Annotated in this window: 54 protein-coding genes (2 of these 54 only partly in view); 32 read left to right on the top strand and 22 right to left on the bottom strand. The window is 64.6% G+C overall.

Annotation, left to right across the window (positions count from 1 at the left end; translation table 11 throughout):
- A protein-coding gene (locus tag XI02_RS22465; protein WP_172647967.1) for an alpha/beta fold hydrolase crosses the window boundary here: on the bottom strand, positions 1-65 show its start. 856 nt of this gene lie to the left of the window's left edge; only the first 65 of its 921 coding nucleotides appear in the window; it begins with the start codon at positions 63-65; its stop codon lies off the left edge, out of view.
- A gap of 143 nt (positions 66-208) precedes the next feature.
- On the opposite strand from XI02_RS22465, the gene XI02_RS22460 reads away from it, so the two are divergent.
- A complete protein-coding gene (locus tag XI02_RS22460) occupies positions 209-667 on the top strand; it encodes a helix-turn-helix domain-containing protein (RefSeq protein ID WP_172647968.1) in 459 nt (152 codons plus the stop codon).
- Positions 668-751: 84 nt separating this feature from the next.
- Positions 752-919, top strand: coding sequence for a hypothetical protein (locus tag XI02_RS22455; protein WP_016847764.1), 168 nt, complete (start codon positions 752-754; stop codon positions 917-919).
- 12 nt (positions 920-931) lie between these two features.
- Here the strand turns inward: XI02_RS22455 and XI02_RS22450 are convergent, their stop codons facing one another.
- Positions 932-1,750 (bottom strand): aminoglycoside phosphotransferase family protein, encoded by an 819-nt coding sequence (locus XI02_RS22450; protein WP_172647969.1) that lies wholly within the window; start codon positions 1,748-1,750, stop codon positions 932-934.
- A 203-nt stretch (positions 1,751-1,953) separates the two neighbouring features.
- On the opposite strand from XI02_RS22450, the gene XI02_RS22445 reads away from it, so the two are divergent.
- The gene (locus tag XI02_RS22445) at positions 1,954-2,211 is read left to right on the top strand and encodes a hypothetical protein (protein ID WP_026192768.1); all 258 of its coding nucleotides are present in this window, start codon (positions 1,954-1,956) and stop codon (positions 2,209-2,211) included.
- 15 nt (positions 2,212-2,226) lie between these two features.
- Here XI02_RS22445 and XI02_RS22440 read toward each other — a convergent pair whose 3' ends face one another.
- The 5 genes from XI02_RS22440 to XI02_RS22420 form a co-directional block, all read right to left on the bottom strand.
- Positions 2,227-3,570, bottom strand: a complete 1,344-nt coding sequence (locus XI02_RS22440; RefSeq protein WP_172647970.1) for a sorbosone dehydrogenase family protein — start codon at positions 3,568-3,570, stop codon at positions 2,227-2,229.
- A gap of 79 nt (positions 3,571-3,649) precedes the next feature.
- Positions 3,650-5,263 carry a DHA2 family efflux MFS transporter permease subunit gene (locus XI02_RS22435; RefSeq protein ID WP_172647971.1) on the bottom strand — a complete coding sequence of 538 codons (1,614 nt, stop codon included), beginning with the start codon at positions 5,261-5,263 and terminating at the stop codon, positions 3,650-3,652.
- On the bottom strand, positions 5,260-6,288 hold the full coding sequence (locus XI02_RS22430) for an HlyD family secretion protein (protein ID WP_245164003.1): 1,029 nt from the start codon (positions 6,286-6,288) through the stop codon (positions 5,260-5,262). The genes XI02_RS22435 and XI02_RS22430 overlap by 4 nt, the downstream gene beginning before the upstream one ends.
- Before the next feature lie 212 nt (positions 6,289-6,500).
- Entirely contained in the window at positions 6,501-7,994 is a 1,494-nt protein-coding gene (locus tag XI02_RS22425) for a sensor histidine kinase (protein WP_035631585.1), read from the bottom strand.
- Positions 7,995-8,010: 16 nt separating this feature from the next.
- Positions 8,011-14,301 carry a HAMP domain-containing protein gene (locus tag XI02_RS22420; protein WP_069278347.1) on the bottom strand — a complete coding sequence of 2,097 codons (6,291 nt, stop codon included), beginning with the start codon at positions 14,299-14,301 and terminating at the stop codon, positions 8,011-8,013.
- Between the two features lie 275 nt (positions 14,302-14,576).
- Between XI02_RS22420 and XI02_RS22415 the strand changes: the two genes are divergently transcribed.
- The gene (locus tag XI02_RS22415; RefSeq protein ID WP_194483153.1) at positions 14,577-16,565 is read left to right on the top strand and encodes a PAS domain-containing sensor histidine kinase; all 1,989 of its coding nucleotides are present in this window, start codon (positions 14,577-14,579) and stop codon (positions 16,563-16,565) included.
- A gap of 272 nt (positions 16,566-16,837) precedes the next feature.
- Positions 16,838-17,008, top strand: coding sequence for a hypothetical protein (locus XI02_RS22410; protein ID WP_155262249.1), 171 nt, complete (start codon positions 16,838-16,840; stop codon positions 17,006-17,008).
- Positions 17,009-17,059: 51 nt separating this feature from the next.
- On the opposite strand, the gene XI02_RS22405 is transcribed toward XI02_RS22410, so the two are convergent.
- Positions 17,060-17,368, bottom strand: coding sequence for a hypothetical protein (locus XI02_RS22405; RefSeq protein WP_018271641.1), 309 nt, complete (start codon positions 17,366-17,368; stop codon positions 17,060-17,062).
- A 61-nt stretch (positions 17,369-17,429) separates the two neighbouring features.
- Here XI02_RS22405 and XI02_RS22400 point away from each other — a divergent pair, with 61 nt between their 5' ends.
- Positions 17,430-17,630, top strand: coding sequence for a DUF3072 domain-containing protein (locus tag XI02_RS22400; protein WP_026192767.1), 201 nt, complete (start codon positions 17,430-17,432; stop codon positions 17,628-17,630).
- 118 nt (positions 17,631-17,748) lie between these two features.
- Positions 17,749-18,003 (top strand): hypothetical protein, encoded by a 255-nt coding sequence (locus tag XI02_RS22395; protein ID WP_016845793.1) that lies wholly within the window; start codon positions 17,749-17,751, stop codon positions 18,001-18,003.
- Between the two features lie 172 nt (positions 18,004-18,175).
- On the opposite strand, the gene XI02_RS22390 is transcribed toward XI02_RS22395, so the two are convergent.
- Positions 18,176-18,433, bottom strand: a complete 258-nt coding sequence (locus XI02_RS22390; RefSeq protein ID WP_018271640.1) for a hypothetical protein — start codon at positions 18,431-18,433, stop codon at positions 18,176-18,178.
- A 112-nt stretch (positions 18,434-18,545) separates the two neighbouring features.
- Between XI02_RS22390 and XI02_RS22385 the strand changes: the two genes are divergently transcribed.
- The gene (locus XI02_RS22385; RefSeq protein WP_172647973.1) at positions 18,546-20,615 is read left to right on the top strand and encodes an ATP-dependent helicase; all 2,070 of its coding nucleotides are present in this window, start codon (positions 18,546-18,548) and stop codon (positions 20,613-20,615) included.
- 759 nt (positions 20,616-21,374) lie between these two features.
- Here XI02_RS22385 and XI02_RS22375 read toward each other — a convergent pair.
- Positions 21,375-21,671, bottom strand: coding sequence for a PilZ domain-containing protein (locus tag XI02_RS22375; protein ID WP_210291394.1), 297 nt, complete (start codon positions 21,669-21,671; stop codon positions 21,375-21,377).
- Between the two features lie 219 nt (positions 21,672-21,890).
- Between XI02_RS22375 and XI02_RS22370 the strand changes: the two genes are divergently transcribed.
- Genes XI02_RS22370 through XI02_RS22360 form a run of 3 tightly spaced genes read left to right on the top strand, consistent with a single transcriptional unit; the run spans position 21,891 to position 24,922 of the window.
- Complete coding sequence (locus XI02_RS22370) at positions 21,891-23,297, top strand: MFS transporter (RefSeq protein WP_038380898.1); 1,407 nt, start codon at positions 21,891-21,893, stop codon at positions 23,295-23,297.
- Between the two features lie 11 nt (positions 23,298-23,308).
- On the top strand, positions 23,309-24,496 hold the full coding sequence (locus tag XI02_RS22365) for an acyl-CoA dehydrogenase family protein (RefSeq protein ID WP_050999611.1): 1,188 nt from the start codon (positions 23,309-23,311) through the stop codon (positions 24,494-24,496).
- Between the two features lie 24 nt (positions 24,497-24,520).
- Positions 24,521-24,922 carry a VOC family protein gene (locus XI02_RS22360; RefSeq protein ID WP_172647974.1) on the top strand — a complete coding sequence of 134 codons (402 nt, stop codon included), beginning with the start codon at positions 24,521-24,523 and terminating at the stop codon, positions 24,920-24,922.
- A gap of 263 nt (positions 24,923-25,185) precedes the next feature.
- On the opposite strand, the gene XI02_RS22355 is transcribed toward XI02_RS22360, so the two are convergent.
- Complete coding sequence (locus tag XI02_RS22355; RefSeq protein ID WP_026192763.1) at positions 25,186-25,923, bottom strand: Spy/CpxP family protein refolding chaperone; 738 nt, start codon at positions 25,921-25,923, stop codon at positions 25,186-25,188.
- A gap of 453 nt (positions 25,924-26,376) precedes the next feature.
- On the opposite strand from XI02_RS22355, the gene XI02_RS22350 reads away from it, so the two are divergent.
- The 9 genes from XI02_RS22350 to XI02_RS22310 all read left to right on the top strand — a co-directional run bounded on the left by XI02_RS22350 (position 26,377) and on the right by XI02_RS22310 (position 35,916).
- Complete coding sequence (locus tag XI02_RS22350) at positions 26,377-27,717, top strand: ABC transporter substrate-binding protein (RefSeq protein WP_172647975.1); 1,341 nt, start codon at positions 26,377-26,379, stop codon at positions 27,715-27,717.
- A 116-nt stretch (positions 27,718-27,833) separates the two neighbouring features.
- A complete protein-coding gene (locus XI02_RS22345) occupies positions 27,834-28,772 on the top strand; it encodes a carbohydrate ABC transporter permease (protein WP_016847560.1) in 939 nt (312 codons plus the stop codon).
- Positions 28,772-29,683: a carbohydrate ABC transporter permease gene (locus XI02_RS22340; protein ID WP_016847559.1), complete on the top strand. Its 912-nt coding sequence runs from the start codon at positions 28,772-28,774 to the stop codon at positions 29,681-29,683. The genes XI02_RS22345 and XI02_RS22340 overlap by 1 nt, the downstream gene beginning before the upstream one ends.
- Before the next feature lie 4 nt (positions 29,684-29,687).
- On the top strand, positions 29,688-30,788 hold the full coding sequence (locus XI02_RS22335; protein WP_016847558.1) for an ABC transporter ATP-binding protein: 1,101 nt from the start codon (positions 29,688-29,690) through the stop codon (positions 30,786-30,788).
- A 29-nt stretch (positions 30,789-30,817) separates the two neighbouring features.
- Positions 30,818-31,807, top strand: coding sequence for a hydroxyacid dehydrogenase (locus tag XI02_RS22330; protein WP_016847557.1), 990 nt, complete (start codon positions 30,818-30,820; stop codon positions 31,805-31,807).
- Positions 31,808-31,876: 69 nt separating this feature from the next.
- Positions 31,877-33,301 carry an amidase gene (locus tag XI02_RS22325; RefSeq protein WP_018271630.1) on the top strand — a complete coding sequence of 475 codons (1,425 nt, stop codon included), beginning with the start codon at positions 31,877-31,879 and terminating at the stop codon, positions 33,299-33,301.
- A gap of 143 nt (positions 33,302-33,444) precedes the next feature.
- Positions 33,445-34,089: a hypothetical protein gene (locus XI02_RS45450; protein WP_244980677.1), complete on the top strand. Its 645-nt coding sequence runs from the start codon at positions 33,445-33,447 to the stop codon at positions 34,087-34,089.
- Positions 34,090-34,144: 55 nt separating this feature from the next.
- A complete protein-coding gene (locus tag XI02_RS22315; protein ID WP_370143907.1) occupies positions 34,145-34,918 on the top strand; it encodes a transporter substrate-binding domain-containing protein in 774 nt (257 codons plus the stop codon).
- Between the two features lie 173 nt (positions 34,919-35,091).
- Positions 35,092-35,916 carry a DUF2147 domain-containing protein gene (locus XI02_RS22310; RefSeq protein WP_172647976.1) on the top strand — a complete coding sequence of 275 codons (825 nt, stop codon included), beginning with the start codon at positions 35,092-35,094 and terminating at the stop codon, positions 35,914-35,916.
- 198 nt (positions 35,917-36,114) lie between these two features.
- On the opposite strand, the gene XI02_RS22305 is transcribed toward XI02_RS22310, so the two are convergent.
- Positions 36,115-36,519, bottom strand: a complete 405-nt coding sequence (locus XI02_RS22305) for a cupin domain-containing protein (RefSeq protein ID WP_016847553.1) — start codon at positions 36,517-36,519, stop codon at positions 36,115-36,117.
- A 22-nt stretch (positions 36,520-36,541) separates the two neighbouring features.
- On the bottom strand, positions 36,542-37,240 hold the full coding sequence (locus XI02_RS22300) for a ribonuclease activity regulator RraA (protein ID WP_018271626.1): 699 nt from the start codon (positions 37,238-37,240) through the stop codon (positions 36,542-36,544).
- Positions 37,241-37,451: 211 nt separating this feature from the next.
- Between XI02_RS22300 and pxpB the strand changes: the two genes are divergently transcribed.
- From pxpB to XI02_RS22280, 4 genes are all read left to right on the top strand, one after another.
- Positions 37,452-38,183, top strand: coding sequence for a 5-oxoprolinase subunit PxpB (pxpB, locus tag XI02_RS22295; RefSeq protein WP_172647977.1), 732 nt, complete (start codon positions 37,452-37,454; stop codon positions 38,181-38,183).
- The gene (locus XI02_RS22290) at positions 38,180-39,214 is read left to right on the top strand and encodes a biotin-dependent carboxyltransferase family protein (protein WP_018271624.1); all 1,035 of its coding nucleotides are present in this window, start codon (positions 38,180-38,182) and stop codon (positions 39,212-39,214) included. Before pxpB ends, XI02_RS22290 begins: the two co-directional genes overlap by 4 nt.
- A gap of 31 nt (positions 39,215-39,245) precedes the next feature.
- Complete coding sequence (locus XI02_RS22285) at positions 39,246-40,019, top strand: LamB/YcsF family protein (protein ID WP_018271623.1); 774 nt, start codon at positions 39,246-39,248, stop codon at positions 40,017-40,019.
- A gap of 152 nt (positions 40,020-40,171) precedes the next feature.
- On the top strand, positions 40,172-40,570 hold the full coding sequence (locus XI02_RS22280) for a hypothetical protein (protein WP_172647978.1): 399 nt from the start codon (positions 40,172-40,174) through the stop codon (positions 40,568-40,570).
- 74 nt (positions 40,571-40,644) lie between these two features.
- Here the strand turns inward: XI02_RS22280 and XI02_RS22275 are convergent, their stop codons facing one another.
- The 3 genes from XI02_RS22275 to XI02_RS22265 all read right to left on the bottom strand — a co-directional run bounded on the left by XI02_RS22275 (position 40,645) and on the right by XI02_RS22265 (position 42,793).
- Positions 40,645-40,797 (bottom strand): hypothetical protein, encoded by a 153-nt coding sequence (locus tag XI02_RS22275; RefSeq protein ID WP_016844408.1) that lies wholly within the window; start codon positions 40,795-40,797, stop codon positions 40,645-40,647.
- 251 nt (positions 40,798-41,048) lie between these two features.
- Positions 41,049-42,206, bottom strand: a complete 1,158-nt coding sequence (locus tag XI02_RS22270) for a CmpA/NrtA family ABC transporter substrate-binding protein (protein WP_172647979.1) — start codon at positions 42,204-42,206, stop codon at positions 41,049-41,051.
- The gene (locus XI02_RS22265) at positions 42,203-42,793 is read right to left on the bottom strand and encodes an ANTAR domain-containing response regulator (protein WP_018271619.1); all 591 of its coding nucleotides are present in this window, start codon (positions 42,791-42,793) and stop codon (positions 42,203-42,205) included. Before XI02_RS22265 ends, XI02_RS22270 begins: the two co-directional genes overlap by 4 nt.
- Positions 42,794-42,909: 116 nt before the next feature.
- On the opposite strand from XI02_RS22265, the gene rimO reads away from it, so the two are divergent.
- The 6 genes from rimO to XI02_RS22235 all read left to right on the top strand — a co-directional run bounded on the left by rimO (position 42,910) and on the right by XI02_RS22235 (position 49,263).
- Positions 42,910-44,235 (top strand): 30S ribosomal protein S12 methylthiotransferase RimO, encoded by a 1,326-nt coding sequence (gene rimO / locus XI02_RS22260; protein ID WP_069278360.1) that lies wholly within the window; start codon positions 42,910-42,912, stop codon positions 44,233-44,235.
- A 297-nt stretch (positions 44,236-44,532) separates the two neighbouring features.
- Positions 44,533-44,847: a hypothetical protein gene (locus XI02_RS22255; protein WP_244980678.1), complete on the top strand. Its 315-nt coding sequence runs from the start codon at positions 44,533-44,535 to the stop codon at positions 44,845-44,847.
- 807 nt (positions 44,848-45,654) lie between these two features.
- Positions 45,655-46,110, top strand: a complete 456-nt coding sequence (locus tag XI02_RS22250) for an Hsp20 family protein (RefSeq protein WP_018271616.1) — start codon at positions 45,655-45,657, stop codon at positions 46,108-46,110.
- A gap of 403 nt (positions 46,111-46,513) precedes the next feature.
- Positions 46,514-46,828 (top strand): hypothetical protein, encoded by a 315-nt coding sequence (locus XI02_RS22245; RefSeq protein ID WP_210290945.1) that lies wholly within the window; start codon positions 46,514-46,516, stop codon positions 46,826-46,828.
- A complete protein-coding gene (locus tag XI02_RS22240; protein ID WP_016845758.1) occupies positions 46,825-47,004 on the top strand; it encodes a hypothetical protein in 180 nt (59 codons plus the stop codon). Before XI02_RS22245 ends, XI02_RS22240 begins: the two co-directional genes overlap by 4 nt.
- Before the next feature lie 1,062 nt (positions 47,005-48,066).
- On the top strand, positions 48,067-49,263 hold the full coding sequence (locus XI02_RS22235; RefSeq protein ID WP_172647980.1) for an acetylornithine transaminase: 1,197 nt from the start codon (positions 48,067-48,069) through the stop codon (positions 49,261-49,263).
- Between the two features lie 134 nt (positions 49,264-49,397).
- Here XI02_RS22235 and XI02_RS22230 read toward each other — a convergent pair whose 3' ends face one another.
- The 3 genes from XI02_RS22230 to pcsA form a co-directional block, all read right to left on the bottom strand.
- Positions 49,398-50,372 (bottom strand): quinone oxidoreductase, encoded by a 975-nt coding sequence (locus XI02_RS22230; RefSeq protein WP_026192759.1) that lies wholly within the window; start codon positions 50,370-50,372, stop codon positions 49,398-49,400.
- 159 nt (positions 50,373-50,531) lie between these two features.
- On the bottom strand, positions 50,532-51,257 hold the full coding sequence (locus XI02_RS22225) for a TerC family protein (RefSeq protein WP_172647981.1): 726 nt from the start codon (positions 51,255-51,257) through the stop codon (positions 50,532-50,534).
- Positions 51,254-51,982, bottom strand: a complete 729-nt coding sequence (pcsA, locus tag XI02_RS22220; protein WP_172647982.1) for a phosphatidylcholine synthase — start codon at positions 51,980-51,982, stop codon at positions 51,254-51,256. Before pcsA ends, XI02_RS22225 begins: the two co-directional genes overlap by 4 nt.
- A 132-nt stretch (positions 51,983-52,114) precedes the next feature.
- On the opposite strand from pcsA, the gene XI02_RS22215 reads away from it, so the two are divergent.
- Positions 52,115-53,299, top strand: a complete 1,185-nt coding sequence (locus XI02_RS22215) for a UbiH/UbiF family hydroxylase (RefSeq protein WP_172647983.1) — start codon at positions 52,115-52,117, stop codon at positions 53,297-53,299.
- A 70-nt stretch (positions 53,300-53,369) separates the two neighbouring features.
- Here XI02_RS22215 and XI02_RS22210 read toward each other — a convergent pair whose 3' ends face one another.
- Entirely contained in the window at positions 53,370-54,323 is a 954-nt protein-coding gene (locus XI02_RS22210) for an AEC family transporter (RefSeq protein ID WP_016845765.1), read from the bottom strand.
- A 121-nt stretch (positions 54,324-54,444) separates the two neighbouring features.
- Here XI02_RS22210 and hspQ point away from each other — a divergent pair, with 121 nt between their 5' ends.
- Positions 54,445-54,777 (top strand): heat shock protein HspQ, encoded by a 333-nt coding sequence (hspQ, locus tag XI02_RS22205; RefSeq protein ID WP_016845766.1) that lies wholly within the window; start codon positions 54,445-54,447, stop codon positions 54,775-54,777.
- 47 nt (positions 54,778-54,824) lie between these two features.
- Here hspQ and XI02_RS22200 read toward each other — a convergent pair whose 3' ends face one another.
- Entirely contained in the window at positions 54,825-56,099 is a 1,275-nt protein-coding gene (locus XI02_RS22200; protein WP_197971311.1) for an MFS transporter, read from the bottom strand.
- Positions 56,100-56,460: 361 nt separating this feature from the next.
- Positions 56,461-56,467, bottom strand: the 3' end of a protein-coding gene (locus tag XI02_RS22195) for an invasion associated locus B family protein (RefSeq protein WP_026192757.1). Its footprint extends 833 nt past the window's final position; the window shows 7 of its 840 coding nt (coding positions 834-840); its start codon lies off the right edge, out of view — the gene reads right to left on this strand; the stop codon is at positions 56,461-56,463.

Here is a 56,467-nt window from a genome sequence, read left to right as displayed (position 1 = left end):
GGCGCCGCGCTGAAATGCGGCGAGAACGGAAAAGTGCCGGCGAACGTGGCATCAGCTTGGATCACGGCTTTGACCTCGCATGGTTTTAATTTGAAACCAACTTGTAACGCTTGAGGTTTTACTTTGCAACCAATATATCGAACGAACATCCGGGTGGTTTTCCGGCCGCGCCACTGAGCGCCGATCAGGGAATGTATTGAGGATCACGATGGCCAAGCGAGTGAGCCACAGGGACTCGATGTGCGGTGTCGCCCGGCCGCTGGATGCGATCGGCGACTGGTGGTCGCTGCTGATCGTCCGCGATGCGTTCGACGGGCTGCGCCGCTTCGGCGAGTTTCAGAAGAGCCTCGGGCTTGCCAAGAACATCCTCTCGGCCCGGCTCCGCAATCTTATGGCGCACGGCATCATGGAGACGGTGCCGGCAAGCGACGGCAGCCCCTACCAGGAATATGTGCTGACCGAAAAGGGACGCGGGCTCTTCCCGCTCCTCGTTGCGCTCCGGCAGTGGGGTGAGGATTTCTTCTTTGAACCCGACGAGGCGCATGTGCTGCTGGTCGACCGCAAGAACGGGCTGCCGGTGCGACGGCTCGAGCTGCGCGCGCAGGACGGACGCATCGTTGGCGCGGAAGACACGATGGTGCGGCTGCCGCCGGCTTCACCTGAGTGAAAAGCGCGCGTGTCACGCACGCCATCAACAGCAACCGGATGTTAACGCTCCGTGCCGCAGCATCCGCGCGTGGAGGTTCGACCAATGCAGACATTCCGGATTTCGCTGAGCGATGGGACGCGGCAATTCCACACGGCGATTCAGGCGCCGGACCCCGCTTCCGCGCGCATCAAGGCCGCCTACTTCTTCGATATCTCGAAGTGGCGGATTCTGAGCGTGTCGCTGAGTGGAGCCAGCGCCGCGGCAGCGTAATCGCTGCGCGCCCTACGCCATCCGATCGAGCTCGGCGGCCGCCAGTCGTGCGATCGTAAGGTCGATTTCGGCGAGTGGATCGCCGTCCCCCAGAAACCAGGCCGCCGACAAGCCGGTCCAGGCCACAATCCATGACAGCAGGCGCCGGCGATCCAGCCGCGCGGCTTCAATGACAATGTCGAGCCGCCGTGCAAAGCGTCCGGGCTCGGTCGCGACCGGCCGCGTTGGGTCGGCAAGATCCGGATTGGTAAAGATGTTGGCGAAGTCGAAGCCGCGCTCTCCGACGAGGTGCTTCGGATCGATCGCGAGCCAGCCGCGCGCGCCGAAGTCGAGCACGTTGTCATGGTGCAAGTCGCCATGCAGGACCACGATCTCACGCTGATTGCCCAGCAGAGCTTCGGCAACTTCCGCTGACCGGTTCAGGACGCCGCCATGTGCCCTCGCCGCGGGCCACAACTCACGAAACCAGTGTGCCAGCGGCGTCAGATCCGGCCGCGGCTTCGCTCTGTCGGCGTGAAGCCGATCGGCCGTTGCACACAGAATCCTGCAGGCCTCGTCGTCCCGGCCGGTTCGCGCCATCTCGCCGAGCGAAGCCGATCCCATCGCCCTTTCGAGCAAGAGGGCGTCGCCGTCACGGGCAAGAACGCGCGCCGCACCTTCGCCGTCCCACCACTCCATCACGACGGCACCGAGGCGTTCGTTCGGCTCGTGCGAGAGCTTGAGCATGGCCGGCTCCCCGTGCCGGCGCACCGGCAGCAACCGTGCGGCGTGCGTCACGATCGGGTCGCCGTCGGCGACAAGACTCCAGGCCGAGAGATAGGGAGCGAACATTTGGGTGTGGACTGACCGAGGACCAAGAAGCGAGCCTCGTGGTTCTAATCATTGCTTCCGCGCGCCGCCACGCCGGTTCCCTGCGGCGCATCGTGGCAGGGCCACGCGAACCGGTTCCCCGCTGCCCTGCCCATGTTGGCTGATGACATCCCCCACCCATCTCGCGCTACAATGTCGCAGCCGGTGCTACGGAGGGTGTGGCGATGCCGCGAAAGGGAATTACCGGACACGACGAATGGGTGGTCACGGAGGCCCTGGCCACAGCGCTGGTGGCGCTCGAACAGTTGCCTTCAAAGCATCAGCCGCGCGCGCATATGGAGGATGTCCGAAAGATCCTCACCGCCAGATGTGAGGCCGGCGCCGTCACGCTGCATCTTGCGCAGGCCAAGTGCCGGCTGTTTCCCGACACCGATCCCCTGACCATCTACGAGCAATATGGCCTCAAGGACGGGCTCGGCTAGCGGCCGCTTGCAGCGTTAGTCGCGGCTGACGCGCCAGATCGTGCCGTTGCCGTCTTCGGAGACCAGCAGCGCGCCGTCGCGCGCGACCGTCACACCGACCGGACGGCCCCAGACCTCATTGTCGCCGATGACGAAGCCGGTGACGAAATCCTCGTACTCGCCGGTCGGCACGCCGTCCTTCAGCCTGATGCGGATGACCTTGTAGCCGGTGCGCTTCGACCGATTCCACGAGCCGTGTTCGGCGGCAAACGCATCGCCGCGATATTCCGGCGGAAAGCTGCTGCCGGTGTAGAAGGTCAGGCCGAGCGACGCCGAGTGGGCCTGCAACAGCACGTCGGGGACCGTTACCTTGTCCTTCAGGTCGGGCCGCGCCCCGGCATGCGCGGGGTCTTCGTTGCTTCCGATGTAATACCAGGGCCAGCCATAGAACGCGCCTTCGCGGACCCGTGTCACATAGTCGGGCACAAGATTGTCGCCGCGGCCGTCGCGCTCGTTGGTCGAACACCACGGCGTGCCGCTTCTGGGCTGGATCGCAAGTCCGACGCAGTTGCGGATTCCGGTGGCAAACAGCTTCTGGTTCTTGCCATCAGGATCGAAGGCGAGCACGGCGGCGCGGTCGGTCTCGTCGCCCCAGGCAGCTCCGAGCGCGTGGTCGCGGCTCCAGGCCTCGATGCCTTTCGGCGGGCGGCCCAGCCCCTCGCCTGCGTTGCCGGCGGAGCCGACCGATACCAGCATCCGCTTGTCGTCCGGCGTGAACACGATATCACGCGTGGAATGGGCGTAGCCCGGCGGCAGCCGGGCGACGATCGTCTCGGGCTTTCCCGACGCCTTGAGATCGCCGTTACGATAGGCAAAGCGCACGACGCTGTCGGTGTTGGCGACATAGAGCCATTGCGGATTGTCACCGCTCGGGAAGAACGCGATGCCGAACGGCTGGTTCAATCCGGTTGCGTAGACTTCGTTGGTCGCAGGCCTGGCGGCACCATCGGGGCTGCGCAGGATACGAATGCGGCTAGAGCCGGTTTCCACCACGAAGATATCGCCATTGGGCGCGGTCCGGATGATCCGCGGGCCGCTGAGCCCGCTCGCAAACAGTTCGACCTTGAACCCTGCCGGCACCTGCGGCGTGGCCGATGCAGGTCTCGGCATGACGCGCGGAAACTTGCTGCTCGACGCCGTTGCCCCGGGCTTGGGTAAGTCCTGCGGCGTGATCAGGCGCACCGTGCCCGGCTTGTCGCGTTGCCAGTCGCCGAAGGCTTCCGTACCTTTCAGCACGGGCTCGGCGCCCGACCGCGCGATGCTGACCGCCGCGAGGAAGACGGCCGACAGACCCGCAGCGGCAAGACTCGTCCTGGGCATAAGCTCCTCGCGCGATTTCCTTCGGTCACGCAGTTCATAGCGCGGTTCGGCCGCTCCCGCGTTCACAATGTCGTCTGCTTTAATGTCCCTTGGGTGGCGCCGTCAGATCGACCGGTTTGATGATCAGCGCCAGCGGGATCATCACGAGCCCGATGATCGAGAGCATCCAGAACACGTCGATATAGGCGAGCAGGTCGACCTGCCGCTGCAGGGTCTGGCCGACCCAGGCGACCGCCTGGGACGCGGCGTCCGATGCGTTCGACCCCTGTGCCTGAAAGAATCGCGTCATCGTGTCGATGGTCTGCTGATACCCGAGATCCGACGGCGCGGCATGCTCGACCAGCCGGCTCTGGTGGAATTGCTGGCGTTGCGCCAGCGCGGTCTGGGCGAGTGCGACGCCCATCGACCCGCCGATATTGCGCGCGACGTTGATCAGCGCCGAGGCCTGGTTGGTCTTGTCCGGCGGCACGCCGTCATAGGACGCCGTCGTGACCGGCAGAAACAGGAACGGAAGCCCGGCGGAGAGGAAGATGCGTGCGAGCGCGGCGTAGCCGTAGGTGATGTCGCCGTTCAGTCCCGTCAGGTGCCACATCGAGAATGCGACGATGCAGCCGCCGATCGCGATCAGATATTTCGGCTGGACGCGGCTGACGAGATGGCCCACCACCGGCATCAAGATCAGCGTGACGATGCCGCCGGGCGACAGTGCGAGTCCTGCCAGCAGCGCAGTATAGTTCAACTCGGCCTGCAACAGCTGCGGCAGGAGCTGCGTCGACGAGATCAGCACCGCGCCGGTGCACAGCATCACCAGGAAGCACGATCCGAACTGGCGGCGTCCCAGCAGGCGGAGATCGACGATCGGCTCCTTGCGCGTCAGCTCCCAGGGGATCAGCGCGATCAGACAAAACGCCGAGGCCAGCGCGAAGCCGACGATCATATTGGACCCGAACCAGTCCTTGCGCTGGCCTTCGTCGAGCACGAATTCGAGCGAACCGAGCCCGATCGCGACCAGCACGAAGCCGATGTAGTCGACGCGCAGGCCGTCCTTGAGGAGCTGCTTGCGCTCCTGCTCGGCGCCGGACGGCTCCTTGACCAGCGTCCCGACCAGGAACAGCGAGAGCAAGCCCATCGGCACGTTGATCAGAAAGATCCAGTGCCAGCTATAGGTATCGGTGATCCAGCCACCGAGCGTCGGCCCGACCACGGGAGCGACCACCACCGCGACGCCGTAGATCGCGAACGCCTGGCCACGCTTGGCCGGCGGAAAGGAGTCGGCGAGGATCGCCTGCTCGCTCGTCGCCATCCCGCCGCCGCCAAGGCCCTGGATGATCCGGAACAGAACCAGCGCCTCCAGGCTCCAGGCAAGTCCGCACAGCAGGGACGCAAATGCGAAGGTGCCGACGCAGATCATGTAGAAGCGCTTGCGGCCGATCACGGTCGAGAGCCAGCCCGAGATCGACAGCACGATCGCGTTGGCGACCAGATAGCTGGTGATGACATAGGTGCTCTCGTCGATGCCGACCGCCAGGCCGCCCGCGATATGGCGCAAGGCCACATTGGCGATCGTGGTGTCCAGCACCTCCATGAACGTCGCGATCGAGACGACGAAGGCAATCAGATAGGGATTATGTCCGCCGGCAGCCGAACGCTCCGGCGACCAGGCCGCGCCGCCGCCTGCCGCAACGTCGCTCATCGCACCCTGGTCCAGGGCACGACCGACATGCCCGGCCCGATCGGAACGTCATTCGGCCAATCGTCGATCACGATCTTCACGGGAACGCGCTGCACGACCTTGACGAAATTGCCCGTCGCGTTCTCCGCCGGCAGCAGGCTGAACGCAGTGCCCGAGCCCGGCTGAACCGACGCCACGCGGCCGGTGAGCTTGCGCCCCGGATACGCATCGATCCTGATCTCGACCGGCTGGCCCGGGCGCATGTCCGTCAGCTGCGTTTCCTTGTAGTTGGCGGTGATCCAGACCTCGTCAGGAACGAACATCATGACGCTCTGGGCCGGCGCCACATAGGTGCCGACCGCGCCGCTCAGCTTGACGACGCGCCCGGACTGCGCCGCGACGATGCTTGTATATTGCAGGTTCAATTTGGCCTGATCGAGCTGTGCCTGCGCCTGCTCCAGCGATGCCTTGCTGCTCTTGAGTTGGGCCTCGAGCGTCTTGACGCCGAGCTCGGCCGCGGTCACCGCCGTCCTGGCGCGGCTGGCATTGGCCTGCTGGGCGTCGAGATCCGAGCGCGTCTGCTGCTGCCGCTGCACCGTGCCCGCGCCCTTCTCGACGAGGTTCTGGGCGCGCTCCGCCTCCTCCCGCGCGAACTTCAATTGCGCCTCGGCCTGCTGCTGCTGCGCCTTGGCTTCCTTGATCTGCTCGTGCTGGCTGTCGATCTGGGCCTCGACATTGGCGATGTTGGCCTCTGCGACCGCGACCTGAGCGCCGGCCTGATCGACGGCGATCTTGTAGTCGCGCTCGTCGATCCTCGCGAGGAGATCGCCGGCATTGACGTGCTGGTTGTCGGTGACGGGGACCTCGACGACGTAGCCGCCGACCTTTGCCGCCACCGCAAAGCTGCGCGCGGCCACGAACGCGTCATCGGTCGATTCATAGTGACGCACGTTGAGCCAATAGCTCACACCACCGACGATCGCGAGCAGGAGCAGACAGGCGCTGACTGTGGCAAGCAGCCAGTGCTCGCGCAGCCGGTCACGCATCGATGGCTTGCGCCCGGTCTCCTGCTGCGGAGAGGATTCGCGGTCGGGTCGCGTTTCTTGCTCGGGATTGTGCTCAGGCTGCCGCGGCCTCTCCGCGGACGGCCCGCGCTCACGGGTTTGGGCATCCACGGCAGCACCTCAAGCCACGAACGGAGCGGTCAAGCTTCGTTAACCGCAGCGTCCGGCGCTTGGTTCCTGTTCGGCCGGAGGCGCTACACGGCTCTGGAACTGACCAAGGGCTTGCGTTCGGCTGCCGACGGTTCGCGGAACGCCGGCGTCTCCCCGACAAGCGCCTTGAGCGGAACCGTGAGCCGGCACACCAGGCCCTCGGCGCGCCAATCGAAGTCGGCGCGCCCGCCGAGCTGGGTTTCGATGCTGGCGATGACGCTTCGGGTGCCGAAACCTTTCTGCTTCGGCTTGGTCACGGGAGGTCCGCCGGATTCCACCCAGGCCAGGATCAGCGTGTCGTCGTGCAATTCCCAGGTGATCGCGAGCCGGCCCGACAGCACCGACAGGCTGCCATATTTGGCGGAGTTGGTGACGAGCTCATGCAGCGCCAAGGCCAGGGTCTGCGCGGTCGCGGGCTGCAACTGCACCTCCGCGCCATCGATCTGGATCTGCCCGGCCTCCGAATACGGCGCGATCTCCTCGGCGACCAGCCGCCGGATTTCGGCGCCCTGCCAGCTCGACAGCGACAGCACGGTGTGAACGCGCGCCAGCGCCGTGATGCGGCCCTCGACCGCCCGCACATAGGCGGTCACGTTCTGGGCGCGCGTCAGCCGCACGATCGACTGCGCCAGCGCGAGCGCGTTCTTGGCGCGATGATCGACCTCGCGGGTCAACAGGCTCTGCCGCTCCTCGGCCTTCTTGCGATCGGTGATGTCGACGGTGACGCCGCTCACCCGGACCACCTTGCCGTTGCGGTCGCTGGTGGCCGCGGCTGTGCCGACGCACCAGCGCACCTCGCCGTCCGGCCGCATGACGCGGAATTCGGTTTCGTAGGACGTCTGGCCCTTGCCGAAGCCGGTCCAGGCTTGCCGGAGGTGTTCGACGTCGTCGGGATGAAACAGCGCCTGTATATTGTCGGAGGTGAGCTTGAAGGACTTCGGGTCGACGCCGAAGATCTTGTATTGCCCCTCGTCCCACATCCAGTCGCCGTTGACCCAATCCCAGTCCCACGAACCCATCTTGCCGGCGGCAATCGCCATGCTGCGGCGCGCCTCGCTCTCGACCAGCCGCGTGGTCGATTGCTCGAGCTCGGCGGTGCGCGCGCGCACGCGATCCTCGAGCTCTGCGTTGAGGCGTTCGAGCTGCCGTGTCTTGCGGTAGAGCTCGGCGAACACGCGGATCTTTGCCCGCAGCACCTCGGGCACGACAGGCACCGGCACGTAATCGACCGCGCCCATCTCGTAGCCGCGAAGCCGGTCGATATCGCTGACCTGGATTGCCGAGATGAAGATCATCGCGGTCTTCTGGAAGCGCGGATGTTCGCGGATCATCGCCGCGAGCTCGAAGCCGTCGAGCTCCGGCATGCAGACGTCGACCAGGATGACCGCGACTTCGTTCTTGAGCAGGAACTCCAGCGCCTCGCGGCCCGACGACGCGGCGACGAGCGTCTCGCCGAGCTCCTTCAGGATGACCTCATAGGCCAGCAGCTTCGCCGGCTGGTCATCGACCAGAAGGATGTTTACCTTTTCGTGGTCCATCATGTTCGATCGCCGATCAGCGGTGCAGCCACATGCGGATCGCCAGCAGCAGTTGCTCGGTGTTCACGGGTTTCGCCAGATAGTCGGACGCGCCTGCCTCCAGGCATTTCTCTCGATCGCCTTTCATCGCCTTCGCGGTCAGCGCGATGATCGGCAGCCGCGCGAAGGCGGAGTTTTGCCGGATGGCGCCGATGGTCTGGTAACCGTCCATCTGCGGCATCATGATGTCCATCAGCACGATGGCAATCTTGGGATTGGATTCGACCAGCGAGATGGCCTCGTGACCGGTTGTCGCAGTCAACACCTTCATACCTCGCCGCTCCAACACGCTCGATAGCGCGAAGATGTTGCGGGCATCGTCGTCGACCAGCAGTGCGGTCTTGCCAATAAGATCCTCGTCGGAACTATTGAGCTTCTCCAGCATCCTCTGTTTTTCGACCGGCAATTCCGTGATCACACGGTGCAGGAACAGTGACGTTTCGTCGAGCAGGCGCTCCGGCGATTCCACGCCCTTGACGACGATGCTGCGCGCCATCGTGTGCAGTTCCGCGTCTTCTTCGGCCGAAAGTTCCCGGCCCGTAAACACGACAACGGGAATATTGGAGAGCGCCTCGTCCTTGCGGATCTGATCCAGCACTTCGAAACCGCTCATGTCGGGCAGGCGCAGGTCGAGCACGACGCAGTCGCACGGATTTTCGCGCAATGTCGAGAGTGCCCCTGCCCCGGTGCCGGTGGTCACGATCTCGATATCCTCGTGCCCGAGCAGTTCGGTAATGCTGAGCTGCTCCGCCGCATTGTCCTCCACAATCAGCAGGCGCTTGCGGCGCGGTCTGGCGTATTCCTTGATCTGCGACAGCGCCGCGCTGACGCCTTCCGTCGTCGTCGGCTTGTTGACGAAGGAGAAGGCGCCGCGCGCCAGCGCGTGCTGTCGGTCCTCGTCGAGCGTGATGATCTGAACCGGAATGTGACGGGTCAGCGGATTGTGCTTGAGCTGGCTCAGCACCGTCCAACCCAGCATGTCGGGCAGGAAGACGTCGAGCGACACCGCGCTCGGCTGGAACTGCTTGGCGAGATCCAGCGCTTCGGCACCGCGGCTTGCGACCAGCACCTTGAAGCCCTTATCGCGCGCCAGATCGATCAGCACCCGCGCGTAATGCGGATCGTCCTCGACGATCAGCAGGATGGTGTCGCCGGGCTCGAGATCGAGCCGGTCGTCCGGAAGCTGCTCGATCACACGCTCTTGCGCGCCAGACGCCTGCAGCGCCGGTGCCGGCGTGTGCGGCATCGGGAGCGGCTGAGCCTGCTGACGCAGCGCCACCGACGGTCCGGCATATTTCAGCGGCAGATAGAGCGTGAAGGTCGAGCCCTTGCCCGGCGCGCTGCGCAGATGGATCTCGCCGCCGAGCAGACTCGCGAGCTCACGGCTGATCGCCAGTCCAAGACCGGTGCCGCCATATTTGCGGCTGGTGCCGGCGTCGGCTTGCTGGAACGCCTCGAAGATCAGCTTCTGCTTGTCCTGTGGAATGCCGATGCCGGTATCCGACACCTCGAACGCAACGACCGCAGGCGCCGCATTGAGGATCGGGTGCTCCACACTCCAGCCGCCGAGCGCGGCCGACACGGTCAGGCTGACGCCGCCTTCCGCGGTGAACTTGAACGCATTCGACAACAGGTTCTTGAGCACCTGCTGCAGCCGCTTGGAGTCGGTAACCATGCTGCGCGCAAGATTGGCGTCGACATCGATGCTGAACGACAGATGCCGGTTCTCCGCCTCGTGCCGGAACGGCCGTCCGACGGTCTCGAGCAGGCTCGATGTCAGAATTTCCTCGGCCTCGACCGTCACCGTGCCGGACTCGATCTTGGAGAGATCGAGGATGTCGCTGATCAGGTTCAGCAGGTCGGTGCCGGCGCCGTGAATGGTGCGGGCAAACTCGACCTGCTTGCCGGTCAGATTGCCGTCGGGATTTTCGGTGAGCTGCTGGCCCAGGATCAGGATCGAGTTCAGCGGCGTCCGCAACTCGTGCGACATGTTGGCGAGGAATTCGGATTTGTACTTCGAAGTCAGCGACAGCTCGGTCGCCTTCTCTTCCAGCGCGCGCCGCGCCTGCTCGATTTCCTGGTTCTTGCGCTCGACGTCGACATTGCGTTCGGCAAGCTGCTGGGCCTTCTGCTCCAGCTGATCGTTGGTCTGCTGCAGCTCCTTCTGCTGGGTCTGCAACTCGCCGGCGAGCTGTTGCGACTGCTTGAGCAGCGCCTCGGTCTGCATCGTCGCCTCGATGCTGTTGAGCACGATGCCGATGCTGTCGGTCAACTGTTCGAGGAAGGTGATCTGCGAGGTCGTGAACGAGGAGATCGAGGACAGCTCGATCACCGCTTTGACCTGGTTCTCGAACTGCACCGGAAACACGACGAGGTTCTTCGGCATGATCCGCATCAAGGCCGAATTGATCGGCACCGCATCGCCGGGAATCTCGGAGACGAGGCGCTGGCGCTTGTCGAGCGCGCATTGGCCGATCAATCCCTCGCCGAACTGGACGATCTGCGGATGCGGATTGCTGCTGTCGCTGGCATAGGCCGACAACAGGCGCAACTGCGCGGTCTCGGGATTGTCGACCTGGTAGATCACGCCCATATGCGCGTTGATCAGCGGCGCAAGCTCGGTCAGCAGCAGCCGGCCGACGGTCGCAAGATCGCGCTGGCCCTGCAGCATGTTGGTGAAGCGCGCCAGATTGGTCTTCAGCCAGTCCTGTTCGGTGTTGCGCTCCGTGGTGAGACGGAGGTTGCCGATCATCGTGTTGATGTTGTCCTTCAGCTCCGCGACTTCGCCGCGGACGTCGACCTGGATCGAGCGCGTCAGGTCGCCCTTGGTCACGGCGGTGGCCACTTCCGCGATCGCGCGCACCTGGGAAGTCAGGTTGGCCGCGAGCAGGTTGACGTTGCCGGTGAGATCCTTCCAGGTGCCGGCCGCGCCGGGCACGTTGGCCTGACCGCCGAGCCGTCCCTCGACGCCGACCTCGCGCGCCACGCTGGTGACCTGTTCGGCGAAGGTCGCAAGCGTCTCGGTCATGTTGTTGATGGTGTCGGCGAGCGCGGCCACCTCGCCCTTCGACTTCACCGTCAGGTTCTGCTTCAGATCGCCGTTGGCGACCGCGGTCACCACCTTGACGATGCCGCGCACCTGCTCGGTCAGGTTGACCGCCATGACGTTGACGGTGTCGGTGAGGTCCTTCCAGGTGCCGGCAACGCCGCGCACCTCGGCCTGGCCGCCGAGCTTGCCTTCGGTGCCGACCTCGCGTGCCACGCGCGTCACCTCGCCGGCGAAGGCGTTGAGCTGGTCGACCATGGTGTTGATGGTGTTCTTGAGCTCGAGGATTTCGCCCTTCACGTCGACCGTGATCTTGCGCGACAGGTCGCCGCGCGCCACCGCGGTGGTGACTTCGGCGATGTTGCGCACCTGGGTGGTCAGGTTCGCGGCCAGCAGGTTGACGTTGTCGGTGAGGTCCTTCCAGGTGCCGCCGACGCCGGGCACCACGGCCTGGCCGCCGAGCCGTCCCTCGGTGCCGACCTCGCGCGCCACGCGCGTCACTTCGGCGGCGAACGAGCGCAGCTGCTCGACCATCGTGTTCAGGGTGTCCTTGAGCAGCAGGATCTCGCCGCGCACGTCCACCGTGATTTTCTTGGAGAGGTCGCCGCCGGCGATCGCGCTCGCGACCTCGGCGATGTTGCGGACCTGCGCAGTCAGGTTCGACGCCATGAAGTTGACGTTGTCGGTCAAATCCTTCCAGGTGCCGGCGACGCCGGGCACTTCGGCCTGGCCGCCGAGCTTGCCCTCGGTACCGACCTCGCGCGCCACGCGCGTCACCTCGCCCGCAAACGCGTTGAGCTGGTCCACCATCGTGTTGATGGTGTTCTTGAGCTCGAGGATTTCGCCCTTCACGTCGACGGTGATCTTGCGCGACAGGTCGCCGCGGGCCACGGCGGTGGTCACCTCGGCGATGTTGCGGACCTGCGCGGTTAGGTTGCCGGCCATCGAGTTGACGTTGTCGGTCAAGTCTTTCCAGGTGCCGGCGACGCCGGGCACGTTGGCCTGGCCGCCGAGGCTGCCGTCGGTGCCGACCTCGCGCGCCACGCGCGTCACCTCGCCCGCGAAGCGGTTGAGCTGGTCGACCATCGTGTTCAGCGTTTGCTTCAGTTGAAGGATCTCGCCGCGCACGTCGACCGTGATCTTGCGCGACAGGTCGCCGCCGGCGATCGCGGTCGCGACTTCAGCGATGTTGCGGACCTGCGCCGTGAGATTGCCGGCCATCGAGTTGACGCTGTCCGTCAGGTCCTTCCAGGTGCCGGCGACGCCGGGCACCTCGGCCTGGCCGCCGAGCTTGCCGTCGGTACCGACCTCGCGCGCCACGCGCGTCACCTCGCCGGCGAAGGCGTTGAGCTGGTCCACCATCGTATTCAGCGTTTCCTTCAGCTGAAGGATTTCGCCCGACACGTTCACCGTGATCTTCTTCGACAGGTCGCCCTTCGCCACCGCGGTCGCGACCTCGGCGATGTTGCGGACCTGCGCGGTCAGGTTCGAGGCCATCGAGTTGACGCTGTCGGTGAGATCCTTCCAGGTGCCGGCGACGCCGCGCACCTCGGCCTGGCCGCCGAGCTTGCCTTCGGTGCCGACCTCGCGCGCCACGCGCGTCACCTCGCCCGCGAAGGCGTTGAGCTGGTCCACCATCGTGTTGATGGTGTCCTTCAGCTCGAGGATTTCGCCGCGCACGTCCACCGTGATCTTCTTGGAGAGGTCGCCGCCCGCGACCGCCGTCGTCACGGCGGCGATGTTGCGGACTTGCGCGGTCAGGTTCGACGCCATGAAGTTGACGTTGTCGGTCAGATCCTTCCAGGTGCCGGCGACGCCGAGCACGTTGGCCTGGCCGCCGAGCTTGCCTTCGGTGCCGACCTCGCGCGCCACGCGCGTCACTTCCGACGCGAAGGCGTTGAGCTGGTCGACCATGGTGTTGAGCGTTTCCTTCAGCTGAAGGATCTCGCCCGACACGTTGACCGTGATCTTCTTCGAGAGGTCGCCGCCGGCGATCGCGGTCGCGACGTCGGCGATGTTGCGGACCTGCGCGGTCAGGTTCGACGCCATGAAGTTGACGTTGTCGGTCAGGTCCTTCCAGGTGCCGGCAACGCCGGGCACCTGGGCCTGGCCGCCGAGCTTGCCTTCGGTGCCGACCTCGCGCGCCACGCGCGTCACTTCCGACGCGAACGAGTTGAGCTGGTCCACCATCGTGTTGATGGTGTCCTTCAGCTCCAAAATCTCGCCGCTGACGTCGACCGTGATCTTGCGCGACAGGTCGCCGCGCGCCACGGCCGTGGTCACGTTGGCGATGTTGCGCACCTGGGCGGTCAGGTTGCCGCACATCGCGTTCACGGAGTCGGTGAGGTCCTTCCAGGTGCCGGCGACGCCGGGCACGATCGCCTGGCCGCCGAGCTTACCGTCGGTGCCGACCTCGCGCGCCACGCGCGTCACTTCGGACGCGAACGAACGCAGCTGGTCGACCATCGTGTTGATGGCTTCCTTCAGCTGCAGGATCTCGCCGCGAACGTCGACCGTGATCTTCTTGGACAAGTCGCCGTTGGCGACCGCGATCGTCACCTCGGCGATGTTGCGGACCTGGCCGGTCAGGTTGTTGGCCATCGAGTTGACGCTCTCGGTCAGGTCTTTCCAGACGCCGGTCACTTCCGGCACCTGGGCCTGGCCGCCGAGCTTGCCCTCGGTGCCGACTTCGCGCGCCACGCGCGTGACCTCCGAGGTGAACACCGAGAGCTGCTTGATCATCGTGTTGACGATGTTCGCCGACTGCAGGAATTCGCCGCGCAGCGGCCGGCCCTCGACGTCGAGCTGCACGGTCTGCAGCAGGTCGCCCTGCGCCACCGCGGCGACCGCGCGGGTGACTTCGCGGGTCGGCCACAGCAGATCGTCGATCAGCGTGTTGACCGAGCTCTCCATATCGGCCCAGGCGCCGCTGGCGAGGCCGAAATTGACGCGCTGGCGGGTCTGTCCCTCGCGGCCGACGACCTGGCCGACGCGCGCCAATTGCTGCGCCATGCGCTCGTTGGCGGCTGCGATTTCGTTGAAGGCGTCCGCGATCTTGCCATCGATGCCGAGATAGTCGCCGCGCATCCGAACCGAGAAGTCGCCGGCGCGCATCGCCTGCAGCGACTGCAGCAGGTCGTGCGAGGAATCGAGGCTTCCGTTGGATGATTGGGCGCGGCGTGTATCAGCACGGGGACGAGGCGGCGAACCGAGATCGGTCATGTAATTTCCCCTACGCGCTGGCCGCGAATCCAGAGACTCGGAAAGGCCAGTGCGACCATAAGAATGACTGCCCTTGATCTATTCAAGCGGGAAAACGCCAAAGCCGCAATTTCTGACGCAAACCGAGTACCTTAATCGCGACTGGAACCAAAAGTTCCAACCGCCGGCGGGACTTTTCTGAAGGCCGACCCAAGCCGGTCGGATTACCCCGCGATCCTCGTGTCCGCATGGAACATTGGCTTCCCCCGCGCGTTTCGGCGGGGGCAGGATCGGTGATGGTTAAGAAATCAGAACAGCTCGAACGGGGAATCGTTGCGAGCCGGCGCGATTTTCGGCCGCCGGCTGGCGGCGTGGTCGACTACGCCATTTGCATGCTCGCGCCCGATGGACGGGTGATCAACTGGAACAAGGGTGCTGAGCGCATCACCGGCTATCCGGCCAAGGCGATCCTCGGCAAGCACTTCTCGGTCTTCTATCCTGCCGAAGACCGCGCATCCGGCGTTCCGGCGAAAGCGCTGCAGATGGCGCGGAAGGAAAAGCACTCAGCGGCCGAAGGCTGGTGTCTCCGCGAGGACGGATCGCAATTCTACGCCGCTGTGGTCATCGATCCGATCCATGAGAAGCGCAAGCTCGTCGGCTACGTGATGGTCATCCGCGACATCGCCGAGCGGCATCAGGCGCGCGCGGATCTCGAGGCCAGCGAAAGCCAGTTCCGTCTGCTGGTGAGCAATGTCACCGACTATGCGCTCTACATGCTGACGCCGACCGGTATCGTCGCCAATTGGAACGCCGGCGGCGAGCGCATCAAGGGCTATTCGCCCGGCGAGATCATCGGCCAGAGCTTCGCGCGGTTCTATACGCCGGCCGACCAGGCCGCCGGCAAGCCGGCCCGCGCGCTCAAGATCGCGCAAGAGACCGGGCACTATGAGGAAGAAGGCTGGCGGGTCCGCAAGGACGGTTCGTTCTTCTGGGCGAGCGTCGTGATCGATCCGATCCGCGACAGCGACGGCAGCCTGGTCGGCTTCGCCAAGATCACACGGGACATTTCCGAGCGGCGCGACGCGCAAAAGAGGCTCGAACAGGTGCAGCATCAGCTGGCGGAATCGCAGAAGATGGATGCGCTGGGTCAGTTGACGGGCGGAGTCGCGCACGACTTCAACAACCTGCTGATGATCATCTCCGGCAATCTGCACCGGATCAAGCGCGAGGTAACGAGCGAACGGGGCAGGCTTGCACTCGGCGCGATCGAAACCGCATCCGAGCGTGCCGCATCCCTGACCAGGCAGCTCCTCACCTTCGCGCGTCGGCAGAGCGTCAATCCGCAGACCATCAACGTCGCTGACAGGATCGCCGCGGTGCGCGAGGTCCTGACCAGCGCGCTTGGCGGCGCGATCAAGCTGAACATGGAGATCAGAGCGGATCTCTGGCCGATCTTCGTCGATCCGACAGAATTCGAGACCGCGCTGATCAACCTCGTGGTCAATGCGCGGGATGCGATGGCCGGCGGCGGCACGCTGACCATCGAGGCGCGCAATGTCCCGGAAGCCGCCCAGGTGGTCATCAGCGTTACCGACACCGGCGAAGGCATTCCCGACGATGTCATGAACAGGGTCTTTGATCCCTTCTTCACCACCAAGCCGGTCGGCAAAGGGACCGGCCTTGGGTTGTCCCAGGTTCACGGTTTCGCGCACCAGGCGGATGGCCGGGTCGAGATTACAAGCGCGCTCGGCAAGGGCACGACGGTCAGCATCTATCTCCCGCGGGGGACCGCGCCCGCACAGCGCACGGCTACGGGGCACCGCGCGCCCGGCTCGGCCACGATCCTGCTGATCGAGGACAATCCTGCCGTCGCCGATGCGAGCACGGGCCTGCTCGAACAGCTCGGCTACACCGTGCGCTGGGCCTCGAACGCGGAGGCAGCCTTGTCGGAAATCGACGCCAACGGGATCGATGTGGTGTTCAGCGACATCGTCATGCCCGGCAGGATTGATGGACTGAAGCTGGCGCGCACGATCCGGGACGGAAAGCCCGAGCTGCCGATCCTGCTGACGACAGGCTACAGCGAGAGCGCGCGCGACGTGAGGTCCGACTTTCCGGTGCTGCGCAAGCCCTACCACATCCACGACCTCAGCCGCGAACTCGCGAAGTTGACGGGGCATGGGGTCGACAGCGCGACGAGCGGCCCGTCCGCCGACGCTTCGGGCGAGTTCGATGCCATCGCGCGTGACGTCGCGGCCAGACCAAAGGCGAAAGCCCGCTCCTAGTTCAAATGGAAGGGCTAAAGCATGATCCGGAAAAGTGCGAAGCGGTTTTCCCTCGCGACAAACGCGGGACGCGTTTGCGCGGAGATCATGCTCAAACAAGGAGCTAAAGCGCGATGATGGTTCAACCTGATCTCATCACGCTTTAGCGTTCCGCCGGCCAGCTTCGCCGCACCAATTGCACCCGCTCGATGCGGCTGCATTGCTCGCAGCGGTACTGAAGGATATCCCTGCCCTCACTACCCGGATGGCTGCTCTCGAGCCGCATCGTCCTGATGCAGCTGATGCAGGAGATCAGCGTCAGCAGCGGACTGCGATCGTCATTCATCGATGCCCGCGGTGGCGCGGTCGGATCGGCGATCATGGCGCTGGGCGATGCTATCGTGTTGGCTCTCACCACAAGAAAATGCAGATCCTGCGGCTCGGGTTCCAGCCTTGAAACCTGATTTGGGCCTGAGCCGGTGTTCGAGGCTCCCTTCTTTGGTCGAACGGCCCGATCACACCCGAGCGTTGCTGTGACTGGCCCCGGGCTTCTTCGCCTTGTCCACCTTGACCTTCGCACCGGCGCGATCCTCGAAGCTCCGGCTGAGCCGCTCGCGTACCGTGGGGAGACGCTCGCCGCCGCCGGCGGCCTTCCACCGGACGATGAGCTCGGCCACTTCGGCTCGCATCGCCATCAGCCGGTACGACGCTTCACTGCAATCGAGGTCGCGGTTGACCTGATCCCGGATCGACGCCTCGATCAGGGTCATCTCAGCTCGCAATGTGCTGATCTTACGCCGAATTTCATTGATTTTGTTGTCCATGGCGTTTTAGAACAAAAATAGAACATATTGTCAAGTCACGATCCAGCAAACGAGGCAAGCAATGAGCGTGGCAGCGGTAAGATATGGTGGGGTTGCGGAGCGCCTTGGCGGGCTGATGACCCGTGCCCAGGCGCTGCGCTTGAGGAGCCTTGCCGAGGAGGCCTATCAGCCGAACCAGTACGCGCGCGACCTGACGTCCGAGGAAGCCGAACGGCGCATCGATGCGCTGAAGGCGGAGATCGCGCTGGCGGATTCTTTCTGAACCGTCCGCCCCAACCGGGCCGGACGTCCCCTTAAGGCTTTGATATAGCGGCGCAGCTAGGTCTGTTCCTGTTATTGCTGCGTTGTCCTATTGCTGCTTGGTCCTGGGGGAGCCTGACGTGCTGGAGCTGGAGAAGCGGTCGCCGCTTGCGTTCCCGATTACGCTGAAGGACGGGCGAACGCTCGCGACGGTTGGCGACGCTGCGGACTACCTGTCCGCGCTGAACCTGGATCAGCGTGAGCGCGGCTACTGGAAGACGGCGATCATGATGTTCAACAACGCCATGCGCGAGCCGGGTTATCTGAAGATCGCAACCATGAACCTCCGGTCCGCGCTCGTGTACGACCGCCTGGTCGACGACGTTGGCTCCTGATTGTGGTGCGGCGGCTACAGCCGAATCGACTGATGTTGCGTAAGGCCCTGTTCGTTATGGCCGCAAACAAGGTAACGGCGGTACACGCGACGGCCGGGCGCGCAATGCACTTCAGCCGTACTCTCGGGCCGCCTTGGAGGGCCAAGGGAACACCAGGGCGGCCCATTTCTTTTCAAAGCAATTTCGCGCGGACGAACAGCATCCGCAACGCGTTGGTCGCTTGCACCGTCAGCATGGCGTTCCCGGCCGCTCTCTCGAGCGCAACCAGCGCCTCGTCATGCAGCGAGCGGAACTCCATCCATTCGACGGCGCTGAGATTGCTGATGAAGCGATAGGCCTGGCCGACGGTCGCGAGCGTCACCGTCTCGCCGTTCAGCCGCACCTTGAACGTCGCCTTCAGCGGCGTGTCGGATTTGGATACGTCACCCATGGCGGGGTTGTGCGCCGCGCTGCGCTAATGTCAATCTAATTTCTCTGCATCCGCCTCGGTGCGTCGGCCCCCATGAATCGCAATGTCTGTTAGCGTTTCGTGGGGGTGATTCGTGACTGATCTTGCCAACACAGCCTATCTCGATGCGCTCAATGCCGAGCAGCGCCGTGCTGTCGAGCACGGGGTCGGCAAGGATTGCATCGTCGGCGCGCCGCTGTTGGTGATCGCGGGCGCGGGGTCCGGCAAGACCAACACGCTCGCCCATCGCGTCGCGCATCTGATCGTCGCCGGCGCCGATCCGCGCCGTATCCTGTTGATGACCTTTTCGCGGCGCGCCGCCGCCGAGATGGCCGGCCGCGTCGAGCGCATTGCGCGCCGCGTGCTCGGCGATCGCGCCTCGGTCATGACCGATGCGCTGAGCTGGGCCGGCACGTTCCACGGCATCGGCGCGCGGCTGCTGCGCGAATTCGCCGAACGTATCGGCCTCGACCCGGCCTTCACGATCCATGACCGTGAGGATTCCGCCGACCTGATCAATCTGGTCCGCCACGACCTCGGTTTCTCCCGCACCGAAAGCCGGTTCCCCACCAAGGGCACCTGCCTTGCGATCTATTCGCGCTGCGTGAACGCGGAGATGCCGATCGAAGCCGTGCTCGGCCAGTTCTTCCCGTGGTGCTCCGGCTGGGCCAGTGAATTGAAGCAGCTGTTCTGCGCCTATGTCGAAGCCAAGCAGCGGCAGAACGTGCTCGATTACGACGACCTCCTGCTCTACTGGGCGCAGATGGTGACGGACGCCGCGCTGGCCGAGGAGATCGGCGGCCGCTTCGACCATGTGATGGTCGACGAATATCAGGACACCAACCGCCTGCAGTCCTCGATCCTGCTCGCACTCAAGCCCACAGGACGCGGGCTCACCGTGGTCGGCGACGACGCGCAGTCGATCTATTCGTTCCGCGCCGCCACCGTGCGCAACATCCTCGACTTCCCGGCCCAGTTCAGCCCGGCCGCCGAGATCGTCACGCTCGACCGCAACTATCGCTCGACGCAGCCGATCCTGTCGGCCGCCAATGGCGTGATCTCGCTCGCCAAGGAACGCTTCACCAAGAACCTGTGGACCGACCGGACCTCGACGCGCAAGCCGCTGCTCGTCACGATCCGCGACGAGGCCGATCAGGCCCGTTGCATCGTCGAGCAGGTGCTGGCCAATCGCGAGGAAGGCACCCTGCTGAAGCACCAGGCGGCGCTGTTCCGCACCTCCTCGCACAGCGGGCCGCTGGAGGTCGAACTGACCCGCCGCAACATTCCGTTCGTGAAATTCGGCGGCCTCAAATTCCTCGACGCCGCGCATGTCAAGGACATGCTGGCGCTGCTGCGCTTCGCCGCCAATCCACGCGACCGGGTTGCAGGTTTTCGCATCCTGCATCTGTTGCCCGGCGTCGGCCCGGCCTCGGCGCAGCGGGTTCTCGACCGCATGACCGAGGCCGCCGATCCGATTGCTGCGCTCGTCGCGCTGCCCGCTCCGCCCCGCGCCGGTGCGGACTGGCGGCTGTTCGTGGAGGCCATCGAGAACCTCCGCTACTCGGAATGGCCCGTCGACATCGAACGCGCCCGCCTCTGGTACGAACCGCATCTCGATCGCATCCACGAGGACAGCGAGGTGCGCCGCGCCGATCTCATTCAGCTCGAGCAGATCGCCGCCGGCTACCCGTCACGCGAACGTTTTCTCACCGAACTCACGCTCGATCCTCCCGATGCGACCAGCGACCAGGCTGGCGTGCCGCTGCTCGATGAGGATTATCTGATCCTGTCGACGATCCATTCCGCCAAGGGGCAGGAATGGAAATCCGTCTATGTGCTCAATGTCGTCGACGGCTGCATGCCCTCCGACCTCGGCGCCGGCACGTCGGCCGAACTCGAGGAGGAGCGCCGCCTGCTCTATGTCGCGATGACCCGCGCCAAGGACGATCTGCATCTGCTGGTTCCGCAGCGCTTCTTCGTTCACGGCCAGGCCGCCAAGGGCGACCGCCACATGTACGCCTCGCGCACCCGCTTCATCCCGGAACGACTGCTGCCGATGTTCGAGCGGACCACCTGGCCGCGCGCCGCGGCCGCGCAAGCATCCCCGGCCAACCGCGCGCCGCCGATCGACATCGGTGCCCGGATGCGCGGCATGTGGCGCTGACGCCGGCCCCGAACCATTTTAGCGGGCCTGGAACGAACGTGCCTGCCGCTCGTTGAGGCGGCGTTCGCAATCGGCAAACGACCATCCCGGACGGCTTCGGCGCACAGTTGCACGCTGGAGCCGTCTTTTTTGCGCCGCGTCAATTCACGCGAAAGCCAATTCACGCAGGAAACAATTCCGATGGCGATCTCGATGTCGCCGGCGCCGATCGCCCGCACCAGCGCGTCGTGCCTGTCGCGAAAACTGCGCTGGATCTGGCGTGCCGCGAGCAAGGCCTGCACGGCATGATCGTCGCGCCGCACCGGGAAATTGAAGATCGCGAACACGGCGTCGCCGATGGTCTTGTTGAGGATGCCGTCATAGCGCCAGATCGCGGCGGCGCAGTCGTCGTAGAACGCGTCGAGCAGCGAGGTCAGCCCGTCCTGCGCGATGGTCTGCGTCAGCGTGGTGTAGCCGCGCAGATCGGCGAACAGGATGGTGGCGTCGATGGTCACGGCGCGCGCCTTCATGATTTTCGAGAAGGCCATCTCGCAGATCGTGCATGTGTTCGGGTTCATGCGGCTCGGCCGGACGCCGAACAGACGAAACGGCGCCGACAAGGGGCCGCGCAACGGGATCGGCATATGCAGGTTTTGCCAGCAGCCAAGGCAGATCGTTGCGGGTTCCGGCGTCATCGGCGGATCACCTGCTGTTCCAGCAATGAACCCGGGTCCCCTTGGCACGCTGGTTCATGGGCGTCCCCAATCGAGATTGCCGCGCTCAGGCGGTCGCCACGAAACTCACTCCAATTCGCGTCTTCTTGCTCCAGATCACTTGGCACTCATACACGACCGAGGCGTCGCGGGCCATCACCAGGCGGAATCTGTGCGGGACGAAGGCCGGATTCTCGACCTCGATGGCCGCCCCCTCCGGCGAGATGTTCACGATCGTGCAATGCATGACCGAACCGCCCGACGAGACATAGCCGGGTTCATTGACCTCGGTTCGCGGATGCTTGCGCTTTTCGTCCACCCGGCTGCTCCCCGCTTCGTCCACGCAAACGTGGGCGATCGACATTGCAGAAGTCAACGGCTCCGGCGGCCCCCATCGGGCTTTCGCACCACCATTTGTGCGCAGCAGTAAGCCGAACCGCTTATCGCGCCAATGCAGATGAGCCCCGCGTCGGCGCGGGCTTGTCGTTCGCGCTGGCGCGAGGATAGCCTCAGCCTATGGGCGATGCGCTGGCGCGACGCACGCTCCGAACAATAATGAACAGGCGCCATGGGGAGACGCGCCATGTTCGAGATTCTCGATCGCCGGACGACTCTGACCGGCAACCAGATCAAGATCCTTGCGGCGGCCATCATCGGCGATGCGCTGGAATTCTTCGACTACTTCCTGATCGGCTTCGTGCTCGCATTCCTGATCGGGCCCTGGAAACTCACCTTCGGCCAGTCGGCCACCGTGCTGATGAGCTCCGGCATCGGCGCCATCCTCGGCGCCTATCTCTGGGGCTGGCTCGCCGACCGGGTCGGGCGGCGTATCGTCTTCATCGGTACGGTGCTGAACTTCTCGATCGCGACCGGCCTGCTCTATTTCACGCCCGACAATGGCTGGGTCTATCTGGCGATTCTGCGCTTCTTCGTCGGCACCGGCGTCGGCGGACTTTATTGTGTCGACCTGCCGCTGGTGCAGGAGTTCATGCCCTCGCACAAGCGCGGCTGGGTCGGGGGCCTCGTCACCTGCGTGATCCCGCTCGGCGTCGGCCTCGGCGCGGTGCTGGGAGCCGTCATGGGAACCGATCAGTGGCGGCTGTTGTTTGCGATCGGCGTGCTGCCGTCGGTCCTGGTGCTGCTGGTTCGGATCTGGGTCCCGGAGTCGCCGCGCTGGCTGTGCCGGCAAGGACGCTATGACGAAGCCCGCAAGTCGCTGGCCTGGGCGCTACAGGTTCAGCCCTCCGAACTGCCGTTGCCGAGCGCGGCCGACGCCGGTCCGATCGTTACGACGAGCTGGTTCGACCTGTTCAAATATCCGCGCAGCCTGATCGTCTCCTGGCTTGGCAATGCCGGCGCGCAGACCGGCGTCTACGGCATCACGCTATGGGCGCCCGCGCTGTTCGTGCTGCTGCTGAAGGTGACGCCGCAGGAAGCCGCCAAGATGATGATCCTGCTCAGCGTCACCGGTTTCCTCGGCCGCATCTCGTTCTCCTATTTCTCGGAGCTGCTGGGGCGGCGCGTTGCCGGCGGCCTGCTCGGCTTCGGCGCCGGCGCGCTGACGATCATTGCCGGCTACCACTACGACGCGACTTTGTTCGGCATGTCGGCGTTCTGGCTGCTGCTGGCCGCCGCGTTCTTCTTCGCCGATGGCGGCTTTGCGATCGTCGGTCCCTACGCGGCGGAGGTCTGGCCGTCGCATCTGCGTACCACGGGGATGGGGTCGGCCTATGGCTTCGGCGGCATCGGCAAGATCATCGGGCCGGTCGGGCTGGCGCTGATCGTCGGTTCGAACAACTACCTCAAGCCCGACGTGCCACTGACCCAGATCCCGACCGCCTTTGTCTATCTCGGCTGCTGGTTCCTGATGGCGGGTGCCGTCTATTTGTTCTTCGGGCTCGAGACCCGTGGCAAATCGATCGAGCAGATCGACAAGGAGCTCAACGCGACGGCTGACGTCGCGGCCTCCGCAACGATCCGGCGCGCCTGAGGGAGGCGAACATGAATGTGACTTCTGCCGACCTTACCGGTGATCGCGACGTGATCGCCCGCGCCGAGGCGATCAGGGACGCGGTGGCGGCCGCCTCCAACGATATCGAAACGACGCGCCGCCTGCCGCCCGACCTGCTCGACCGGCTGCATGAGGCGCGGCTGTTCCGCCTGCTGCTGCCGCGTTCAACCAACGGGATCGAAACCGATCCCGTCACCTTCTTCCATGCCATCGAGACCATCGCCAAGGCGGATGCCTCGACGGCGTGGTGCCTGAGCCAGGCCGGCGGCTGCGCGATGTCGGCGGCCTATCTCGACCTGCCGGTCGCGCAGGAGGTGTTTGCCGACCCGCGTGCCGTGCTGGCCTGGGGCCCCGGCCCGAAGGTCAGGGCGATCGAGTGCGAGGGGGGTTACCGCGTCACCGGGGTCTGGTCGTTTGCCTCGGGCGGGCGGCACGCCACCTGGCTCGGCGCGCACTGCCCGGTCTATGCCGCGGATGGCTCGCCGCGCCGGGATGCCAATGGCGAGCAGGTCGAGCGCACCATGCTGGTGCGGACCGAGGACGTCGCATGGACCGACATCTGGAACACGGTCGGATTGCGCGGTACCGCCAGCGACCAGTTCGCGCTCGACGACTTCTTCGTCCGCGCGGACCATTCGATCACCCGCGAATTCGACCGCGAGTGCCGCGAGGATGGCCCGCTGTACCGGATGAGCAACCACACCTGCTACCAGATCGGCTTTGCCGGAGTCGCCTGCGGCATTGCGCGCAGCGCGCTCGACAATTTCGTCGACGTCGCCCGCAACAAGGTGCCGCGCGGCATGAAGAAGACGCTGCGGGACAATGCCGTGGTGCAGTCCGGCCTCGCCCAGGCCGAGGTCAATCTGCGCGCCGCCCGCGCCTTCCTGCTGCAGTCGATGGCCGACATCTGGAAGGATCTGGTTGCCGGCCACAGCATCACGGTCGCACAGCGCATGACGATCCGGATGGCGGCCACGCACGCCATCCACAAGGCGCGGGAGGCCGTCGACTTCGCCTACAACACCGCCGGCGCCACCGCGATCTTCGACGGCCATCCGCTGGAGCGGCGCTTCCGCGACATCCACACCGTGACCCAGCAATTGCAGGGCCGCTTCAGTCACTTCGAGACGGTCGGCGCCTGGATGCTGGGCGTCGATGCCGACCTCAGCTTCGTTTAATCCGATTTCTCAAGGAGAAGAACCATGCCATTGGGTGGACTACAGCATTACACCATCGAGCCGCAGGATCTGGAGAAGACCAGGGAGTTCTATTGCGATGTGCTCGGGCTCGAGAACGGCGAACGGCCGCCGCTCGATTTCCCCGGCTACTGGCTCTATTCCGGCGGCCAGGCCACAGTCCATCTGATGGGCACCCGCAAGCCGCGCGACGGCATCGTGGTGCGCGGCACCGAGAAGAAATATGAGGACACCGGGCGCCTCGACCATATCGCCTTTGCCGCCAGCGACGTCGAGGCCGTGCGCAAGCGCCTGCAGTCGAAGAACGTCACCTTCCGTGAGCAGATCGTGCCGCGCACCGGCGACACCCAGATATTCCTCTACGATCCAGACGGCGTCGGTGTGGAGTTGAACTTCACGAAGAGCTGAGCACCGCCGCTCCCGGATCGCGATGGCCGGTTTTATCGGCCATCCACGGCTTCGTTCGCGCTCGCGCTTGCGCTGTGGATGGTTCCCGACAAGGCCCTGACTCGGCCATCACTCGGGCGTGATCCGGTCCGTTTTTCTTCAACATTGAATGACGAATTAACCGGGCCGCGCCGCTGCGGCAGAATAGCCGGGTGCTGCGCCTTTAACCTACCCCAGGGCATGGTGGCCCGGCTATTCGTCCCCACTCGGCCGGCCCGATTTCCTCAGTCGAGCCCGCGTTCGTGGCTCAGGCGGACCATTTCGTTGATGAAGATTTGTTTCTGCTTGTCGTCGAGGCTGGCAAACAGCGGCTCGGCGGCGTCGGCGACGCCGCGCTGATCGACCGCCCGGTCATTGAGGAACTGGGCCTCGTTGCGCATCTGCTCGATGATGTCATCAGGCGGATCGCGCTGCGCCCGCGCGATGCGCAGGTTGAGTCGGTCGGCGCCGTTGTGGCCGAGATAGTGCATCGCACTGTTGAAGCCGGCCCAGTTCTTCTCCTGCTCCGGCGTCAGGTTGAGCTCCTTCTTGATCCGTTCGATGTTGGCATCGCTGTTGGCGACGATCTGTTCGGCGGTCAGCTGCGGTGCACCGGCCTGGGTCAGCACGGTCGGCGCTTGCTTCGCGCCCTTGTCCTTGGCGGCAGCCTTGGCCGACTTGGAGGCCTTGGCGCCGGCCGCAGGTGCCTGCGGGTTCTTGCCGCTGCCGGTGGCGTTATTGCCATTGTTGCCGGTCAATACTCCGGTTACGCCGGTTACCACCCCGACAACGCCGCCGATCGCTCCGCCGAGAACGCCGCCCACCGGCCCGGCGGCCTTGTTGCCCTCGCGCGCACCCTTTTCGACGCCCTGCACGATCTGCGCATCGACCATATGAGGCACTGCGAGCAACGTGACGGTGGCGGCCCCAACTGCGGCGCACAATCTCCACTGCGCTCGCAGCTTCGCTACCGGGATGAGCATGATCGGGTCTCCGTGATCGGTGGTGAATTGCGGAATTGATGCGAGGTCGGGTTCGACGCATCCGGACTTTAGCGTTTCCGGCTTCGGCAAGTCTATCGGCCGCGCCGGGCATCACCATGGCGGAACAGGGTTCGCTGAGGCTTGACCGGAAACCTGCGGCTCAACCGCGCACCGTCCGCGACCTTGTCTGCGTCACCCTCTGCGTGCATCGCAGCATGATCGCAAGACGCGCGCCAAACCGCCGGCAACCGCAATGATGCGAACGACACTGCCTGCTATTTGACCACAACGTTAGTTCTACCTGGCATCAGCATCTCGTTTCTCGACAGATGCCGGCAATTCTGTTCTGATCGGTGTCAACGCAATCCCACGACGTCGCGCAAACGCGACGCACAAAAACAACAACGGGATTCAAAAAGTCTTTTGTCCGTCGGCTACCAGGGAGGGAATGCCATGTCACGGAAGAAGCTCTCGCGCCGAGAATTCGTCGCGGCGACAGCGCTGTCATCGGCCGCGCTGATTACAGCCCCCTACGTACGTGGCGCCTATGCAGCCGGAAAGCTCTCGATGGGCTTCTGGGATCACTGGGTGCCCGGCGCGAACAGTGCGTCCACCGAGCTGGTCAATGAATGGGCTGCCAAGGAGAAGGTCGAGGTCCAGATCGACTACATCACCAGCCAGGGCAACAAGAACATCGTCACCATCGCCGCCGAGGCGCAGGCGAAATCCGGTCACGATATTTTCCAGATGCCGACATGGTGGCCGCAGGCCAACGCCGAGCTGCTGGAGCCGGTCAACGACATCATGGATCCGCTCATCAAGCTGAACGGCGATGTCAATGGCACGGTGAAATATCTCGGCCAGGCCGGCGGCAAATGGCTCGGCGTTCCTGCCAGCGTCGGCAGCCAGATCAAGGGTCCCTGCTCGCGCATCGACCTGATGAAGAAACACGCCAACATCGACGTGCAGGAAATGTATCCGGTCGGAAGCGAGCCGAAAGCCGATAACTGGACCCTCGATACGTTCCTCAAGGCGGCTGAAGCCTGTCACAAGGCCGGATTCCCGTTCGGTATCGGCCTTGGCGAAACCAGCGACAGCGTCGACACCGCCGGCGCGATCTTCCAGTCGTTCGGCGCGCACCTGGTCGATGCCAAGGGCAACCTCACCGTCAAGACCGACGCGGTGCGCCAGGCCCTCGACTACTACAAGAAGCTGCTGGCCTTCCTGCCGCCCGATGTGTCGGCATGGGACGACGCGTCCAACAACAAGTGGCTAGTCGCCGGCAAGGGCGCGATGATCCTGAATCCGCCGAGCGCGTGGGCGGTCGCCAAGCGCGATGCTCCGCAAGTCGCGGAGCAATGCTGGACGCACGGGTTCCCGGCGGGGCCGAAGGGACGTTTCGCGCCCTATCTGCCGTTCTTCTGGTCGATCTGGTCGTTCTCGAAGAACAAGGAGGCGGCCAAGAGCCTGCTGATGCACCTGTCGCAACCTGCATCGATCGAGAAGATGGTGGTCGCAAGCGGTGGCTATGACCTGCCGGCCTACGAAAAGCTCACGACCCTGAAGGTCTGGGCGGAGCAAGCGCCGCCAAAGGGGACGCTCTACCACTATCCGAACCCCTACAAGCACCAGACGCTGTCGATTGCGGCCTCGCCTGCGCCGCCCAAGATCGCGCAGCAGATCTACTTCCAGGCCACGCTGACCAAGATGTGCCTGCGATACTACCAGGGTGAAAGCATGGAAAAGACGCTCGCCTGGGCCGAGGGCGAGTGCGAAGGCTTCATGCGAAGCTGACGACAAGCGAGGTCTCGCGCGACCGCCCGTGATGTTGGCCGCGCGAGGTCCCGTCTTCACATCCCAGCCGCCGGACCGGCGAGCTGTGCAACCAACCCGCGCGAGGGACCTGCGTTATGGTTGATGTCGCATTCCAATCCAACCGCGCAGCCGCTGCCCAGACGGGACGAAGGCGCGCCGGCCTGCGCAACGCGCTGCGACGCAAGTCGATGGCCGCGTTCCTGATGACATTGCCGCTGATCCTCCTGATCGCGATCCTGGTGCTCTACCCGGCCCTCTACTCCTTGCACCTCGCGACGCTGAACAAGGCGATGACGAAGTTCGTCGGGTTCGGCAATTTCGAGTTCCTGTTCAAGCGCGACACCTTCTGGCTGGTGGTCAAGCAATCCTGCATTTTCGCGATCTCGGCGGTGATCTTCAAAGCCCTGATCGGCTTCATCGTCGCTCATTTCGTGCACAACGTCCCCGCCAACAAGCAGCGCAAGTGGCGCGGCATGCTGCTGGTGCCGTGGGTGATCCCGCCGGCGATGAGCACGCTGGCATGGCTCTGGCTGTTCGACCCCTCCTACAGCGCCTTCAACTACACGCTTTCCTTCTTCGGCATCGGGCCGATCCCGTGGACCGGCGATGCGATGTGGGCGCGCTTCTCGGTGATCCTGGTCAACGTCTGGTACGGCGCGCCATTCTTCATGATCATGTATCTGGCGGCGTTGAAATCGGTACCCGACCAGCTTTATGAGGCGGCCGCGATCGACGGCGCCAATTGGTGGCAGCGCATCTGGTACGTGACCCTGCCGATGATGCGCAACATCATCGCGATCACGACGCTGTTCTCGCTGATCGTGACCTTCGCCAATTTCGACATCGTGCGCATCCTGACCGCGGGCGGGCCGCTCGACCACACCCATATCTTCGCCACCTGGGCGTTCCGCGTCGGCATCGAGGGCAGCGATGTGCCGCTCGGCGCCAGCGTTTCGCTGTTCATGGTGCCGATCCTCGCGGTCGCGGCGATCTTCATCCTGCGCGACATCACCAAACGCGGGAACGAAGCCTGATGAGCTCGCTGACGATCGACAAGTCCGGACCGACCCGCAAGGTCAAGTACGGCAGCATGAGCCGCGACCGCGCCTGGGCGCTACGCTGGTCCTATTTCTTCCTGGTGCTGTTCGCGATCTTCTCGCTGACGCCGCCGATCTACATGCTGATCACCTCGCTGAAGAGCAGCGCCGAGATCTCGGCCGCGACCAATCCGTGGTGGGTCTATCACCCGACACTCAGCAACTACATCGAGCTGCTGACCTCGAACCAGTTCCTGCGCTTCTTCTGGAACTCGGCCTGGGTCTCGATCATCGTGGTCACCATCACGATGCTGATCAGCGTGCCGGCGGCCTTTGCGCTGGCTCGGATGAAATTCTGGGGCTCGGCGACGCTCGCGACCGGCGTGTTCCTCACCTATCTCATTCCGGACAGCCTGCTGTTCATTCCGCTGTTCAAGATGTTCGCCGTGTTCGGCGACTGGACCGGCATCCAGCTGGTCAATCGCTGGTACGTGCTGCTGTTCATCTACCCGACGCTGACGGTGCCGTTCTGCACCTGGATCATGATCGGCTATTTCGCGTCGATCCCGAAGGAGCTCGACGAGGCCGCGATCATCGACGGCGCGAGCTGGTTCCAGACGCTGACCCGGATCTTCATCCCGGTCGCGCTGCCCGGCCTGATCGCGGCCACGATCTTTGCCTTCACCGTCTCCTGGGCTCAGTTCCTCTATCCGCTGGTGTTCACGACATCGACCGATCAGCTGGTGCTGCCGGTCGGCATCATCACGACCCTGATCAAGGGTGACGTCTTCAACTGGGGACAGATCATGACCGGCGCCCTGCTCGGCGCCGCGCCGCCGCTGATCATCTACGCCTTCCTGATGGACTACTACATTGCCGGCCTGACCGCCGGTGCGACAAAGGGTTGAACTTATGGCTGATGTCAGTTTGCGGAAGGTTGTGAAGCGTTACGATGAGGTCGAGGCGGTGCGCGGCATCGACCTTGATATCGCCGACCATGAGTTCGTGGTGCTGGTCGGGCCGAGCGGCTGCGGCAAGTCGACGACGCTGCGGATGATCGCCGGCCTCGAGGACATTTCCGACGGCGACATCATGATCGGCGGCGACGTCGTCAACGACGTGCCGCCGAAGGACCGCGACATCGCGATGGTGTTCCAGAACTATGCGCTCTATCCGCATATGACCGTTGCCGAGAACATGTCGTTCGGTCTGCGGCTGAAGCACTATCCCAAGGCGGAGATCAAGAGCCGGGTCACCGAGGCCGCCCGCATGCTCGACATCACCGATCTGATCGACCGCAAGCCGAAGCAGCTCTCCGGCGGCCAGCGCCAGCGTGTCGCGATGGGACGGGCGATCGTGCGCAATCCGAAGGTGTTTCTGTTCGACGAACCGCTGTCCAACCTCGACGCCAAGCTGCGCGTGCAGATGCGGATCGAGATCAAGAAGGTGCATCAGAAGGTCCGCACCACGACGGTCTACGTCACCCACGACCAGGTCGAGGCGATGACGCTCGCCGACCGCGTGGTGGTGATGAACCACGGCAGGATCGAGCAGATCGGCACGCCCAACGAACTCTACCACAAGCCGGCGACCCGGTTCGTCGCAAGCTTCATCGGCTCGCCCGCGATGAACTTCGTGCCCTGTCGGCTCGAGGACACCGGCGGCAAGCTCAATGTGCGGCTGACCGATCGCCTCGCTTTCACGCTGCCGCCGGCACGCGCCGCCCGCTACCAGGCTCTCTCCCGCACCGACAAGCTGTTGCTGGGCATCCGGCCCGAGCACGTCATGGAGGCGCGGCCGCATGCCGAGCCGGGCGTCGAGCCGTTCGACGCGACGCTCGACGTCACCGAGCCGATGGGAATGGAGACCCTGGTCTATTTCACGCTCGAGGGCACCCAGGTCTGCGGCCGGGTTAATCCCAATGCCGGAGCGCAGGATGGCAGCCCGCTCCGATTGGCTGTGGACCTCAACAATATGCATTTGCTAAACGAGGTGACCGGCGCCGTCCTTTGACGGCGCACAAGAAACCTCAAAGGCAGGAAATGGCCACCAACAAGAAGAAGATCTTTATTACCCAGACTCTGTCACCGGGGGCACGGGTGCTCCTCAACGAGCGGGACGACGTAGAACTCATCGAATTTCCCAACCTGATCTCCGCCAAGGACTTTCAGACCATGCTCGAGCAGCATGCGCCGGTCCATGGCGTGGCGCTCGGCGCAACCCGCTTCGGCGAGGCGGAGTTGGAGGCGTCCAAGGGCATGATGGTGGTGACCCGGATCGGTGTCGGCTATGACGCCGTCGATGTTCCGGCGCTGTCCCGCCGCAAGGTGCCGCTGATGGTCGCAGGCACCGCGAACTCGCCGTCGGTCGCCGAACAAGCCTTGTTCATGATGCTGACGCTGGCCAAGCGCGCGCAGGAAATGCACACGATGGTCAAGGACGGCACCTGGGCGAGCCGGCTCGGCGTGCTGCCGTTCGATCTCTACGGCAAGACGGTGCTGATCGTGGGCTTCGGCCGCATCGGCACCCGCACCGCCAAGCGCTGCCTCGCCATGGAAATGAACGTGCTGGTCTACGACCCCTACAAGCCCGCCGGCGAGATCACCGCGGCCGGCTGCGAGGCGGTGCCGAGCCTCGAAGCGGCGCTGCCGCGGGCGGATTTCGTCACGATCCATTGCCCGAAGAATCCCGAAACGGTCGGGCTGTTCAACGCCGCGCGGATCAGGCTGATGAAGCCGACCGCCTATCTCATCAACACTGCCCGCGGCGGCATCGTCGACGAAAAGGCGCTGCACGACGCGCTGGTGTCAGGCAAGCTCGCCGGCGCCGGCCTCGACGTGTTCGAGGTCGAGCCGCCGCCGGTCGGCCAGCCCCTGCACGCTTTGCCCAACGTGATCATGGCGCCGCACGTCGCCGGCGTCACGGTCGAGGCCGTCGATCGCATGAGCGAGCAGACCGCACGCAATATCCTGAGCGTGCTGGATGGCAGTCCGCTGCGCCAGAATGTGATCAACCAGGACGTCCTCGGCTGAGCTTTCAGCCTTCCTCGTTTGCGCCGCGGCCGATCCGAAAGGATCGGCCCGGCGATGCGGAGTACCCACATGGCTTTCAAGGAATTCGGCAACTACGATGCGGTCGGTCTCGCCGAGCTCGTCCGCAACAAGGACGTGACGGCGAAGGAGCTGCTCGACGAGGCGATCGCGCGCACCGCCGCCGTCGATCCCAAGATCAACGCGGTCGTCGTCAAGCATTACGACTACGCCGAGCGCCAGATCGCCAAGGGGTTGCCTGACGGTCCCTTCACCGGCGTGCCGTTCCTGCTGAAGGACCTCGATCTGCTCGAGGGCACCCGCACCACGTCAGGCGCCAGCCTGCTGAAGGACTTCGTCGCCGATCACAACGGCACGCTGGCCCAGCGCTTTCTCGATGCCGGGCTTGCAATCTTCGGCAAGAGCTCGAGCCCGGAATTCGGGCTGATGCCGACGACGGAATCCCGCCTGTTCGGCCCCACCCGCAATCCCTGGAATCTCGACCATTCCTCCGGCGGCTCGTCCGGCGGCGCTGGGGCTGCGGTCGCGGCCCGCATCCTGCCCGTCGCGCATGCCAGCGACGGCGGCGGGTCGATCCGGATCCCCGCCTCCGCCTCCGGCGTGTTCGGCATGAAGCCGACGCGTGCCCGCAACCCCTGCGGGCCCGATCGCGGCGAAGGCTGGGGCGGCTTCTCGGTCGGCCATGTGCTCAGCATCAGCGTCCGCGACAGCGCGGTCATGATGGATGCGATCCACGGCGCTGAGCCGTCGAGCCTCTATGTCGCGCCGCCGCCGGAGCGACCGTTCTCGCAGGAAGTCGGCCGCGACCCCGGTCATTTGCGCATCAGCTTCACCGACAAGTCGCCCTATGGCGATGCCATTGATCCCGAGATCGCCGCGGCGGTGCGCGACGTGGCGAAGCTGCTCGCGGGCCTCGGCCATCATGTCGAGGAGCGCGCGCCGCCGCTTGCGGCCGATCCCGCCGCGGTCATGACGACCATCGTCGGCGGCAACACGGCGCTGACGATCCGTCTGCTCGAGCAGCGCGTCGGGCGCACCCTGACGTCGGACGATGTCGAGCGGCTCACGCTCGCCAGCGCCCAGAATGCGACCAAGATGAACCCGGCCGACTACGTGGCCGCGCAGCTTGCAGCGTTCCAGATCTCGCGCGCGCTCGCGACCTTCTTCGAAGGTTGCGACATATTCCTCAGCCCGACGCTGTGCGCGCCGCCGCTCCGCCTCGGCGAGCTGAACACGATGTCCGAGGACCTCGGCCACATCGCGCCGGTGCTGCGCCGCTACATGCCGGGCACCTCGATGTTCAACATGTCCGGACAGCCGGCGATGTCGGTGCCGCTGGCCTGGAACAAGGCCGGTCTGCCGCTCGGCATGATGTTCGCGGCCAAGCTCGGCGAGGAAGGACTGCTGTTCCGCCTGGCCGGCCAGCTCGAACAGGTCCGCCCCTGGAAGGACCGGCGTCCGCCGGTTTGCGCCTAGCAGCGCTTTCAAGCGAAGCGGGGCCCCACTTCGCGCCAGGAACGCGCGCCAGAACCGCTGGGGCTGACAAAGGATAGTCAGATCAGGTAGATAGGAAGGGTGTCGGCACGATTCCGCGCGCCGTCAGCCTGGGAGACCAAACCGTGAATGACCCGACCGACAATGCGCTGGCCGCAATCGCGAGCATTCTCGACCAGACGACCACACCTCCCGAGACCGCCAAATCGACAGACAAGACGGCGGACAAGCCAGCTGAGCCCGCAGCGGAGCCGCCGGTTTCGATAGCGATGCCGCCGCCCCTGCCGTCATCCGTCGAAATCGTTACCGTCGAGACCGTGTCCATCAAGACGGTGTCCGTTGAGGTCGCGCCCGCCGAACCGGCGGTGGTCGAGCCTGCAGCGATCGAGGAGCCCACCCCGGTCGAACAGGCTGAGACGAGTGAGGCCGAGTTAAATGAACCCGAGCCCAGCGCGCCGGAGCCTGAGCCGATCCAGCCGCCGCCCCAACCGATCGAGGCCAATGGCTATTCGAAGTCCGGCCCAGGCCCGATGGCCGCGCTGCGCTTCCGCTGGACGGTACGCCAGGACGGCGCCCAATATTATGTCGACGAGACCGTCGGCGAGGCATCGACCCCACTCGTCAACGGCCCGATGGAGCGGGACGCCGCGATCAAATTCGTCGACGATCGTGAGGCCGAAGCGCGGCGGCGTTTCGAGTATTTCAAGCACGAGATGCTCAGCCGCACTGCGACCGTCTATCAGGCGAGCAAGGACAACAACGAGGCCTGAGACGCGATACGTGCCCTACGGGCATCGCAACACGATGCGGATGGAGAAGACCTCGATGTTTCGCGCGCTGGCCGGCCTCGCCTTCGCCTTGCTTCTGTCCACCGCACAGGCGCAGCAGGCGCCGTCCCGGCTCGATGAGATCGTCAAGCGCGGCATCCTGCGTGTCGGCATGACCGGCGACTATTTGCCCTTCACCTACCTCGACAAGGAGACCAAGGCCTTTCGCGGCTTCGATGTCGACATGGCGCAGTCACTCGGCAAGGCGCTCGGCGTCAAGGTCGAGTTCGTGCCGACATCGTGGCCGCAGATGACCAGGGATTTCGAGGCCGACGATTTCGACATCGCGATGGGCGGCGTCTCCATCACCTTCGATCGGCAGAAGAAGGGTCTGTTCTCGACGCCGATCATGCGCGAGGGCAAGACGCCGATCGCGCGCTGTGCCGACAAGGGCAAGTTTGAGACGATCGCCGAGATCGACAAACCGGGCACCCGCGTCATCGTGAATCCCGGCGGCACCAATGAGCGCTTCGCGCGCGCCCATGTGAAAGCCGCCGCGATCCGGGTCTTCAACGACAACACCAAGATCTTCGACGAGATCGCAAAGGGCGACGCCGACCTGATGATGACCGATGCGTCCGAGACGCGCTATCAGCAGAAGCTGCATCCCGGCGTGCTATGCGCCGTGCATCCCGACACGCCGTTCGATTTCGCGGAAAAGGCCTACTGGATGCAGCGCGACGTCGCCTTGAAGGCATTCGTCGACCAATGGCTTCACATCGCGCGCGAAGATGGCAGCTACGCGAAGATCTACGCCGCGTGGTTCGAATAGCCTGCGTCACCGCGCATAATTTGAAGCGCGCGGCTTGAAACCAGACCGCAATCCAGCGATTTGAACCTAAGCCGCAAGGATACGACTCATGTTCTGACCGTGATCTGGGACACATTCAACGAGGTGGTCACCGGATAGCCTTGCGAACGAGGCTCCCTTCACCGGAGGTCGAGATGAGAAAGCTTCTGGCGATCGCCACGCTCGTGCTCGCGAGCACGGCCGCAGCGCAGGCGCAGTACACATTCGATTACGGCGGCCGCACCATTCGCATCGATCCCGATCGCGGCACGGTTTCGATCCCCGGCGTCTACGACAATACCGGCCGCGGCACCAAGCGCGCCAAACGCGAGGACACCGAGCAGAAGCGCAAGGCACCGAAGGACGCCAGAACGGACGCCAAGACGGATTCCCAGACCGCGCCGCCCAGCGCGCCCGCGGCGGCTGCTCCGCCCGCTCCGCCGGCCGTCGATCAGGCCGGCGTCCCGCCGGCGCCTGCCGCAACAATGACAGAGCCGGCCAGCACGGGTGTTGCGGCCACGCCGCCTTCAGCTACAGCAGCGACCACACCGCCGCCGCCCGCGCCGCCAGCCGTCCAGCAAACTGCTGCGCCGGCTGCAAAGCCCACCAGCGCTCCAACCGTTGGTGCCGCCGCGCCGAGCGCTCCGGCGCCCAAGCCGCTTGCCAATCCCGTGCAAGCAGCGAACTCGCCACTCGGCGTCTGGCTCACCGAGGAGAAGGAAGGCAAAATCCGCATCGAGCAATGCGGCGCCAATCTCTGCGGCTACGCCGTCGACAAGAAATCGAACGCCAACGGCGAACAGGTTCTGATCAACATGAAGCCGGCCAAGGACAAATGGAGCGGCCGCATCTTCGATCCGAATAGCGGCAGCACCTACGATTCCACCATCGCGATGAAGAGCCCGGACACGCTGCGCGTCCAAGGCTGCGCGTTCGGCGGCATGTTCTGCGGCGGCCAGACCTGGACGCGGACGAATTGATCGGCCGGAATTCGTTGCCCGGATGAAGCCAACGGGTCGCGCGAATGCGCGCCCGATGACAGGCTCCGCGAAATCCGGGATTCCCACCGCGCGTGAGACCGCCCCGGATTGCGCTTCGCTCCATCCGGGCTACGGTCTCAAAAATCAAAAGCCCCGCCCGATGAGCGGGGCTTTCATCTTGCGAACTGCTACGACGCTTCAGCCGACCTTGCCGTTGTATTCCTCGTCGGTGACGTGCTCCATCCAGGTCGAATAGACGCCGTCAAGCGCCTCCTGCATGGCGATGTGGGTCATGCTGTTGTCCGGCGAGGCGCCGTGCCAGTGCTTCTCGTTCGGCGGAATCCAGACGACGTCGCCGGGACGAATCTCCCTGATCGGGCCGCCCTTGGCCTGCACGCGCCCGATGCCGGAGATCACATACAGCGTCTGTCCGAGCGGATGGGTGTGCCAGGCGGTGCGTGCGCCGGGCTCGAACGACACGCGCGAGGCGTTCAGCCGGGCCGGTGCCGGCGCCATGTTGATCGGGTCCTGCAACACGGTGCCGGTAAAGTTCTCCTTCGGCGCGCGGCGGGTCGGCCGCGAGCCGGAAACGTGGATGTCCATGGGGTTACCTCCTTTCTTGACGTTATTTCTTGCTTGCGGCGTAGCGCGCCTTGGTCTCGGCATTCATCGGATACAGGCCGGGCAGCTGGGCGCCATTGTTCACCTCGTTGACGATCCAGGCTTCCATCCGTTCCTGCTCCGGCCCCTCGGCCAGCACGTGATCGAGGAACGCCTGCGGGATGAGCACCGCGCCGTCCTGGTCGGCCACCACCACGTCGTTCGGGAATACGGCAACGCCGCCGCAGCCGATCGGTTCGCCCCAGCCGACGAAGGTCAGGCCTGCGACCGACGGCGGAGCCGCGTAACCGTCGCACCACACCGGCAGGCCGGTGCCGAGCACGCCCTCGACGTCGCGCACCACGCCGTCGGTGATCAGCGCCGTCACCCCGCGCTTGACCATGCGGGCGCAGAGGATGTCACCGAAAATGCCGGCGTCGGTGATGCCCATGGCGTCGACCACGGCAATGCAGCCCGCCGGCATCGCCTCGATCGCGGTGCGGGTCGAGATCGGCGACGACCAGGATTCCGGCGTCGCCAGATCCTCACGGGCCGGCACGAAGCGCAGCGTGAAGGCCGGTCCGACCAGCCGCTTCTGCCCCGGCTTCAGCGGCTTGGTGCCGCGCATCCAGATGTTGCGCAGGCCCTTCTTGAGCAGGACGGTGGTGATGGTGGCGGTGGACACATGCGACAGCGTCGCGATCGCTTCGGCGGACAGTGACATCTGGAAAGAGTGCTCCGATGGAGGAAAAGACCGGCGCATGTTGCCGGGCAAAGGCCTTGCGTCAAGGGCTGCTCGAAAAACCTGCGATCATCCAAATTTATCGCCGGCATGCCGATTAATTTATTGAAGTTGCTGCATCATTTTGCACGAAGCGAATTCCGTTTTGTCGCGAAACACGCTAGCTTGATGGCTGACGACAGCGCTTGACCCAATGGCCGAACCCTTAAGTCCTCCCCGCCTTTTGCCGAGTGGCGACAGCGCCATCACGGTGGAATTCAGCCGCACCATCGATGACGCCGCCAACCGGCGGGTGCTGGCGCTCGACCGCGTCATCGCTGCCGAGCCGATTGCCGGCATCACCGAGACCGTGCCGACCTACCGGTCGCTGCTGGTGCATTACGATCCCGTCCAGATCGGCTTTGATGCGCTGGGCGCGCAACTGCTGGCACGCGCTGCCAAGGCGCCGCCGAGCGAGACCGGCACGCGGCGCTGGCGCATCCCGGTGACCTATGGCGGCGAGCACGGCATCGATCTTGAGGATGTCGCGAAGGCGCTCCAAACCACGCCCGACCAGATCGTGGCGCGCCATGTCGCCGGCGACTATCGCGTCGCCATGATCGGCTTCACGCCCGGCTGGTCCTATCTCAGCGGACTGGAGAGGTTCCTGCACATGCCCCGGCGCAAGGATCCGCGGCTGCTGACCCCGGCCGGCACCATTTCGATCGGCGGCATCCAGACCGGCGTGCAATGCCTGGCCGGCCCGAGCGGCTGGCACCTGCTCGGCCGCACCCCGGTTCGAACCTACCAATTGCATCGCGATCCGACCTTCCTGCTGGAGCCGGGCGACGCCATCACCTTCACGGCGGTCGACGCCAAGACCTTCGCCGAGCAGGACCGCGCCGCCGAGGCCGGCGAGTTCGTCGCTGAACTGGTGACGCCATGAGCAAGCTCGTCGTCACCTCGATCGGCCCGGCAAGCTCGGTGCAGGACGGCGGGCGTCCGGGCTCGCAGCGCTACGGTCTCGTGCCGAGCGGCGCGATGGACCGGCTTTCGCTGGCGGCCGCCAACGCGCTGGTCGGCAATGACCTGTTCGCCGCCGCGGTGGAGATCGGCCCGTTCGGCGCCAGCTTCACCGCACGCGGCGGCGCGGTGCGCGTCGCCCTTGCCGGCGCGTCGCGCAATGCGGATATCGGCGGCCGGCCGGTCGCGTTCGACAGCTCGGCGACGCTCGCCGAAGGTGAGACGCTCACTCTTGGCTTTGCCCGCGGCGGCTCGTTCAGCTATCTCGCGATCGAGCACGGCATCGAAGGCGAGCCGATGTTCGGCAGCCTCGCCGTCAACGCCCGCGCCGGGCTCGGCAGCCCCTACCCGCGGCCGCTGCAAAGCGGCGACGAGTTGAAGACGCAGGCTGCGAGCGGCGCGCTCGAACGCCGCATCGAATTGCCGGCCGCGACCGATGCGCCGATCCGCATCGTGTTCGGCCCGCAGGACGACGAGTTCGCCGAGGACAACAAGAAGCTGTTGGTCGACAGCGAGTGGAATATCTCGGCGACCAGCGACCGCATGGGCTATCGCCTCGAAGGTCCCGTCATCAAGCATCTCGACGGCCACAACATCGTCTCCGACGGCACCGTGAACGGCAGCATCCAGGTGCCCGGCAACGGCCAGCCGATCGTGCTGATGCCGGACCGCGGCACCAGCGGCGGCTATCCGAAGATCGCGACCGTGATCACGGCCGATTTCGGCCGCTTCGCGCAGATCTCGGCCGGCCGGCCGTTCCGCTTCAAGGCGGTGACGATGGCAGAAGCGCAGGCCGAGGCGATCAAGTTCCACGAGCTGCTGCGTTCCCTGCCCGACCGCCTCCGCGGCATCGAGGATTTTGGTCTCAACATCGAGGCGCTGCGGGATGCGAATGTCGCGGGTCAGGCCGTCAACGCCGTCGATGTGTCGACCTGGCAAGTTGCGCTACCCTGAATCAATACGAACAACAGACGGATCGATCGTCATGACCTCAACCATCGACCTTAATTGCGATCTCGGCGAAAGCTTTGGCCCCTGGGAAATGGGCAATGATGCCGCGATGATCGAGCTTGCGACCTCGGTCAACGTCGCCTGCGGCTTTCATGCCGGCGACGCCGACATCATGCGCAGGACGGTCGAGCTGGCGAAGGCGCGCGGCGTCAGCGTCGGCGCCCATCCCGGCTATCGCGACCTGCACGGCTTTGGCCGCCGGCCGATGCCGGGACTGACGTCCTCGGAGATCGAGAACCTGATCGCCTACCAGATCGGCGCCCTGCAGGCGATCGCGACCGCGGCCGGCCACAAGGTCACCCATGTGAAGGCCCATGGCGCAATTTCCAATGTCGCCTGCGAGGACGACATGACTGCAAGGGCGATCGCCAATGCGATCAAGGCGGTCGACCCGAGCCTCGTGTTCGTGGTGCTGGCGAATTCGAAACTGGTACGTGCCGGCGAGGCTGCCAATCTGCGCATGGCGCATGAGGTGTTCGCCGATCGCGCCTATGAGGACGATGGCAACCTGGTGTCGCGCAAGAAGCCCGGCGCGGTGCTGCACGATCCCAAGGCGATTGCCGACCGTGTGGTGCGGATGGTGCAGGACGGCGCGGTCGTCTCGGTCACCGGCAAGGTGATCAAGATGCAGACCGATACCGTCTGCATCCACGGCGATACCCGCGGTGCCGTCGAGATCGCGCGGGGCCTGCGCGAGGCGCTGAAGCAGGCGGGCATCACCGTTGCGCCGTTCAAGACCGCGCACTGAGCCGCGAACGCACCGATCAAAAAAGGGCTGGCCGCCGCGCCGGCCCTTTTAGATTCCGTTAAGAGTCTTCTTAAACCCAAACTTGCCGTTTTGATTGCTAGGTGCAGCTTCCGAGCCTTTGATTGTCCTCTTAGGAAATTGGGTACGAAAGCATGTTCCGCACCAGCCTCTCTCTCACCATCGCCGCGGTTGCTACCGCCGCCTTCACCAGCGCGGCATCCGCCGGCTGCTACAGCTGCTATACGCCGCCGCCGCAGCCGTGCACGACCTGCTATCAGGTGCAGAGCGTGCCGCCGCAATATCGCACGGTGCAGGAAACCGTGATGGTGGCGCCGGGCCGCGTCGTCGCGCATCGCACGCCGGCACAGTATCGCACCGTGATGGTGCCGAAGACGGTGATGGTCGCGCCCGAAGGCGTCGCCTATGAGCGCATCCCGCCGCAATACGCCACCCAGGAGCGCGTGCAGATGGTCTCGCCGGGGTATTCCTACTATGCGCCGGTTCAGCCGACCTGCAACACCTGCGGCGGCGGCTACGGTTACGGCTACTGAGCTGCCAGCATCCACCCAACACAAAGCCGCCGCCTGAGGACATCAGGCGGCGGCTTTTGAATGTTCCGAAGCGCCTAGAACGGGTGGACTGACAGCGTGCCGAACACGATGGCCGCGATCACCGCAAAGGCGCTGTAGAGCGCCGCCGTGTGAATTCCGGTCCCGGACTTCCGTGAAATGTTTCGCGCGTAAAGGTGCAGGCGGGCTTCCGCCGATAGCTCGCGCATGGTCGATCTCCAACGCCCCATTGTCGGGCATATGGAATATCGTTCGCGGGCGGATTCAAGCGGGCGGCAAAAATAGCGATGCCGCCGCCTTCGGGAACACGGTTCCGAGAGGAATATTCCTTCTCGCGTACTCGGCCGAGAATCCTATTCGCTGCAATTCGAGGCATCGGGAACCCGCACCGGCCCGCAATAACCGAAAATCTCGAAAACAACCCCATGCACAGTAGCCGGAGGCGGCCGCTGCGTCGCGCTCAGGCCTTCCAGCGCCCGATCTTGAACGCCGCCAGATGCCCCGGAACGTCGCTCGGGTCGAACGGCGGGCCGGCGAACGCCCCGATGGCACTGGAGGCGCCGGCCGGGCGACCCGATGCGGCGTCGTAGAGATCGGGCCTGAACACGGCCATGGCGGTTTTCAGCGCCTCCGGCCGGTACGGCGTCTGGCCCCAGCGAACCATCTGCGCATAGAGCCAGGCCGCCTGTCCCGGATCAGGCCGCGCCGCCGCCTCGCGCCCGACCAGCAAATAGCGATTGCTCTCGCGCATGGTGCCGTCGGGCGAGATCTTCAGGTGGCCATCGAGCGTGCGCTGGATGACGCTGGCATCGACACCGATCCGCTCGGGCTGCGCCAGGATGCGCGCGACCTCGGACCGGTTCTCGGGCCGCTCGATGAACTCCACGGCGCGCAGATGTGCGCGCACCAGTGCCGCCACGACATCGGGATGCGTCTCCGACCAGCTCTGCCGCACAGCAAGTACTTTTTCTACCGCGCTGAGCAGGATGTCGGAGACGAAGTGCAGGATGTGGCCGATGCCGAGATCGACCGCGATCGAATTCCAGGGCGCGCCGACGCAGAACGCGTCGACATGGCCGTTGGCGAGACTGTCGACCATGTAGGGCGGCGGCAGCACCACGAGCTGGACATCCTCATCGGGATCGACGCCGCCGGCGGCCATCCAGAACCGCAACTGGTAGTTGTGGGTCGAGAACGGGAAGGTCATGCCGAAGGTCAGCGGCTCCGCCCCGCTCCTGCGCCGCTTTGCCACCACGCGGGCGAGCGCCTGTGCGGTTGCCATCGGATCGAAGCGGTCGCCGTCGATCTCTTCCATCAGCGCGGCGTGCAGCGCCGGCGAGACCGTGATGGCATTGCCGTTGAGCCCGAGATTGAACGGCGCCGCGATCGGCACCTTGACGTGACCGAGCCCGAGGCTCGAGGCGATCGCCACCGGCGCCAGCAGATGAGCGGCGTCGAACAGGCCGATATTGAGCTTGTCGCGGACGTTCGACCACGACACTTCCCGCACCAGCGTGACGTCGAGGCCTTCGGCCGCGGCAAATCCCCTGTCGACGGCAACGATCAGCGCGGCAGCGTCGACCAGCGGAATGAACCCGATGCGCAAGGGTGTGGTCATTTCAGGAGCTCCGACGCCGTCAGGATCGATTGCGCGATCTCGCCGATTTTCTTTTTCTCGCGCATCGCGGTCGAGCGCATCAGCACGTAGGCCTCCTCCTCGGTCAGCCCCTTCACCTTCATCAGGATGCCCTTGGCGCGGTCGATCACCTTGCGCTCCTCCAGCGCGTGCTTGGTGCGATCGAGCTCGTCCTGCAGCTTGGAGAAGGCATTGAAGCGGGAGACGCAGAGATCGAGGATCGGTTTCATCCGCTCCTTCTTAAGGCCGTCGACGATGTAGGCGGAGACGCCCGCCTCGACCGAGGCCTGGATCGAGGCGGCGTCGCTCTGGTCGACGAACATCGCGATCGGCCGGCGGACGGCACGGCTGACCTGGAACATTTGTTCCAGCACGTCGCGGCTGGGATTCTCGAGGTCGATGACGATGATCTCGGGGTCGAGCGCATAGATTCGCGAGAGCAGGCTCTGCATCTCGCTGATATGCACGACGTCCGTATACCCGGCCTCCCGCAGTCCCTCCTCCAGGATGGCCGCTCGGATCGGGCTCTCGTCGACTATGACGATCTTGGGAGACGATTCAGCGCTCATCTACAACTCTTAGGGCCCGGCAGATGCATCCATATCATGCCGGAAGCCCCGGGAAAGGGTTGTAATTCTCGGCAATTGGGACTAGCTCCTGCCCATTCATCAGGCAGATCAGAGATATGCAAGAGGCCGCGGCGCCGAAAGTGAGCTTTGTGTCCTTGGGCTGCCCCAAGGCGCTGGTCGATTCCGAGCGCATCATCACCCGGCTGCGCGCGGAAGGCTATGAGCTGGCGCGCAAGCATGACGGCGCCGACATCGTCATCGTCAACACCTGCGGCTTCCTCGACAGCGCCAAGCAGGAATCGCTCGCCGCGATCGGCGAGGCCATGGCCGAGAACGGCAAGGTCATCGTCACCGGCTGCATGGGCGCCGAGCCGGAGCAGATCGAGAGCGCCTATCCCGGCGTGCTCTCGATCACGGGGCCGCAGCAATATGAGAGCGTGCTGGACGCCGTGCACCGCGCGTTGCCGCCGGCGCACAACCCGCATATCGACCTGGTGCCGCCGCAGGGCGTCAAGCTGACGCCGCGGCACTACGCGTATTTGAAGATTTCGGAAGGCTGCAACAACCGCTGCAGCTTCTGCATCATCCCGAAGCTGCGCGGCGACCTGGTGTCGCGGCCGGCCAATGACGTGCTGCGCGAGGCCGAGAAGCTGGTGAAGGCCGGCGTCAAGGAATTGCTCGTCATCTCGCAGGACACCTCGGCCTATGGCGTCGACCTGAAATACGCCGAGAGCCCATGGCAGGACCGCAGCGTCCGCGCAAAATTCTTCGATCTCGCCAAGGAGCTCGGCGAGCTCGGCGCCTGGGTGCGGCTGCAATATGTCTACCCCTACCCGCATGTCGACGAGGTCATCGGCCTGATGACCGAGGGCAAGGTGCTGCCCTATCTCGACATCCCGTTCCAGCATGCGAGCCCGGACGTGCTGCGCGCGATGAAGCGCCCGGCCGCGCAGGAGAAGACGCTGGCGCGGATCCAGAAATGGCGCGAGCAGTGCCCCGAGCTGACGCTGCGCTCGACCTTCATCGTCGGCTTCCCCGGCGAGACCAATTCCGATTTCGCCTATCTGCTCGACTGGCTCGATGAAGCCGGGATCGATCGCCTCGGCTGCTTCAAATACGAGCCGGTTGCCGGCGCCGCGTCGAACGCGCTTCCCAATGCCGTGCCCGACGAGGTCAAGCAGGAGCGCTGGAATGCGCTGATGGCCCGCCAGCAGAAGATTTCGGCGAGGCGCCTGAAGCGCAAGGTCGGCACGCGCCAGCAGGTGATCATCGACGAGGTTGGCCCGACGGTGGCGAAGGGCCGGTCAAAAGCCGACGCGCCTGAGATCGACGGCGCCGTCTACCTCACCAGCCGCCGCCCGCTCAAGATCGGCGAGATCGTCACCGCGAAGATCGAGCGCTCCGACCAATACGACCTGCACGGCAGCGTCGCGGGATTCTGAGCTCCAGTCCCGCTCCTTTGAGATCTCCGCGGATGCCAGACGGCGTCCGTTGCTAGACGGAACTCAAGCGTCGCCGGCAAATTGTTGGTCTGCAACGCTCGAGAGAGCGCTGAGGCCAAGTTGACGTTTCCAATGAGGTACGACAGTTCAGCTGACCAAGAGCCAACTCACGCTGACGATGAGCGCGACGAGCGATATTCCCGCTAAGCCTATAAGGCTGAACTCGACGCCATCTAAATCGGTCTTGAACATAATGTTCAAATCATTACGCCTCGGATCGGGCGAGCGCTTTAGCGTATGTCAGTCAGCCGAATTGTCCCAATCCAGGTTCCCGCCTTAGCTTATGTGATGGTTTTTGAAACGATTGCGGCGATCCCGCTTTTATTGCTCATGCAACAGGCGACCCAGGTTCATCTAGTCCGTGTGACAACCGATGAGGGCGAAGTCCAAATCTGGCTCGCTGCGACCTCGCGCGAAGAAGCGGTTGATCGCGTGCTGGATGAAATTCCGGAAGGATGGGCCGCTAGCATAGTTCAGCGACAACTTGCCGCCGAGCACGTCCTCTCGCTCAACATGAGGCTCGGAGAAGTCCGCCGGCATCAGTTATCCTAATTCCCCTCAATGAGCGTCAGAACCGATCGACCGGTGCTGGGCCCGGTCTTCTCCATGCGTGAACGGAGTTCCGGCGGGGCTAGGAACGTCGTACCTTTCGATTTGTTAACGCAACATGTGGCACAAACTGCACTAGCGGCCATCCGGCATTCAGGAATAGGACTTCAACCCCAACCGCAGGGGTTGTGTCATGGGCAGTGACCTACCTTTTAGCGCGCTCATCGTGGCGCTCGGGCTGAGCCCCATCGCAATAATGGCTATCGCCCTATTGATGTGAAAAACGGAGGCCGCCTCAGTCGGCGGCCTCTTCGCGAAAGGCCCCAGCGTGGTGGGCGCGCCGAGGCCGAGTTGCCATGATTACCTCGACCACAAAACCAGCACTCGGCGTTTAGTTCCTATTAGGCCGCAGGCCGGCGGTAATGTGTTCGTCTAACCAGAAACGGCCCCAGCGAGCGGACAAGCTGGGGCCAGTTTGTAGCTGGGCGTCCAGGTGCCGGTCGCGGTGCGGCACCCGAACAGGGCGACCCAGGCCAGTGGATGCGCTTCGTTCCTACAAATAAAAAAGGCCCCGACGCATCCGGCGCTGCACCGACGGACGCGTTTCCTGAACGGCGCAAGGCCGATTATCCGCTATGCATTTTTTTGCTTGGACGTTCTTGACACCGCCAAATCGCGCTCTAATTCCATCTGCGCGCAGGTCATCCGTTAAGGGTGCCGGCGCCCTGGACGCCAAACGGGTCCAGGCAAACGGGCACCGGTCGTGTCCGGTGCTTCTCATACCCATCTTGCTCTCTGGAGGATTTGGCTATGCGCACATACGACTTCTCTCCCCTGTTCCGGTCGACAATTGGATTCGATCGCCTCTTCGACCTGGCCGAAACGGCCCAGCGAGCCACCGAAGACAACTACCCGCCCTACAATATCGAACGACTTTCGGATGACCGCTACCAGATCGCGCTCGCGGTTGCGGGATTCTCGCCGGACGAGATCTCGGTTACCGCCGAGCAGAACGTCCTGACGATCGAAGGCAACAAGGTCGAAAAAGCTGACCGGGATTACCTCTATCAAGGCATCTCGACCCGCCGATTCAGACGGCAGTTTAGCCTGGCCGACCATGTTCTGGTGAAGGATGCCGCGTTTGATAACGGTCTACTCAAGATCGAGCTGGCGCGCGAAATTCCGGAAGCCATGAAGCCGCGGCGGATCGCAATCAACGCGACGCAGCCGAGCCAGCCGCGACGGCTTGAGTCCGCTGCAGCCTGACAGCCGCGAAGCCGCGTCCGGATCTGCCGCACGCGGCTTCAATTATTCAATTCTCGTCTTGGAACGGAGGCAAACATGCGGCCGACGACCGCGAACGTCATTTCCTTGAACGCATCTGACCGCAAACAGGCGCGGTTTAACCATCCCCGAGATGTCCTGGCGGATCTGACCCTGACCACGGAAGAAAAACGCGCTCTCTTGGCGTCATGGGCGTCTGATGCTGCCGCGATTCCGTGCCGCCCAGGCTTACGGGCACCTCGGGATCTACGATCACCGGTGAAGCTCGAGGCTATTCTCGACGCCCTATGCCGTCTCGACAGCGATCCTCATCATCCGCCGGGAGGTAGACCTCGTCGTCTTCGCTCAACCGCGCGTCCGCTCGCCGCTTAGGAAGGAGGGTGACATGAACGACATCAACCTTCCGAAACACATTGTGGACAGGATCGAAGCCCGCTGGGGCGCCCGGCAGGTATCGGCAAAAGAAAAGCGCGAGATCGTCGACCGCCAGCTCGAACAGCTTCGGGCGCATCGCAACAACATCCAGCGGTATCGATGGCTTCTCAGCACACAGCTGAGCGACCTTGAGCGCAACTTCATCGAACGACGTCTGTCCGAGGAATCGTCGGCGATGGAAAATCTGGCGGCTGAGATTCCCCTTCTCGTCCATGAACAGCGACCACCTGGCATTCCCAGTCGATCGGAAGGTGCCTCACCATGAGCACGACGCAATTTCTGATACGCGGAAGCCAGAAGGTAATTAGTCACTATCAGTTTTTGTTGGACACCGCGGAGTCGGAACAGGAGCGGGAGACGTTCGCGAACAGGATCGAAGAAGAGAAGCGCAACTTGGAACGGCTGCTTGCTGATCTCGCTCGGCCAGCCCAAGCGGCCTGATCAGTTACCGTTCAAGGCAACGTGGACGGCAAGGCTTAGACGGCATGAGAACGCCAATATCGGTGAAGGACCTAGAGTTGATCGCGCTGCGCGAAATTCGCAGTTTTCCCGGCGGTGAATATGTGTGCCATGTGGAAGTCATTCCAGCGAGCGCGGATTGGAGACTTCATGCGACGGTCAGGGACGGTGCCGATCTCAACCGAATCCAGCACGCCGCGGCAGCCACGACATTTAGATTGAAGCATCGGTATCACCTCAGGACCGATTGGTGACGACAGTGAGGGGGCGACAAAGCCCCCTCACTTCACCCTGAAGAAGTGGCCCCAGCATCCGGATCATGCTGGGGTCAAGCTGGATCCGCCGATCCGCTGTTCACCGAGAAGCAGCGGTCGTCGTTCTAGGGCTGAAAAAACACGAAATGAAAATCACGCGCCCTGTTCCGCGGATCATCCCAACGACATCCAGTTCCGGAAATAACTCGTGTGAATCTGGGCGAGATAAATTGCCGCTTTTTCCTGTCCAGGGCGACGGTCCAATGGAAATGATCGCGAATGTGCCCCGGGTCTTCGGGGGCAAGATCCGGGGCACGTTCATTCGTCCAATGCCGCTCTGCCGAGGAGCGGCGCATTGCTAACGACGCGCCGAAGGTGCCGTTCCTAACGTCTTCCTTATCGCCGACCCGAGCCGGCGCTCAACTCGCTTGCGGCTGGTGCCGACCTTCTTTGACGGCCTTCTTCACCGACGCTGCCGACTTCCGGGTTCGTAGCTCACCTCGTAATCCTGCCCGCCGGCGACGCGCGCTATGCCCGTCGAATGAGGCGCGGTCGGCGCTTGACACCGCCGCACCTCTCGCTGTATGGCCCTGTGCCATGAAGCTGAACCGGACCCACCGCCGCGCCATCTGCCGTCGTCGCACCCGCGACGATGCTGGGCTGCGCCGTGTCCGACGCCATCGCTGATCCTATAAATCAGCCAAGGTTTTCGAGAAGGCCGCGCCCCCAAAGCGCGGCCTTCTCGCTTTTCGGCCCGCCCTTTCCCACACCGACCCCAGAGGAGAACGACGTGACCAACGCTACCCATCCGTTCGACGCGCTGATGGACATCACCGCCCGCCCCGAGGTCGTGTTCGTGCGCGGCGCCGGCTCGTATTTGTGGGACAGCAACCGCAACCGCTATCTCGACTTCGTGCAGGGCTGGGCCGTGAATCCCCTCGGCCACTCGCCGGTCATCGTGGCCGACGCGCTGGCGGCGCAGGCGAGACGGCTGCTCACGCCAAGCCCGGCGTTCTACAACGAGCAGAGCCTGAAACTGGCAAAGCTGCTGGTCGACAACAGCTGCTTCGACCAGGTGTTCTTTGCCAATTCGGGCGCGGAGGCCAATGAAGGCGCGATCAAGCTCGCGCGCAAATATGGCACCAAGTACAAGAATGGCGCCCACGAGATCATCACCTTCGAAGGCGGCTTCCACGGCCGCACGCTCGCGACCATGTCGGCCTCGGGCAAGAAGGCGTTCGAGCCCCTGTTCGAGCCGAAGGTCCCGGGCTTCCGCAAAGCCCGGCTGAACGACATCGAGTCGGTGCGAAAGCTGATCTCGTCGTCGACGGTCGCGGTCATGCTGGAGCCGATCCAGGGCGAGGCCGGCGTCTGGCCCGCGACGGATGAATTCTTGAAGGAGTTGCGGGCGCTGACCCAGCAGCGCGGCCTGCTGCTCATTGTCGACGAGATTCAGACCGGCATCGGCCGGACCGGAAAGCTGTTCGGCTATCAGCACGCCGGGATCGAGCCCGACATCATGACGCTCGGCAAGGGCATCGGCGGCGGCGTGCCGCTCGCGGCCCTGCTCGCCACCGAGCATGCCGCGTGCTTCGATCACGGCGATCAGGGCGGCACCTTCAACGGCAATCCGCTGATGTGCGCCGCGGGGCTTGTCGTGCTCGATCAGGTCGGCAAGCCCGATTTCCTGAAATCGGTCGTCGATGCCGGCCTTTTGCTCGAGCGCGAATTGCAGCGGCTGTCGTCGCGGCACGGTCTCGGCGAGATCAGGGGCCGCGGCCTGCTGCTGGCGCTCGATCTCAAGATGCCGATCGGTGCCGCCGTGGTTGCCGAGGCGTTCGCGGCCGGCGTGCTGATCAACTCGCCGCAGCCGGATACGCTGCGCTTCATGCCGGCGCTGAACGTGACGCGGGAGGAGATTTCCCCGGTCATCGACTGCCTGGATACGGTGCTGACCAAGGTCGGCGCTGCGCGCCGGGTGGCGTAGCGCCCGCGCTCGTCGTTGCGAGCGAAGCGAAGCAATCCATCCCTCCACACATGCGGGACAATGGATTGCTTCGACGCTTCAGCGCAAAATTGCTTTGCAATTTTGTCGCGAGCGCCTCGGAATGACGGCGAGAGTTACGGCCGCAGGATCGCTGCGCCGGTGGTCGCCCGGCTCTCCAGGTCGATATGCGCCTTGGCCGCATCCTTCAGTGCATAGGCGTGGTTGATCGGCACGTGCAGCTTGCCGTTGATCACGGCGGCGAACAGCGTGTCGGCGCCTTCGAGCAATTCCTTGCGGGTGCCGACATAGTCGTTGAGCTTGGGCCGCGTCGCGAACAGCGAGCCGTGGTTGTTGAGCTCGGCGAGCGGGAACGGCGGCACCGGACCTGACGCGTTGCCGAAGGAGACGAACAGGCCGCGCGGCCGGAGGCAGGACAGCGATCCCGGGAACGTGGTCTTGCCGACGCCGTCATAGACGACGTCGCAGAGTTCGCCGCGGCTGATCTGCTTGACGCGTTCGACGAAGTTCTCCTCGTTGTAGAGGATGACGTGATCGCAACCATTGGCGAGTGCGAGATCGGCCTTCGCCTTCGAGCCGACGGTGCCGATGACATGCGCGCCGAGCGCCCGCGCCCATTGGCAGGCGAGCAGCCCGATGCCGCCCGCCGCGGCGTGGATCAGCACGCGATGGCCCTGCTCGACCTTGAAGGTCTTGTGCAGAAGGTACCAGACCGTAAGTCCCTTGAGCATCAGCACGGCGCCCTGCTCGTAGGTAATGTGGTCGGGCAGTTTGACGAGCTTGTCGGCCGGGATGACGCGCTCGGACGCGTAGCCGCCGAGATTGTAGTAATAAGCGACGCGGTCGCCGGGATGGAAATTGGTCACCCCCGGCCCCACGGCCAATACCTCGCCTGCAGCCTCGTTGCCGGCGATGAACGGCAGGCCGGGCGCCTTGTAGAGGCCGGTGCGGAAATAGACGTCGATGAAATTCAGACCGACCGCGTGCTGGCGGATCCGGACCTCGCCGGTCCCCGGCGCGCCCACCTCGACGTCCTCATAGGTCAGGACTTCCGGGCCCCCCACCTGGTGCACGCGCACAGCCTTGGTCATGTCGTCGCTCCCCTCAGATATCAGCGTCAGGCGAGCGAATGCCATCGCGGCCGGCTTGTCAACCAAGCGGGCGGGAACCGGCTACGGCATGATCCGGAAAAGCGCGAAGCGGTTTCCCCTCGCGACAAACGCGCAGCGTTTGCGCGGAGACAATGCCCATTAGCGCGCCGGCTTCCTGCGGTTGCGCTTGGCCATGACGTTGAACGCCTCGACGGCGGCCGAGAAGGCGATCGCGAAATAGATGTAGCCGCGCGGAATGTGGAATTTGAAGCCGTCGGCCACCAGCGCCACGCCGATCAGCACCAGGAAGGCCAGCGCCAGCATCTTGGTGGTCGGATGCTCCGCGACAAACCGCGCCACCGGTCCCGACGAGATGTACATGATGGCGCAGGCAATCACCACCGCCGCGATCATGATCTCGATGTCCTGGGCCATGCCGATCGCGGTGATGATCGAATCCAGCGAGAACACCAGGTCGATGATGATGATCTGCACGATCACCCAGAAGAACGCGCTGGCGCTCGGCCTGTCGTCGGCTTCCGCCTCGCGCGCCTCGACCTCGCCGTGGATCTCGTGGGTTGCTTTCGCGATCAGGAACAGGCCGCCGCCGATCAGGATGATGTCGCGCCACGACAGCGCGACGTCTTTCACTGATATCACCGGCTGGGTCAGCCCGATCAGCCAGACCAGGATCGAGAGCAGCACAATGCGGAACACCAGCGCCAGCAGCAGGCCGATCTGCCGCGCGCGCTTGGCCTGTGCCGGCGGGATCCGCGACACGATCACCGACAGGAAAATCACGTTGTCGATGCCGAGCACGATCTCGAGCGCCGTCAGCGTCAGCAGCGCCGCCCAGGCTTCCGGGCTGGTGATCAATTGCATCATGCTCTGAAGGCTTTCATCCGGCGGATCACGGTATCGCTGCCGATGATGTAGGCGGCGATGGCGCAGAGCCCGAAGGTGATCGGGGCTCCGACCACGAAGTCGTTGGCGAGCGTGTACATGCCGAGCAGCGCCCATGCGCCGAGCAGCCACAGCGTCAGCCAGCGCAGCCGCACCACACGCAGCGGGTGCAGCACGTGGAACGGCGCGAAGGTCAGCGCGATCAGGGCCGCGACCACGATCGTCGACAGCACCGGCGGCAGGTGCAGCAGGAACAGATAGAACGCCGCCGCATTCCACAGCGCCGGGAAGCCGCGGAAATGGTTGTCATCGGCCTTCATGCGGCGGTCGGCGAAATACAGCGCGCTGGAGACCACGATGCCGATGCCGAGGATCGGCGCCGCCAGCGGCAGCAGCATGCCGCTCGCGGTGATCGCATAGGCCGGCACGAACACATAGGTGACGAAATCAACCACCAGGTCGAGCACCTCGCCCGACCAGTTCGGCTGCAGCCGCACCACGTCGAACCGGCGCGCCAGCGGGCCGTCGATCCCGTCGATGATCAGCGCGACCCCGAGCCAGGCGAACATGTTGGCCCAGTGCTCGCGCACCGCCTCCAGCATCGCCAGCAGCGCGACCCCGGCGCCGAGCGCCGTGAAAATATGAACGGAGAATGCGGCGGTCCGCAACCGTTCTGGCAACGCATCGGGCTGGCTCGAATGCTCCATCGGCCGAGTGCTATCAGGAATCGGACCGGTTTGCATATGCGGTCTTGCGGCGTTCCGCCGCGCAAAGCGTTGGAAACTCTTGGTGGTTACCGATGGCTTGAAAATCGGGCCAAGCATGTCAAATGTCCTGATATGACCGACAGCTCGCTGGATTATGACGTTATCGTAATAGGCGGCGGTCCGGCCGGATTGACGGCTGCGATTGCCCTTGCCGACGCAGGTGCGCGGACCGCGCTGCTGGCGCGCCGCGCGCCCTATGCCGACAACCGGACCACCGCGCTGCTCGGTGCCTCGACCGATATCCTGGAGCGGCTGGACGTCTGGCGGCGCTGCAGCGACCGAGCGGCGGCGCTCAAGACCATGCGCCTCGTCGACGACACCGGCCGCCTGATCCGCGCGCCCGAGGTGAGCTTCTCGTCCGACGAGATTGGCCGCGAGCAGTTTGGCTTCAACATCGACAACCGCTCGCTGGTCGCGGCGCTCGAGGACCGCGCCGGTGAACTGTCCGCGCTGACGCGGTTCGACGATGAAGCCGCCTCGGTGCGGCCGGACGATGCCGCGGTCACCGTGGTGACGCGGCAGGGCCAGTCGCTTCAGGCCCGGCTCGTGGTCGGTGCCGACGGGCGCAATTCATTGTCCCGCGAGGCCGCCGGCATCGAGGTGACGAGCCGCGAGCTCGGGCAGTCCGCCCTCACCTTCAACATCACCCATACCCGCCCGCACCACAACATCTCGACCGAATTCCACACCGAGCACGGCCCCTGCGTGTTCGTGCCGCTCAGCGGCAACCGAAGCAGCGTGGTCTGGGTCTCGGCGCCCAGGGAGGCCGAGCGGCTGATGGCGCTCGGGGACGACGAATTGTCCCTCGCGGCCGAGCGACAATCGCATTCGATCCTCGGCCGCGTCGAGGTCCAGGGCGGCCGTCACGTGTTTCCGCTCGCGATCGAGCGGCCCCGGCAATTCACCAAAAACCGAATCGCGCTGGTCGGGGAATCCGCCCATGTGCTGCCGCCGATCGGCGCGCAGGGCCTCAATATGGGACTGCGCGATGCCGCCGATATCGCCGAGATCGCGGGTCAGGCGATCGGTCGCGGCGAAGATCCCGGCGCGCCCAATGTGCTGTCGCGCTACCAGGCGGCGCGGCGCCCCGATGTCGCCAGCCGGACCTGGGCTATCGACATCGCCAACCGGTCGCTGCTGAGCGATTTCCTTGGCATGCAGACGGCGCGCGCTGCCGGCCTGCATCTGCTCGGCGCATTCGGCCCACTGCGGCGCCTCGCGATGCGCGAAGGCCTTGCCCCGTCTTGGCGGCGGTGAGCAAAGCGTTTCCGAGCGAAGTGGGTACCGGTTCGCGTTAAGAAAACGCGTCAAATAAGAAGCGCGCCGATCAGGGAAACACCAGCCGTCCGCTCTGGATGAACCACATCACGCTGGTCAGCGTGACCACCGAGGCGAAGGTGCCGATCAGCACCGCGACCGAGGCCGGCTCGATCCAGGTGTCGTTCTGCCGCGCGATCACGAACACGTTGAGCGCCGGCGGCAGCGACGCCATCAGCACCGCCGTCGCAGCCCAAGGCTGCGCGAACGGGCCGAACAGCAGCATCAGGCCGAACGCCAGCAGCGGATGGATCAAAAGCTTGATCGCGACCACGCCCGGGACCTCCCACGGCACCCGCTCGAACGGCCGCAGCGCCACCGTGATGCCGAGCACGAACAGCGCCGTCGGCGCGGCGGCGTTTTCCAGGAACTGGATGGTGCGATCGAGCGCGACCGGGATCGGGATGTGAAACGCGGCGACCAGCGCCCCGAACACGGCCGACATGATCAGCGGGTTCTGCACGATCTGCCGCAGCACCACGCCAAGTGCGTGCAGCAGCGAGGGATGGTCGCGGTCGGTGAGCTCGATCAAGAGCGGCACGATCGAGAACAGGAAGATGCTGTCGCAGCAGAAGATCAGCGCGGTCGGCGCCGCCGCCTTGGCACCGAGCACGGCAAGCGCGAGGCCAGGCCCCATATAGCCGATATTGCCGTAGGCGCCTGACAGGCCGGCCAGCGTCGCCTCGCGCAGCGTAAGCCCGCCGATCACCTTGCCCGCGACCATCGCCAGGAAGAATGCGAGCACGGTTCCGAGCGTGGTGGCGATCAGGAATGGCGGGTTGTTCAGCTCCGCAAACGGCGTCTTGGACATGATCCCGAACAGCAGCGCCGGCAACGAAACGTAAAGCAGGAAGAAATTCATCCAGGCGAGCCCGCTCTCGGGCAGCCCCTTGGCCTTGCCGCACGCGTAACCGATGAAGATCAAGCCGAAATACGGCAACGCCAGATTGAGGATATCGATCATTCTGAAAGTAGTTTCTCGGCCGGATTTCGGGTCGTTTTTGCAGGGCTGGAATCGGTAAAGCGCGGGTTAATTCGGAGCTTAGCCCCTAGCATCGGCCACAATGTTGGTCTATCGACGAGCCATGATCAAAGCGCGCACCGCCAAGTTTCAGATCGGGCAGATCGTCCGTCACCGGGTGTTCTCCTTCCGGGGCGTGATTTTTGACATCGACCCGGAGTTCAACAACACCGAGGAATGGTGGCTGTCGATCCCCGAGGACATGCGGCCCCACAAGGACCAGCCGTTCTACCACTTGCTCGCGGAAAACTCGGAGAGCGAGTACGTCGCCTATGTCTCGGAGCAGAACCTCCTGCCCGACGAGTCCGGCGAGCCGATCCGGCATTCGCAGGTGGCGGAGATCTTCATCAAGGACAAATCGGGCGGCTACCGTCCGCGCAACCCGTCGCTGAACTGAGGTTCGGCGGCGCTCCGGCGGATGCCACGGCGGTCGCGCTGCCACGCTCACACCCCCTCGCGCCTGGCCAGGACAACCGCGATCGCCCAGACGGCAAAGCCCGCCAGCGCCAGCCCCGCGCCGACCAGGCCGGTCGACGTCCAGCCATAACCCGCGGCAACCGCCATTCCGCCGAGCCATGGCCCCAGTGCATTGGCGACGTTGAAGGCGGAGTGGTTGAGCGCGGCGGCGAGGCTCTGCGCCTCGCCCGCGACGTCCATCAGGCGGGTCTGCAACACGGTGGCGAGCGCCCCGCCCAGCCCGATCAGGAACACGTCGGCGGTCAGCGTCCAGAAATTTCCGGCCGCCAGCGGATAGAGCGCGAGCGTCGCCGCCGACCATAGCAGGAGCCCGCCTGCGGTTGCCATCAGCGCGCGGTCGGCAAAGCGCGGCACGATGATGTTGCCGGCGGTAAGGCCGGCGCCGAACACGCACAGCGTGACCGGCACCAGCGCGGGCGAGGTGTGGGTCACCGCCAGCATGGTCGACGCCAGATAGGTGTAGACCGAGAACAGCCCGCCGAAACCGATGGCGCCGATCGCCAGCGTCAGCCAGACATGCTTGCGCCCGAGTGCCGACAGTTCGCGCAGCGGGCTCGCCTTGCTGTTGGCGGCATCACGCGGGGCGAAGATCAGCACCAGCACCGCGGTCAACAGCGCAAGGCCGGCAACGATCGCGAAGGCCCAGCGCCAGCCGATCGCCTGCCCGACCCCGTTGGCGAGTGGAACGCCGATCGTCGTCGCGATGGTGAGCCCCAGCAGCACGCGGCCGACCGCCGCCGTGCGCTTGTCCGTTGGGACCAGCGAGGCCGCGACCAGCATGGCGATGCCGAAATAGGCGCCGTGCGGCAGCCCCGCCAGGAAGCGCAGCGCCAGCATGGTGTGATAATCGGGCGCGAGCCCCGAAAGGCCGTTCATCAGCGCGAAGAAGCCCATCAGCGCGATCAGCAGCGTCCGCCGCGTCATGCGCGCCGACAGCACCGCGATCACCGGCGCACCGACGACAACGCCGAGCGCGTAGGCGCTGATCGCGTGGCCGGCCTGGGGCTCGCTGATGTGCAGGTCGCGGGCGAAGAACGGCAACAGGCTCATGGTCGCGAACTCGGCGATGCCGATCGCAAAGCCGCCCATCGCCAGCGCGAGATGGACGATGCCGGGATGAAAGTTACCGGGGGCGTTATCCTGGCTGACGCGAACGCCAGCATCGACCGAAGCACCGCCGGTCGGCTGCTCCCGGGGCCGGAAGCGCGGTTCGCGCCGCTGCGTGCTGACTTGCCGGGACATTGCGCGACTTCCATGACTGCGAACGGCGGCCAGGATTCGCGGAGGAACCACGCGCGCATTTGCGCATCGAAGGCGCTGTTCGCGCTTTCGTCTGGCCTCCCGTATCGGATTTATGATTGTGCTTCGACGCCGGACTTGTCCGGACCAGGCACCAACGATGCGCGCTCATCGCGCGAGGCAATCGCAGCACCCTTCGATGACCATCGCATACGATCTGCGCGATCACCAGCGCAGCAGGCTGCCAGCAGCCAGTCCGTTTCGCATGACAAAAAAGGCGCCCTTCCGGGCGCCTTTTGATCGCGATGATCTCGCGTTTTCTTGAACGCGCGATTGAAGTGTTTGCGAAGTGTTTACGAAATGTTTACTTG

This window comes from Bradyrhizobium sp. CCBAU 21365 (genome assembly GCF_015291305.1).
GTDB classification, from domain to species: domain Bacteria; phylum Pseudomonadota; class Alphaproteobacteria; order Rhizobiales; family Xanthobacteraceae; genus Bradyrhizobium; species Bradyrhizobium elkanii.
The sequence above is the reverse complement of the archived record's forward strand: the minus strand, read 5'-3'. Positions and strand labels throughout refer to the sequence as shown.

Excerpts from the sequence above, each read along its gene's own strand:
- XI02_RS22410 (WP_155262249.1), top strand. The coding sequence starts at position 16,838 with ATGCAGCTGATGCAGGAGATCAGCGTCAGCAGCGGACTGCGATCGTCA.
- XI02_RS22435 (WP_172647971.1), bottom strand. The coding sequence starts at position 5,263 with ATGAGCGACGTTGCGGCAGGCGGCGGCGCGGCCTGGTCGCCGGAGCGT.
- XI02_RS22245 (WP_210290945.1), top strand. The coding sequence starts at position 46,514 with ATGAACGACATCAACCTTCCGAAACACATTGTGGACAGGATCGAAGCC.
- XI02_RS22335 (WP_016847558.1), top strand. The coding sequence starts at position 29,688 with ATGGCTGATGTCAGTTTGCGGAAGGTTGTGAAGCGTTACGATGAGGTC.
- XI02_RS22300 (WP_018271626.1), bottom strand. The coding sequence starts at position 37,240 with ATGTCACTGTCCGCCGAAGCGATCGCGACGCTGTCGCATGTGTCCACC.
- XI02_RS22315 (WP_370143907.1), top strand. The coding sequence starts at position 34,145 with ATGTTTCGCGCGCTGGCCGGCCTCGCCTTCGCCTTGCTTCTGTCCACC.
- hspQ (WP_016845766.1), top strand. The coding sequence starts at position 54,445 with ATGATCAAAGCGCGCACCGCCAAGTTTCAGATCGGGCAGATCGTCCGT.
- XI02_RS22425 (WP_035631585.1), bottom strand. The coding sequence starts at position 7,994 with ATGGACCACGAAAAGGTAAACATCCTTCTGGTCGATGACCAGCCGGCG.
- XI02_RS22445 (WP_026192768.1), top strand. The coding sequence starts at position 1,954 with ATGCCGCGAAAGGGAATTACCGGACACGACGAATGGGTGGTCACGGAG.
- XI02_RS22340 (WP_016847559.1), top strand. The coding sequence starts at position 28,772 with ATGAGCTCGCTGACGATCGACAAGTCCGGACCGACCCGCAAGGTCAAG.
- XI02_RS22255 (WP_244980678.1), top strand. The coding sequence starts at position 44,533 with ATGTCAGTCAGCCGAATTGTCCCAATCCAGGTTCCCGCCTTAGCTTAT.
- XI02_RS22420 (WP_069278347.1), bottom strand. The coding sequence starts at position 14,301 with ATGACCGATCTCGGTTCGCCGCCTCGTCCCCGTGCTGATACACGCCGC.
- XI02_RS22240 (WP_016845758.1), top strand. The coding sequence starts at position 46,825 with ATGAGCACGACGCAATTTCTGATACGCGGAAGCCAGAAGGTAATTAGT.
- XI02_RS22225 (WP_172647981.1), bottom strand. The coding sequence starts at position 51,257 with ATGATGCAATTGATCACCAGCCCGGAAGCCTGGGCGGCGCTGCTGACG.
- XI02_RS22440 (WP_172647970.1), bottom strand. The coding sequence starts at position 3,570 with ATGCCCAGGACGAGTCTTGCCGCTGCGGGTCTGTCGGCCGTCTTCCTC.
- XI02_RS22415 (WP_194483153.1), top strand. The coding sequence starts at position 14,577 with ATGGTTAAGAAATCAGAACAGCTCGAACGGGGAATCGTTGCGAGCCGG.
- XI02_RS22405 (WP_018271641.1), bottom strand. The coding sequence starts at position 17,368 with ATGGACAACAAAATCAATGAAATTCGGCGTAAGATCAGCACATTGCGA.
- XI02_RS22355 (WP_026192763.1), bottom strand. The coding sequence starts at position 25,923 with ATGCTCATCCCGGTAGCGAAGCTGCGAGCGCAGTGGAGATTGTGCGCC.
- XI02_RS22360 (WP_172647974.1), top strand. The coding sequence starts at position 24,521 with ATGCCATTGGGTGGACTACAGCATTACACCATCGAGCCGCAGGATCTG.
- XI02_RS22210 (WP_016845765.1), bottom strand. The coding sequence starts at position 54,323 with ATGATCGATATCCTCAATCTGGCGTTGCCGTATTTCGGCTTGATCTTC.
- pcsA (WP_172647982.1), bottom strand. The coding sequence starts at position 51,982 with ATGGAGCATTCGAGCCAGCCCGATGCGTTGCCAGAACGGTTGCGGACC.
- pxpB (WP_172647977.1), top strand. The coding sequence starts at position 37,452 with ATGGCCGAACCCTTAAGTCCTCCCCGCCTTTTGCCGAGTGGCGACAGC.
- XI02_RS22330 (WP_016847557.1), top strand. The coding sequence starts at position 30,818 with ATGGCCACCAACAAGAAGAAGATCTTTATTACCCAGACTCTGTCACCG.
- XI02_RS22370 (WP_038380898.1), top strand. The coding sequence starts at position 21,891 with ATGTTCGAGATTCTCGATCGCCGGACGACTCTGACCGGCAACCAGATC.
- XI02_RS22460 (WP_172647968.1), top strand. The coding sequence starts at position 209 with ATGGCCAAGCGAGTGAGCCACAGGGACTCGATGTGCGGTGTCGCCCGG.
- XI02_RS22375 (WP_210291394.1), bottom strand. The coding sequence starts at position 21,671 with ATGTCGATCGCCCACGTTTGCGTGGACGAAGCGGGGAGCAGCCGGGTG.
- XI02_RS22350 (WP_172647975.1), top strand. The coding sequence starts at position 26,377 with ATGTCACGGAAGAAGCTCTCGCGCCGAGAATTCGTCGCGGCGACAGCG.
- XI02_RS22215 (WP_172647983.1), top strand. The coding sequence starts at position 52,115 with ATGACCGACAGCTCGCTGGATTATGACGTTATCGTAATAGGCGGCGGT.
- XI02_RS22230 (WP_026192759.1), bottom strand. The coding sequence starts at position 50,372 with ATGACCAAGGCTGTGCGCGTGCACCAGGTGGGGGGCCCGGAAGTCCTG.
- XI02_RS22200 (WP_197971311.1), bottom strand. The coding sequence starts at position 56,099 with ATGTCCCGGCAAGTCAGCACGCAGCGGCGCGAACCGCGCTTCCGGCCC.
- XI02_RS22400 (WP_026192767.1), top strand. The coding sequence starts at position 17,430 with ATGAGCGTGGCAGCGGTAAGATATGGTGGGGTTGCGGAGCGCCTTGGC.
- XI02_RS22275 (WP_016844408.1), bottom strand. The coding sequence starts at position 40,797 with ATGCGCGAGCTATCGGCGGAAGCCCGCCTGCACCTTTACGCGCGAAAC.
- XI02_RS22290 (WP_018271624.1), top strand. The coding sequence starts at position 38,180 with ATGAGCAAGCTCGTCGTCACCTCGATCGGCCCGGCAAGCTCGGTGCAG.
- XI02_RS22250 (WP_018271616.1), top strand. The coding sequence starts at position 45,655 with ATGCGCACATACGACTTCTCTCCCCTGTTCCGGTCGACAATTGGATTC.
- XI02_RS22325 (WP_018271630.1), top strand. The coding sequence starts at position 31,877 with ATGGCTTTCAAGGAATTCGGCAACTACGATGCGGTCGGTCTCGCCGAG.
- XI02_RS22430 (WP_245164003.1), bottom strand. The coding sequence starts at position 6,288 with ATGCGTGACCGGCTGCGCGAGCACTGGCTGCTTGCCACAGTCAGCGCC.
- XI02_RS22390 (WP_018271640.1), bottom strand. The coding sequence starts at position 18,433 with ATGGGTGACGTATCCAAATCCGACACGCCGCTGAAGGCGACGTTCAAG.
- XI02_RS22365 (WP_050999611.1), top strand. The coding sequence starts at position 23,309 with ATGAATGTGACTTCTGCCGACCTTACCGGTGATCGCGACGTGATCGCC.
- XI02_RS22345 (WP_016847560.1), top strand. The coding sequence starts at position 27,834 with ATGGTTGATGTCGCATTCCAATCCAACCGCGCAGCCGCTGCCCAGACG.
- XI02_RS22305 (WP_016847553.1), bottom strand. The coding sequence starts at position 36,519 with ATGGACATCCACGTTTCCGGCTCGCGGCCGACCCGCCGCGCGCCGAAG.
- rimO (WP_069278360.1), top strand. The coding sequence starts at position 42,910 with ATGCAAGAGGCCGCGGCGCCGAAAGTGAGCTTTGTGTCCTTGGGCTGC.
- XI02_RS22265 (WP_018271619.1), bottom strand. The coding sequence starts at position 42,793 with ATGAGCGCTGAATCGTCTCCCAAGATCGTCATAGTCGACGAGAGCCCG.
- XI02_RS22270 (WP_172647979.1), bottom strand. The coding sequence starts at position 42,206 with ATGACCACACCCTTGCGCATCGGGTTCATTCCGCTGGTCGACGCTGCC.
- XI02_RS22285 (WP_018271623.1), top strand. The coding sequence starts at position 39,246 with ATGACCTCAACCATCGACCTTAATTGCGATCTCGGCGAAAGCTTTGGC.
- XI02_RS22450 (WP_172647969.1), bottom strand. The coding sequence starts at position 1,750 with ATGTTCGCTCCCTATCTCTCGGCCTGGAGTCTTGTCGCCGACGGCGAC.
- XI02_RS22310 (WP_172647976.1), top strand. The coding sequence starts at position 35,092 with ATGAGAAAGCTTCTGGCGATCGCCACGCTCGTGCTCGCGAGCACGGCC.
- XI02_RS22280 (WP_172647978.1), top strand. The coding sequence starts at position 40,172 with ATGTTCCGCACCAGCCTCTCTCTCACCATCGCCGCGGTTGCTACCGCC.
- XI02_RS22455 (WP_016847764.1), top strand. The coding sequence starts at position 752 with ATGCAGACATTCCGGATTTCGCTGAGCGATGGGACGCGGCAATTCCAC.